The organism is Bacteroides propionicifaciens DSM 19291 = JCM 14649 (assembly GCF_000375405.1).
Classification (GTDB): domain Bacteria; phylum Bacteroidota; class Bacteroidia; order Bacteroidales; family Bacteroidaceae; genus Bacteroides_E; species Bacteroides_E propionicifaciens.
Window position 1 is genome coordinate 1 of sequence record NZ_AQWS01000019.1, and the last position, 54,479, is coordinate 54,479.

Here is a 54,479-nt window from a genome sequence, read left to right on the forward strand (position 1 = left end):
AATGCAATACCGCAGTAGCCGAAGAACTTAAGCCTTGATTCTTTTTGGTATCTTTTTCGTATCAAGACGAAAAAGTACATTAAGAAGTACTTTTTCTTTTGTTAGACAAAAGAGAAAGCTACCAAAAAGAAAAACTACATCTATGTCTTCGGAGCTACTCCAGCACCGCTAATAGCATTTCTGAAATTAAACTCGCTCCGCTCAAACAGTAATTTCATAAAGGCTCTTATCAGCACTTCCGCTACGCTCTTGCGACATATGATGGATTTGTAGTGTCACCCTGCTATTGGGCTTTGCCCTCAGCTGTTGATGTTTGCTTCGCTTTTTTTGCTTCGCGGTTGGTCTTAAAAATGGCCTAATTTCGTAGGCGTTAAGCGGAGGTGTTGTGTTCAGCGTTAAGAAACGCAATTGTTTGAGCGAAGCGAGTTATTGCGTTTTAGCTGAATTCAATACCGCAGTAGCCGTAGAAGTTAAGCCTTGATTCTTTTTGGTATCTTTTTCTGATTAAGCAGAAAAAGGACATTCTTCAATAAAATAAATTAAAAAAGAAAGGATCGCTTTTGGTTTTACGCTTGCATTGATTAAAATAATAACGCAAGACGATATTTACCAAAAACGATCCTTTTAAATAAACTTTTCAATCGATTGGGAAAAGTTTTATGGAACGACTCTCCAATTTATAAAATTCCCGAGTTCAAATACCCTCCAGGCATCCTGTTCCTCATCCCAATAGGGGATAGTATGATTTTGTTGTAGCCAGGAATAGGGCTTGCAGAACCATCGGGTGTAGTTCTGAAGTGTGGCTTTGCATAAGATGACTTCACCAGTCTTCTTCTTATATACAATGTGCGCACTACCTAGCACCATATGTTCTAATAATTCTATAACTTTATTAATTATGGATTGGGCCTCTTCGGGACTTAACTCGTAGGTATCTATTAGCCATTTCATCCACATTTTGCGTCTGCAACTCTTCGATGTAGACAACTGTTTTTGAGTTACTATACTCATCAGTTTTAGTTTAAAGTTCTTTTTCTTTGAAATCGTGTTCTCTTCGTGTTTTTAGCTTTATCTACGGACTTTCTGCTTGTAGATCGTTATGTGTCATTAGTATTAGTGTTAAAACCGAGCAAGGGTGTTAATTAGGTTTATCGACTCTTGCAGGGGAGCAATATACGAAAAGTATCAACTCGTTATGTGTCTAAAATTGAACACTTATTTTAGCTTAAAGCTCTGCTGTATGTCGTTGTGTAGTATTTGCTTTGTATAATTTTTAACAAACTATCAATTAATACAAACTACTATGCAATCATTTCTTATTAATGCTACAAATAACTCAGTTCGCAAACTTGGTACGACTATAAGATCACTTAGGGAGAGTCTAGGATTAACACGTGAAGTTGTCGACGATCTTGGATTGGCTTCCAATAGCACACTACGTCATATTGAAGCTGGTCACTCTTGTTGTGTCTTTAGTTTAGTCCGACTTGTCTTTGGCTTTTTTATTTGCTTGAAAAGCGATGGTGATGTCGCTAAATTCTGCACTCATCTATTGGCATTACTTGCCGACCTGTTTAATCTTAAAGTAGAAAATATTAAAAATATGACTCTCGAAGAGTTAGTAACTCAGATTAGCCTAGGTCTTAAAAGAGAGCATCAAGAGTTTAAGAATAATCGCCCCAAAAAATATTAAGTAAGTCCTTATTATTTTAATGTACATCAATAGAAATTATCTCTCCTTAAAGTGAGTCCTAATATCTCTCGATGAGTTTTTATGCATTATGTATTACTCTTGACATAGATTAGCCAATTTTGTAGGCGATTAACCCTATTCTGCCCAAATAGGCTAAGCTGGCATGATGATGTAGCTAAATTCAAATGTTAAACTATAAGATAACTTAAAGCTAAAATATCAAGAATTATAACTTTGACAAGTTATTTTGTTCTTGCTGAGCTACTCTTTACTTACGCTATGCTTAACACAACCAAAAGCTAGGTATCTAGAATTTTCGCTACCTTACAATTATGTAGCTGTTTGAATTAGTATAGCTTGGCTATATCTATGTTGGATATTTCCGGGTATATTTTATCAGTTATAAATCATATTAACTCTAATAGAGAACGTATGATTACTGCTTGTTATGTTGTAATAATTTATCAATTTCTCGCCCTGTGCCACATTTGAGCGCTATCTATTCGATATTAAGCCTATTAACCTAGTTATTAGCCTGGAATTAAAGCGAAAGAAAGAACTTTGAAATATTGTTGACATTTTTTTGCGATTCTGCATGGGATACTCTACTTTTGTATCACTTTTTAGCAAATAGAGTATTTATTATATCTGTGTTGCGTAAAAGTAACAGTGATGAAATAAACGAAAAAATGACAAAGAAAGTATTAGTCACAGGTGGAGCCGGATTTATTGGATCAAACCTTTGCCAACATCTGCTAGAAAATGAGTATCATGTTGTATGTTTAGATAATTTTGCTACAGGTAAAATTGAAAATCTACTTCCTTTAGTAGAGAAATATCCAACCACTTTTCAATTAATTGTAGGTGATATCCGCAATTTTGAAGATTGTCAAAAAGCAGTTGAAGGTGTTGACTATGTAATGCACGAAGCTGCATTGGGTTCTGTTCCTCGTTCAATCAAAGACCCCATTACTACAAACGATGTTAACATTGGTGGCTTTCTAAATATGCTTACTGCTGCACGTGATGCAAAAGTTAAACGTTTTGTTTATGCTGCCAGCTCGTCAACCTATGGCGATAGCAAATCGCTACCTAAAGTAGAAGATGTAATTGGTCGTCCTCTTTCTCCCTATGCAATTACCAAATATGTAGATGAATTATATGCCGATGTTTTTGCCCGTACCTACGGTATGGAAACCATTGGTCTGCGTTATTTCAACGTCTTTGGTCGTCGCCAAGATCCTTTTGGTGCGTATGCAGCTGTAATTCCTTTGTTTGTTAAAAAATTAATGGCACATGAAAGTCCATTGATTAATGGTGATGGCGAATACAGTCGTGACTTCACTTACATCGACAACGTAGTTCAAATGAATATGTTGGCAATTACAACAAAAAATCCTGAAGCAGTTAACCAAGTGTATAACACTGCCTTTGGCGAGCGTACAACGTTGAACCAATTGGTGGGTTATTTGAAAGAGGGCTTAGCTGAATTTGATCCAAAAATTGGAGAAATTGAAATCTTGCATGGACCGAATCGCGTAGGGGATATTCCACATTCATTGGCTTGCATTGATAAAGCAAAGAATTTATTGGGTTACCAACCAAAATACAGTATGAAGGATGGCTTGAAAGAGGCTGTTAAGTGGTACTGGGAAAATATTTAAAGAAAAGTTAACAAGAAGTTTATTTTAAGCAAAACAATGAAAGATATTAAAGTAGCAGTTATAGGATTAGGATATGTAGGATTGCCATTGGCACGTTTGTTCTCAACTAAATATCCAACAGTAGGCTTTGACCTAAATGAAGGTCGAGTTAAAGAATTAATGAGTGGTCACGATTCTACATTAGAAGTCGCTGATGATTTGTTACAAGAAGCAATTAATAAGCATGGCTTATTGTGTTCATCTGAATTGGAGGATTTGAAATCTTGTAATTTCTATGTAATTGCAGTACCAACACCAGTTGATGAAAATCACAATCCGGATTTAACTCCATTGTATGGTGCGAGTACAACAATTGGTAAAGTCATCTCAAAAGGGGATATTGTAGTTTACGAATCAACTGTATATCCAGGAGTAACCGAAGATGAGTGTATTCCTGTTGTAGAAAAAGTATCAGGCTTAAAATATAACGTAGATTTTTATGCTGGTTATAGCCCAGAGCGTATCAATCCAGGAGACAAAGTGCATACAGTAGAGAATATTATGAAGGTAACTTCTGGTTCTACTCCCGAAATAGGTAAAATTGTAAACGAGGTATATGCTTCAGTTATTAAGGCAGGTACACACTTAGCTCCAACCATTAAAGTAGCAGAAGCTGCTAAAGTTATTGAAAACTCACAACGTGATATAAACATTGCCTTTGTAAATGAGCTATCAAAAATATTCAATAAACTAGGCATTGACACCAGTGATGTTTTGGAAGCTGCTGGTACAAAATGGAACTTTTTACCATTTAAACCAGGTTTAGTTGGTGGTCACTGTATTGGTGTTGATCCTTATTACTTGGCTCAATGTGCACAACGTCATGGCTATAATCCGGAAATTATCCTTGCTGGTCGTCGCATGAACGATGGCATGGGTGAGTATGTAGCTAGTCAAGTCATTAAATTGATGTTAAAGAAAGGAATACAAGTTCTAGAATCTAATGTGCTTATTCTTGGATTTACCTTTAAAGAAAACTGCCCAGATGTACGTAACACGAAAGTAATTGACATTGTAACTGCATTGAAAGATTACAATGTAAATGTAACAATTTATGACCCTTGGGCGAATCCAGTTATTGCCAAAAGAGAATATGGTGTTGAAGTGGTTAATACTCTACCTCAAACTAAGTTTGATGGAGCAATATTAGCTGTTGCCCACAAAGAATTTTCAGTCTTAAATATCAATAATCTTGTAGTGGATAATTCTGTTATTTTTGATGTTAAAGGTATCTTAGATAATAGTAAAATTGATGGAAGATTGTAGAAAATGTCGTCTCCAAAATGGGTTTCTAAAACATGTTATAACTTTGGCATCAGGCACAGCATGTAGTCAAATATTATCTATATTATTTTTACCAATATTAAGTAGAATCTATAATCAAGATGCTTTTGGTATTTTAGCTTCATTTACAGCAATAGTTTCGCTTATAAGTTCAGTCTCTACTTTAAAATATGACACAGCATTAGTTTTTCCTAAAAACGATAAAGTAGCTTATGTATTACTTAAGTTAGCTAACATTACTACAATTGGTGTATTGCTAATTTCATTTATTGTCATATCAATTTTTAAAAACAGTTTAGATATAAATGTTCCAGGTATTGAATATCTAATACTATTAGGGGTCCTATTATCAGTTAATTATAATAACTCAACCCTTTGGAATATAAGATTTAAAGACTTCAAAAATTCAACTATATCTAGAATAATACAAGTTATTAGTGTCTTCTTATTCCAAGTAATTCTGTATAGTTTCTTAGGGGTCTATGGATTAGTCATAGGTAATCTATGTGGCGTTTTATTGTCAGGTGCTTACTTAATAAAAAAAAGGAAGTTTGATTTTTATTTATACAAACAAATATCATTGGCTGATATGAAAAAAATTGCTTTAAAATATAAGGACTTTCCTTTATTTATGGCTCCGTCAGAACTAATTTTGAGCTTTGCTTCTAATTTGCCAACTATAATGTTTCTTAAATATGCAAGTTTAGCTGATATTGGAATATATGGTATGGCTACTAGAATATTAATGCAACCCATTTCGCTGATATCTTCGAGTGTGAAAAATGTTACAATGTCATATATGAGTGATAGGAAAAATACCAATTCAAGTATTTTGTTTTGGTATTTTAAAATAGTTTTATGTTTATTAGGAATCTCTATTTTCGGCTGTATTTTTATCTTTTTTTTAGGAGATTTTATAATTGATTTCTTCTTGGGTAATAATTGGCTAGAGACATATACTTATATGATTTACTTGATGCCATTATTTATTTCAATGATGATATCTTCTCCCGCTTCAGTTGCTGTAAGAGTCTTTGATATGCAGAGGTTAACTCTTGTATTTTCTATATTTTCGTTAATTGTAAAATGGTTAGTTTTAATTTATACATTTTCAATTAATTTAGATATAAAAGATGTTATTTTCTATTATGCTATAGTTAGTTTGATATTAGTTATCTTGAATCATCTTCTAGTTGTTATTAAAATCATTGGGTATGAAAAAAATATTATTTAAAATAAAAACTAAAATAATTTTAAGTATTCTAAAATCTCCATTTTTTAATAGATATAATAATAAATTATTTTCAGCGTTAGGAGTTAAACTATCTAGTTGTAGTAGTGTTTCAAAAAGAATTAATATTATAGGGGACTATTCTTTGATTGAATTTGGGCAAAATGTATCCATTAATTATGGTTGTTTCTTTGCTGTTAAAGAACGTGTTTATATAGGTGATAATACAGCACTAGCTTATAATGTTACAATATTAACTTCAGCAAATCCTAATGGTCCCAAAAACAAATTGTCAAGTGTATATCCTAAAATCCAAAAAAAAGTCGTGATTAAAGAAAACTGTTGGATTGGGGCAGGATCAATAATATTACCAGGTGTAACTATAGGTGAAAACTCAGTTGTTGCTGCAGGCTCTGTTGTAACTAAAGATGTTCCTTCTTATTCTGTTTATGGAGGGTGTCCTGCTTTAAAAATTAAAGATTTAAAGGAATTTTATGAAAAATGATGTTTTGATAATTAGCGGATCTGTATTTTCGAGTACTCTTCATTTAATAGAAACTCTTTCAGATTTAGAAGATGTTAAAAGTATTTATATTGTAACTACATCAAAGGTGGCATATAAATATTTGAATTACTGTAAATCTATTTCGAAAATATGGCATATTGATGCTACTGATAATGATGAGTTTAATTTAAAATTTAAATCAATATTTTTCAATTTTAGTTTAGATACTAAACCTATACTGTTTGTAACGACAGATTCAGCTTGTTTGGCTATTAGTTCAGACCGAGATTGGTATGATACTAATTTCCATTTATCTATTCCTTGCAATAACATTGTTAATATTTTTAATAATAAAGGCAAAGCGGAACCTTTTGCTAGAAATAAAGGAATGCTAGTTCCAAATACCTATATAGTTGAAAATTATAAAGATTTACTTTTACATTCTTTAGAATATCCACTTATAATTAAACCCAGTAATAGAGAGTATTCTCAAACTGTAACTTTTAAAACGCATTTAGTTTACTCTCAAGAAGAATTATTATTGTTTTTTAAACACGGACAGTATTTTAATAATGGCTTAACGAATTATGTTCTCCAAGAGTATATTGATGGTAGCGATTATAATAATATCTATATTATATTCTACAGATCTAAAACTGGCAAACTTATATCATGTATGGGGAGGAAAACACTTCAGTCGCCTACTAATCAGGGGGTTATGGCTATAGGTACTGTGGAGTTTATACCATGTGTCTATGATTTATGTGAGCATTTTCTGTCACAAATTAACTATACTGGTATTGGAGGTATAGAGTTAAAAGAAAAAGGTGGAGTATACTATTTTATAGAAATGAGTACAAGAGTTGAAGGGTTTATTAAAATTGAAAAATTAACAAAATCATCAATAATACAACAAGTATTTTGGGATTTATCTGGAAGTCGTTTGCTTGATTGCAATAAAACCTTAAAAAAAGGTTTTGGGAATTACTATTCTTTATTAAAAGTTATTAGCGTTAGACTTAAGCAAAAACAGTATTTTAGATTTCTATTTGTTGATTTATTCAATATCATATTAAAAAACAACACTATAGACTTCATGTCTTTTCAAAATTATAAGGTGTACTACCATTATTATAAAGAACGTATTAAAATAAAATTGTATGGTAAGGAAAATCAAAAATAAATTAAGATATCTTTTAGCTCCTAATTGGCAAATTTATCTAGGCAAAATTAAGGGAACTCTTTCTGACATTGAAGATGATATCAATAAAGCCATTCCTTTAAAAATTCCTTATAAAGATCGGTGGTATGCAGACCCTTTTATTCTGAAGATTCAAAGTAAAAGTGTTTATATTCTAGCAGAGGAGTTTTCTTATAATGATAATAGAGGTGTTATTGTCCTCTTGGAGGTGGATATTGAGTCTTGTAAATTAATAAAAAGACATCTTTTGTTAAAATTAGAAACACACTTGTCTTTTCCTATATTTAAAATTGATAGTGGTGTAATAATTATATACCCGGAAAATGCTGAGAATAATTGTTTAAAAGCTTATACATTAATTAATAATGGTGGTAAATATTCACTGAACCATAACGAAACTATTCTAGATATGCCATTATCTGATTCTGTCATATTTGAGTTTAATGATAAGTATTTTTTACTCACTACTATGAAGCCATTTTCTAATGGTAATGAATTAACAGTTTTTATTTCTAATAATTTACTAAATAACTATAATCTACATCAAAAAATAGTATTTGGAGATAATTCAGCAAGAAGAGCAGGAGATCTGTTTTATATGGATAATAAGTTTGTAACTGTAAGCCAGGACTGTAATAGAAATTTATATGGTAATGGATTAATCTTTTCAGAAATACAAATATCCGAAGATAATTACAAGTTAAGTATTGATGAAATAAAAAGAGTGTATCCTAAAGAAAAAGGAATCTTGGGGATCCACACGTTTAATGTGAAAGATGAATACTTTGTAATTGACAAGAAAATCGTAAATTTTCCATTTCTATACAAATACATGAAAAAAATATCAATATTTAATTTATGAATATGGCTATCGAAAAAAACAAAATATGGTATCTATTGCCAATAATAATGTCGGCTATGTTTATCTCCTTGCTTTCTCCAAGTACCCATGAGGTGTTCTCAAAGTTTGCTACTTTATATATATTGTTTTTTTCTATCATAGTAGCTATAGTACTATTTACATATCAGTTTAAAGTTGAAAAGAGAAATATTTCCTTCAATTCGTTTTTTGTTGTAGGCTATTTTATTACTAATTTTGAATTAGCAGCTCATCTCTTAGATTCAAGTTTAATACCATTTAATTATCAATTTTACTATCCAACAACTTTAACAATAAACTATTCACTATGGCTCTCTGCAATGGCTTTTACCTTATATGTCCTCTCTTATATTCTATTCAAGAAACAAAATAAAGCCCTACGCTTAAATAATATAAATACAATTAATGTTATGCTAATAAAAATACGTTTTACAGTATTATTATTGATTATAGCAAATATCATTTTTTATCTAAGTGTTGGTAAGTCTTTTTGGAGTGGAGTTTATGACGAAAGTAAATGGGGGTCAGTTGCATTATACTTGGATCAAATTAATCGGACATTAGTAATCCTCTTTATGTATTTTAGTTTCAAATATAAGAATTCAACTAATAAAGTTCCTAAAGACTCCTTATTTATTTGTGGTGTTATAGCTTCGGCTTTGTATTTATTTCTAATGGTTCGAACTGGTGATAGAGGTTTGTTTATTTCTTTATTTTCAGTTAGTTTATTCTTATATTGTCGTTTTATTCGTAGGGTTAATTTAAAGCAATTGATTTTTCTAGGAATAACAGCAATAGTTTTAATGTCTATCATAGGCTTGGGGCGTGCCGAATCTGTTCGGGGAAATTCTAATGGTTTAGTAGCATCTGGGTACGAAAGTTTTATTAAGAATGAAGAACGCTTAACCCCTACTATGGAATTAGCAAGTTCCAACAAATTGTTATTTGTTGCAGTTGATAAATATGATTCTTCCAATTATTATTTTGGTTTAACCATGGTAGGTCAGGTAATATCTTCTATTCCTTTATTAGGGGGATTTACATCTTTAATAACAGGTTTCTCATTCCCAACTTCTACAAATGAATTTACATATTTAATGCAAGGGTCTCGGCCCAATTATGGTGAAGGTTCGCATCTCATAGCTGATTTGTATATTAATTTTGGTACTGTAGGCGTTCTTATATTTATGGTTCTTTTTGGTTATTTAGTCGCTACTTTATACAACTCAATTAATAAAGAAACTAGATTTATCATACTGGTGATTTTGATTAGTTATGGTGTTTATTTAAATAGGTCATCGTTATTATTTGTTTTAAAACCTGTTGTCTTAATTTTAATTATTTACTACATTATTAATTTGTATACAAAACAAAGAGTTTGTCATGCTTAAAAAATTATATAAAAAGTTAACAAGAAGTTATTGGTGTGTAGGATTGTTTAAAGCTGAAATTGACTCATATCAAGACTTAAATATCAATGAACTACTGCCGTCAATACATTGGTTGAAATTTGGTAACAAATTTAACTGGATTGCTGATCCTTTTATATTAGATGTTTCAGTTAACACAATTACAATACTTGTAGAAGAATATGTAGATAGAAAAGGTGTTATAACTTATTTGGAAATCGATAAAAATAATTACCAAATCCTAGACTCTAAAATATTACTTGAGTTAGATACACATTTATCATTTCCATTTATTTATAGAGAAAATGGAAAAGTATATATTATTCCTGAAAATTCTTCTAGTGGAAGTGTAAAGATATATGTGTATTCTATAGCAGAAAAAAAACTAGTTTATATAACCTCATTAATTAATGAGCCTTTAGTTGATATTGCTATCTTAAAGATTGATAATTATTATTATTTATTTGGTACAAAATCAGCTTGTAAAGATAATTTGCATATCTACAGATCTAAGAACCTGTTAACTGGTTATGAATTATTTCAAAATATACCATATACGTCAAATAGGGCTAGAGGGGCTGGTTCAATAATCTATGTGGCTCAAAATAGATTTATTCGCTTTAGTCAAGAAAATAATTATACGTATGGAGGTGGAATAGTGATTTCTGAATTAATGTTCCTAAAAGACAAGTTTATCATAAAGGAGATTAATCAGCTTATACCAATAAAAAATAGGATTTTTGGTATTCATACTTATAATAAATTTTTAAATTATCATATAATAGATGGAAAAATTCTAATATATCCAATTATAGGTAAGATTTTATTGAAAATTAAAAAAATCGTATATGGTTAAAAATGTTTGTTTTTTTGTTGAAAGCTTAGTCCCAAATGGTTTAGAATATTATTTATATAGAATAGTTAAATATGGTAATCTTAGATTCAATAATATTTTTATCATTTGTAAAAGCGGTAAAGCAGGTGAAATTTCTACAATGTTTGATGATTTTGATAATGTGAAAATTATTCCTAAACATATCGGCTATTTTAGCATTAAGGATTATAATTGGCTATATATGTTCTTGAAAAAGAATAAAATTAATGTTATATGTGACTTCTCTGGTAATTTTGCAGGATTAGTTGTATTAACAGCTTATATCGCAGGTGTAATGCAGCGCGTGGTTCAGTATAGAGGCTCTAGCAACCACTTTAAAGAAACTATTATTAAGAAAATATATAATTATTGTGTTAATAAACTTGTAAAGAAGTTCTCCACTAATATTCTCTCTAACTCTTATGCTGCCCTTGATTATTTTATTGGTCGTAAATATTTAGATAAATATAATTGTTCGGTAATATATAATGCATATGATCCAACACCTTTTATTACCGAGCATACAAACTTACGTGAAGAACTTAGTATTCCTAATGATGCTTTTGTTGTAGGCCATACAGGGAGAGTTTGTTATGCTAAGAATCATGAGGTAATATTAAAAGTTGCTAAAAGGCTTTGTAGTGAGCATCAAGATATATATTTTATTCTATGTGGAAATTCTGTTTTCGATTCGTATAAATCTGAAATTACAGGTTTTGAAAATAGAATCTTATTGTTTAATAATAGAAATGATATACCTAAAATATTGAAAACTTTGGATTGTTTCTATTTTCCTTCATTAACTGAAGGACAACCCAACTCGTTAATTGAAGCTATGTTTGTTAATTTGCCTATTGTAGCTTCTGACATCGGTCCTATACGTGAAACTGTACCTGAATGCATTGATCAGTTCTTAATCAACGCACGTGACATTGAGGGGGCTTGTCGTTTGATTATAAAAATAAAAGAGACCAATGTTAGAGAAAATGTAGCTTCTTGGGCTATATCTCGTTATGGGAGTTCTAAATTATATGAAGAATTTATTAATATTATAGAATGAGTTGTTTATTTATTCATGATCATAAATTTTACTGTACTGACAGTAATGTTGTTTATACTACAGGAACACTTAATGCTAATTTATGGCAACGCTACACTTCTGTTTTTGGAAGTCTAACAGTGTTTGCTAGGCAGTCGTCTAAAAGAACAGCCGGTGTATTAGCGAGCTCTGAAGATGTAAAGTTTGAATTATTAGATAGTTTTTTAGAAATATTGAAAATTAAAAAAACAGATTATTTTATTAAGCTAGACGAACACATAAAAAAAACAGATTTTATAATTGTACGATTGCCTTCAATGTTAGGGATATATGCGACATTTCTATGTAAAAAATATAATAAAAAATACATGGTTGAGGTTGTAGGTTGTGCTTATGATAGTTTTAAAACACATGGTAGTTTTAAAACTAAAATATTTGCTAGTATTTGGAGTTATTTTAATAAAAGGGCTATATACAACTCTGATTGGGCTGTTTATGTTACTGAAAACTATTTGCAAAACAAATATCCAAGTAAAGGTATTTCTATTTCTGCATCTAATGTTGTTTTAGATAAAATTGCTAGCGTTAACCCTTATTTAAAAAAACCTAATATTTCTAATAAGACTTTTATAATAGGTTGTATTGGAAATGTTGAGTTAGCTTATAAAGGATATGCAATTTTATTAAAATCATTGTCAATTCTAGAAATCGATTTTAAGTTACACTTAATTGGAGGTGAAAACTTTTCTTATATACAAGATCTTATTACCAAATATAATTTGAATGAAAAAGTTGTGTTGCATGGGAAAATATTGGATAGAGATCTCTTATTTAAGTTAATAGATAATTTTGATTTGTTTATTCAACCATCGTTAACAGAGGGTTTGCCTAGATCTGTTATTGAAGCAATGTCTAGAGGCTGTCCAGTTTTGGCCTCTGATGCCGGAGGTACATATGAATTGATAAACTCCTCGTATGTGTATCCTAAGTATAATAATAAAATATTGGCTGGAAAAATACGAGAATTAAGAGATAATAATAACCTACTAAAAAAGGCTTCTAATGAGAACTTTTTAGCAAGTAAAAAATTCAAAGCTGAGATTTTAAATAAGAAAAGGACTTTGTTTTACAACCAAATAATAAATAATAAATAATAATGAAAGCAATTGTTGTACCAGGAATTACGGACCTCAATAAAGGTGATCAAGCTTTAGTTTGGGAAAGTGTTAGATTAATAGAAGATACAAACATTTTCGACGAAGTTGTTATCTTATCTAATGGGGATACAAATAAGGAAAGAGATTTACTGTGTAGCCAAACTCAAAATAATTCTTATAAATTAATAGATCATATTTTGAAACATCCACGTAGAGGGTTACATTCTAAAAAGGATAATATAAAAGACTCAAAGCTTACTATAATTAAACAAGTTTATTATTCTATTAAAGACTATTTTTCTCGTTCATTATTGATTAAAGTTAGTCAAAATTTAACTTTAGTAAAGCTCTTATTTTCTAAAAAAACATATGAAACTGTCTCCTATTTTCATAGTGCAGATGTCATTTTTGTTAAGGGAGGAGGCTTTATACATGCTTATGGTGAATTGAGGGCACCTTATGTTATCTGGTTCTCATTGTTTTATTTGAAATTGGCAATAAAGCTTAGAAAAAAAACAGTTGTGTTACCTAATTCATATGGACCATTTCAAGGATTACTTGTTAAAAAACAAGTGCGAAATGTTTTCGAAAAAGTTGATTTAATTTTTGCTAGAGAATCAATATCTTACAATTCATTACAAAGTATTCTAAATAATGAAGTTTTCTTAGGAAAAGATTTGGGGTTTTTTCTAAATGCTGATACAGCTTTTGATGTTGAAAGTTTACTCTCAAAATATTCGTTATCTATAAAAGAAAAAATAGTGGGTGTTACAATACGACCATGGAGGTTTCCTACAAGTAATAACCCTGAAGAAGCATACCAAAATTATATATCCTCAATAATTTATTTTACAGATTTTTTAGTTAGTAAAGGTTATAAAATCGCATTCTGTAATCAGTCATTAGGTCCTAATAGCCACGAAGATGATAGGAATGCTATTGAATTAGTTTATTCAAAATATATAAACTCAAAAAATGTTGTTTGGATTAATGAAAATTTAACATGTAAGCAGTTGAAGAGCCTATATTCAGTTTTTACATATTTTTTAGGAACTCGATTCCATTCAATTATATTTTCAACTACATCAATGATTCCTTCAATAGCTATCGGATATGGTGGAAATAAAGCTTCAGGAATAATGAGTGATATCGGTCTGGATAATTTAGTGATTCCTATAGAAAAAGTAAATTTTAATATATTGCAGAGTATGTTTTTGGAATTAGAATCGAATACTGATTCTATTGTTGAAAAACTCAAGTCAAATCAAAAAGATTTAGTTGTCAATAGGGAAAGTATTATAGCTAATGTGAAAAGAATCTGTGAGTTATGAAAATGTCAATTCCATTAAATCGATAATTAAAATGGTGTCAATATATTTAATAAATTTCCGTTTTGCTATAACTAAATGAGAGTGAAATTCTATTAGAAATTACTACTACGTTTTTTATATATTGTTATTATAGAACTAAGTATATAATAGTGTTTTTCATCTAAATATGGAGAAGACATACTGCGGTATTCATCATTAAGTAAAAACCGTTGTGTAATTTCGTATATCTGTGAGTGATTGTAGAACAATTTAAGAATTTGCTGTAAATGAATAAACTAATAAGAATAACGACTATTGCCTCAAGTTTGAAAACTCTACTTAAAGGCCAACTCCATTATCTCAATGCTCATTTTGAGGTGATAGCTGTTGGTTCGAATTTTACAGACTTACTTAAAGTAAAAAAACAAGAAAATATTGGAGTATATCCGATCGAAATGCGGCGTGAAATAAGTATATGGGCAGATTTAAAGTCTTTATTTAATCTTATCAAATATTTTAGGAGAGTCCGTCCATATATTGTTCATGCTAATACACCTAAAGCTAGCTTATTAAGTATGATTGCAGCAAAAATGACAGGTGTGCCACATCGGATCTATACAGTTACGGGGTTACGTTTTGAAACTACTTCTGGGCTGTTCCGTAAATTACTAATTGCTATGGAACGTATAACTTGTGCTTGCGCTACAAAAGTAATACCTGAAGGAGAAGGGGTTAAAAACACCTTGATTCGCGAACAGATAACGAAAAAGCCGTTGGAAGTAATTCATTATGGCAACATCAATGGTATTGATACGACTTATTTTTCAGCAGATTCTATAAGTGAGAGTAAAGACGAATTACGATTAAGTCATCATATTCAATCCTCAGATTTTGTTTTTATTTTTGTAGGGCGAATGGTGGGAGATAAAGGTATAAATGAATTAGTAGAAGCGTTCAAGCAACTTCATAAAACTCATTCTTCTGCAAAGTTACTTTTGGTTGGTCCTATAGAAGCTGAATTAGATCCTTTAAGGAATGAAACAATACAAGAGATAGAAAATAATAGAAATATTATTGCTGTAGGGTATCAAAATGATGTACGTCCGTTTTTTAAAATGGCAGATGCACTCGTTTTTCCAAGTTATCGTGAGGGTTTTCCAAATGTTGTAATGCAGGCTGGAGCCATGGGACTACCTAGTATTGTATCAGATATTAACGGTTGTAATGAAATTATTATAAACAAAGAGAATGGTTTGATTATCTCTAAGAAAAACGTAACAGAATTACATGATGCTATGAAGTTGTTTCTAGATGATAGTGAACTATTAACCAGATTAACCGAGAACTCTAGAAAATTAATTCAGAGTCGCTACGAGCAGAAAGAGGTTTGGGAGGCTATATTAAAAATGTATCAATCATTGGGAGATAAATAAGTATGTACAAAGCATTTTTTAAAAGAGTCTTGGATTTTTTAGCTGCATTTATGGGGCTGATTGTTCTCTTTCCTGTTTTTGTGGTGGTAATTCTTTGTTTAGCGTATTACAACAAAGGAAGTATCTTCTTTTTCCAAGAAAGACCGGGTTTAAAAGGAAAGATTTTTAAAGTCATTAAGTTCAAAACGATGACGGATGCCAAAGATAAGGAGGGTAATTTATTACCTGATGCCGAACGGTTGACTAAATTTGGAGGATTTGTAAGGACAACTTCGTTGGATGAAATTCCTCAATTGATAAATGTGTTAAAAGGAGACATGTCTTTAATTGGTCCTAGACCTTTATTGGTGTCGTATTTGCCTCTATATAATGCAGAACAAGCCAAACGCCACAATGTACGTCCTGGCATTACAGGATGGGCACAAGTGAATGGACGAAATGCGATATCTTGGGAACAGAAATTTGAATATGATGTTTGGTATGTCAATCATCTAGGTTTTTTACTTGATTGCAAGATATTTTTTCTGACCATAAAAAAGGTATTCGTACGTGAAGGAATTACATCTGATACCAGTGTAACGATGGAGCCATTTAAAGGAACTAAAAAAGATTAGGATATGTATTTATACGGAGCAAGTGGGCATGCCAAAGTGATACTAGATATTGCTTATGCTAATAAAAAACAGGTTGAAGGCCTAATTGACGACAATGATTCTATTCACTCATTGGCAGGAGTTGAGGTTTATCGAAGCCATACAGTCTATCCCGAAATGGAGCTTTTAATAAGCATCGGAAACAATGAGATACGTAAACGAATCGCTGAACAATTTAAAGCCAACTACGTTTCATTAATCCATCCTTCTGCAATTGTTTCTCCATCAGCTCTAGTGTCAAAGACAGGTACAGTGGTTATGCAAGGAGTCGTTTTGCAGGCTGAAGTAGAAGTGGGCAATCATTGCATTATTAATACAGCCTGCAGCATTGACCATGAATGCAAGATTGAAGATTTTGTGCACATATCCCCCAACAGTACGTTGTGTGGAAATGTACACATTGGAGCAGGAACATGGATAGGTGCAGGCACCACTATTTTGCCTGGTGTGAAAATAGGGAAGTGGTGTACAATTGGTGCAGGTTCTGTTGTCTCTAAAAATATACCCGATTATACATTAGCAGCTGGAAACAGGTGTAAGATTATAAAAAAACTAAAATGAAAAAACCAATTTTACTTTCGCTTGCTCACATGGGAGGTCACGAGCAAGACTTTATAAAAGAGGCATTTGATACCAACTGGGTAGTGCCTTTGGGCCCTAATGTAAGTGGGTTTGAGCAAGATTTGGCTCAGTATTTAGGTAAAGACAAGCATATAGTAGCACTTAGTGCTGGGACTGCTGCCATTCACTTGGCTTTAGTGATGCTTGATGTAAAAGCTGGCGATGAAGTTCTTTGTCAAAGCTTCACCTTTGCGGCTTCGGCAAACCCTATAAAATATCAAGGAGCTACACCTGTCTTTGTTGATTCGGAAGAAGATACATGGAATATGGACCCAGTCTTACTCGAAGAAGCGATACTAGACCGCAAGGCTAAGACAGGCAAATACCCTAAAGCAATTATTCCTGTTCACCTTTATGGAATGTCGGCAAAGATGGATGAGATTATGGCTGTCGCTAATAAATATCAAATTCCTGTAATTGAGGATGCAGCAGAAGCCTTAGGCTCAACTTACAAAAATCAGGAATGTGGTACTTTTGGGCACTTTGGAACGTTATCGTTCAATGGTAATAAAATTATTACGACATCTGGTGGTGGAGCATTAGTTTGCGATTCAGAGCAGGAAGCAAAGCGTGCAATGTTCTTTGCAACTCAAGCTCGCGAAAATGCCCCTCATTACCAACACGAACGTATAGGCTATAACTATCGTATGAGCAATATCTGTGCTGGTATAGGTCGAGGTCAAATGTTAGTGCTTGATGAGCATCTACAACGCCGTCAAGCAATTCATGCACTTTATACTGACTTATTTAAAGATGCTAAAGGCATCACCGTGCTTCAAAATCCAACTTCAGACTTTAACTCTAATTTCTGGTTATCGTGCATTACTGTGGATTCTGCTTTAGCTGGGCAAACAAGGGAGGATATTCGCCTACGTTTAGAGCAAGAAAATATTGAAAGTCGTCCACTTTGGAAGCCTATGCACATGCAACCTGTGTTTGCTGATGCACCAGCTTATGTTAATGGTGTCAGTGAAGCTCTATTCGATAAAGGTCTCTGTTTACCTTCTGGCTCATTATTAATTGATGATGATATTAGAAGAGTAGTAGAGGTTATTTTGAATAAGTAAGTAAAATACATCTTATAAGGATGGAAAAATGAAACAGAAACCCTTCAAAATTTGTTTTAGTCTAGTGCTGGACAAACATTGAAGGGTTTTTAGTTGTTGAAGCCTTGAGATAAGATTACTTTAGCACCATTAAATTAGAAGAATAAACTCTATAATGACCAAGATAGCATTAATTACAGGAATTACTGGGCAAGACGGATCGTTCTTGGCCGAACTCCTGATCGAAAAGGGATACGAAGTCCACGGCATAATCCGCCGATCTTCGTCCTTCAACACAGCTCGAATTGAGCATCTCTACCTCGATGAATGGGTGCGTGATATGAAGCAAAGTCGCCTCATTAACTTGCATTATGGCGATTTGACCGATAGCAGTTCACTTATCCGAATCATTCAACAAGTCCGACCCCACGAAATTTACAACCTGGCTGCACAAAGTCATGTTAAGGTTTCGTTTGATGTACCGGAATATACTGCTGATACAGATGCCGTTGGTACGCTTCGACTTCTGGAGGCTGTACGTATCCTTGGACTCGAAAAACAGACACGTATCTATCAAGCTTCAACTTCTGAGTTGTATGGTAAAGTACAAGAGGTACCTCAAAGTGAAACCACCCCATTTTATCCGCGCTCTCCCTATGGAGTAGCAAAACAATATGGTTTTTGGATTACTAAAAACTATCGGGAGAGTTATGGGATGTTTGCAGTCAATGGCATCCTCTTTAATCATGAGAGTGAGCGTAGAGGAGAAACCTTTGTTACTCGAAAGATTACGTTGGCAGCAGCACGTATTGCTGGTGGTCACCAAGATAAACTATATTTGGGCAATCTTGATGCTTTGCGTGATTGGGGCTATGCCAAAGACTATGTAGAGTGCATGTGGCTTATGCTTCAGCACGATACTCCCGAAGACTTTGTTATTGCAACGGGTGAAATGCACAGTGTACGCGATTTCGCTAGCTTGGCATTTGCTCGTGCAGGTATCAATCTCGACTGGAGTGGAGCAGGAATTACCGAAAAAGGAATATGTAGAGAAACAGGGAAAGTACTTATTGAGGTAGATCCGAAGTTCTTTAGACCTGCTGAAGTAGAACAACTCTTAGGTAACCCTACTAAAGCTAAAGAAGTGCTTGGTTGGAATCCACGTGCTACGAGTTTTGAAAGGCTTGTCGAAATTATGGTCGATCACGACTTGGAATGGGTAAAACGTCATTATGAAAATGGGAAACGCTATGATGGATAAAAATGCTAAAATATATATTGCGGGTCACCGAGGTTTAGTCGGTTCTGCTATTTGGAGAAATCTTGAAGGCAAAGGCTACACAAATTTAGTTGGGCGTAGTCATGATGAGCTTAATTTGCTTGATGGGGCTGCAGTTAAAGGTTTTTTTGACGAAGAGTGGCCGGAGTATGTTGTGCTTGCTGCTGCTCATGTGGGTGGAATAAAAGCCAATAATACCTATCGTGCCGATTTTATCTATCGAAATTTAGGAATACAACAAAACGTAATCCTTGAGAGCTTCCGTCATAACGTCAAAAAACTCCTATTCTTGGGTAGTACCTGCATTTATCCACGCGATGCCGCCCAACCCATTTCTGAGGATGCTTTGCTTACTGGAGCCTTGGAATATACTAACGAGCCTTATGCTATTGCTAAAATTGCAGGGCTTAAGATGTGTGAAAGCTTCAATCTGCAATACGGTACTAATTATATTGCGGTGATGCCAACCAACCTCTATGGTCCTGGGGATAACTTCGATCTCGAAACTAGCCATGTTTTGCCTGCGATGTTGCGCAAGATGCATTTAGCAAAGGCTTTGAACGAAGATAATTGGGCAGTAATCCGTAAGGATCTTGACCGTCGCCCTGTGCATGGCGTGACTGGGCTGAGTGGAGAAAATGAAATTCGTTTTATGTTAGGCAAGCAAGGTATATCTGCCGACCGACTAGAACTTTGGGGCACAGGCAAGCCACTTAGAGAGTTTTTGTGGAGCGAAGATATGGCAGATGCTTCTGTATTCGTTTTGGAGAACATAGACTTTAGTCATACGCATAAATCCGATGATGTGGAAATTAGAAACTGTCATATCAATATCGGTACAGGAAAAGAAATAAGTATTGGTGAACTAGCTTCACTATTAGCGAAGCATCTTAGCTATGAAGGAGAATTAGAGTTTAATTCTGATAAACCCGATGGTACGATGCGAAAGCTTACTAATGTATCAAAACTTGAGGCATTGGGTTGGAAATATAGCGTAGAACTAGAAGAGGGGATAAGCCGTCTTTACGATTGGTATAAGTTTAACTAAACTAATTTACCCTATTGTGTAAACAAGATTTTACATACATATCATTTATAATAGCTTAAAATAAGTACCTTTGCAGGAACTTTTAAGATACTAGAGATTAAATTAAGAAACTATGGTGAGCTACAAAAACAGCTTAATGAAAACAAAACATTTTTTGGGTGGTTTAGCCCTTGGACTCCTTTTCGTCTTGACGAGTTGTGGGTCGGTTAAGAAGACTGTCTATTTCCAAGATATTGATCAAGGAATAGTGCAAGATGTAAACATGAAGTATGAGGTGAGAATTCACCAAGATGACATGCTATCAATTGTGGTAAACAGTACTAATCCTGAGTTGGCTGTGCCCTTCAATGCTCCAGTAGTATCGTATCAGGTTGGAGGTAACCCTTATGGACAAGCAACTGTTCTAGGTTTTCTTGTCGATGGTAATGGGTTTATCGATTACCCAATTTTTGGGAGAATTCGTGTAGAGGGTATGACACGCAATGAGCTTACCGACTACCTTAAAGAGAGAATTATTGATGGAGGTTATATTAACGATCCTATTGTGAACGTGAAATTTCTCAATTTCAAGGTTTCTGTAATAGGAGAAGTTGGTAGACCTGGAACATTTGATATCACAGGCGACCGCATAACCTTGCTCGAAGCTTTGAGTATGGCGGGCGACCTGACAATATATGGCAAACGTGACCGTGTAGCTGTAATCCGTGAAGAAGATGGAGTGCGCAAGATGAAGTATCTTGATCTGCGTTCGTCGGAAGTCTTTGAATCGCCTTATTATTATCTTAAACAAAATGATATTGTTTATGTAGAGCCCAATAAGCGCAAATCGCAGCAGAGCGAAATTAATCAGAATAACTCCGTGGGTACTTGGATTTCGATAGCTTCGTTGTTGACCTCAATGGCGGTATTAATTTGGAAATAATAGAATAGGTAATAAGGACATTAAATAGAAAATGGAACAAAAAACAAAACTAGATCAGTCGTTAAACAAGAAAGAGGATCAAGAAATTGATTTAATGGCACTAGCTAGAATGCTGCTTAGAAATTGGAAATGGTATATTATATCTGTACCCATTTGCTTGGCTCTCGGTATTTTGTATCTGCAAAGTACGCCTAAACAATACGAGCGTAAAGCATCGGTTTTAATTAAAGACGAAAAAGGTAGTTCTCCTACCATGGGAGGCTTGGCAGAGCTTAGTGATTTGGCTAGCTTCGGGCTTAAAAGTTCGGTTGACAATGAGCTATTAATATTTCAGTCGAATTCTTTAATATCCGAAGTGGTGAATCGACTCAAGCTGAATATGATTTTCAAGGTGAGCCAAGGGCTTCGTAAAAAAGACCTTTACGGGCAAACCCCATTAATTATTGACTTTCTTGAAGGAAGTCGCAATCAACCTATCCAGATGCAAGCTAAGATTAGCGATAACGGAGTGGATTTTAGTAAGGTTGTAACCTGGAGTGAAGGCGAAAAGGTGAAACTTGATAATTTCAATGTGGCCTTTAACGATACTGTAGATAGTCCGCTAGGCTTATTGGTAGTACGCCGCTCGGGTATAGGAGAGGAGTTCTTAGACGACAAAATCTATATTGAGCGTGCGGGTCTTAAAGGAACTGCAATAGGTTATGAGAAAAAACTACAAATATCTCTAGCGAATAAAACCGCAACAATAATTGATATATCACTGCGTGACGAGGTGCCACAGCGTGCTGAAGATGTTATAAATACACTTATTGATGTTTATAATGAAGATGCAATCAATGATAAAAACATAATGGCACTCAACACAGACGAATTTATCAATGAGCGATTGATCATTATAGAGAAAGAACTTGGTGGGGTAGATTCGCAGATTGAGAGCTTTAAACGTTCTGAACGTTTGACTGATATTAGTTCGGATGCTGCAATGTTTATTACCGAAACTACAGGTCTTAAAAAAGAAGAACTAGCTATCATGAATCAGCTAAGCTTGGCTGAATTCATCAAAAGCTATCTGCAAGATCCTAGTAACAGAGGAAAGCTAATTCCTGCTAATACGGGTATTAGTGATAATAATACGGAGAGCCAGATTCAAGAGTATAACAAGCAACTTCTGCAACGTGATCGTTTATTATCTAACAGTAGTGATAAGAACCCTGTGGTACGTGACCTAAACAAATCACTTTTTGCTATGGAGCAAAACATCAATCGTTCGGTTGATAACGTGATTGCTGGGCTCGACTTGCAACTCGAAAATATCCGTGCTCGTGACAAACAGACCAATAAACGAATTGAAGCTGTGCCAAGTCAAGAAAAATATGTTTTGACTGTAGGACGTCAGCAAAAGATTAAGGAGGCTCTATACCTATTCTTGCTTAATAAGCGTGAAGAGAATGCCTTAGGGCAAGCAATCACACAGAGTAATGCTCGTATTATAGACTCTGCTCGTGGAGGAGATACTCCTGTTGCACCTCGTGCAATGATGATCATGGCTGGATGCTTATTTTTAGGTATTTTGGTGCCGACGGGACTTCTTTTACTAATCAGCTTCTTTGATAATAAAGTGCGTAGCCGTATGGATCTTGAAGACCTGAATATTCCTTTCTTGGGAGATATTCCAGCCAGTAGCCATAAGCTTAAAGACCCAGATAGTGACATTGTAGTTAAAGAGAACTCTAGAGACCAAGTGTCGGAATCGTTTCGAATTATCCGAACTAATTTGGCTTTTATGGATCAACAGCATAAGCAGCAGGTTATCACTCTAACATCTCTAACACCCGATTCGGGTAAGTCATTTGTAGTAATCAATTTGGCTTTGGTTTTAGCGATTAGCAAAAAGCGAGTAGTTGTGATTGACTTGGATATTCGTAAGCGTCAGCTTAGTGAACGTTTGGGTATTGATCAATCTACAGGAGTTAGCCATTATCTTTCTGGTCAGGAGACTGATGTTAAGAAACTGATTATACCTTCTCCAGAAAATGAAAACTTATTCTATATAAGTGCAGGTATTACACCTCCTAACCCTGCTGAGCTTCTGATGAGTCATCGTCTTGATGAGCTTACTGCTGAGCTTCGCAAGGAGTTCGATTATATACTATTCGATAATGTGCCTTTTATGATTGTTGCCGACTCGGCCATTACCAACCGTGTGGTGGATATGACGATCTATGTAATGCGTGCAGGTATGGTGGATAAGCGCGATTTAGCTATGGTTGAGAAGATATACACTAGTGGGAAATTCAGAAACCTATGCCTAATTCTTAATGGAGTCAAGGTTAATAAGCAAAGTATCTCTGGTAACTATGGTTACGGTTATGGATACGGCTATGGTTACGGCTATGGTTACGGCTATGGAGGTGGTTATACAGATTAAAAGATGAAGTTGTTTTCAGGACTATTTAAAGAGAAGTTATTGAGTTCAGGTCTGCTTAATGAGGCTGTTGATATTCATTGCCATGTTTTGCCAGGAGTTGATGATGGTGTTAGAGCTTTGAATTCTGCTCTAGAGGCACTTGAGGTTTATAAAAAGCTTGGCTTTAGTCAATTGGTTTGTACGCCTCACATCATGTCTGATTACCCCTTAAATGAGCCCAATTATCTCGGAGTAGAGTTTGCTCAGCTTGAGGTTAGTGCTAAGGCTATAGGAATAAAGCTTCAGCTAGCTGCCGAATATATGCTCGACTCTGATTTCTTAAATCATCTGGAGGCAGGTCCACTTTTGACTTACGATGGTAAGCATGTATTGATTGAAAACTCTTATTTATCGGCTTCACCCGAAATGGCGAATCAGATCTACCGATTAAAACTCGCTGGTTATTCTCCTATTTTAGCACATCCAGAGCGTTATACCTTCATTGATGAAAAGGGTTATGAAAAGCTCTCTAATGAAGGAATGTTGTTCCAGCTTAATCTGCTTTCTCTTATTGGAGTTTACGGTAGCCAGGCTCAAAAGAAGGCTGAGTATCTCCTGAGCAAAGGTTACTACAATTTTGTAGGTACAGATACACATCGTGCTAAATGGCTTCGACGTGGTGTTGAAATGTTTGAGGTGAAAAAGGTCGTACTAAAACAACTAGCTCCTTTGTGGGATAATAACCGAAGACTCGTTAATGGACAGTTTACCAGTAAAATATAAATAACTTTAGGCTTTCTAATTAAATATTGTAGAGCGAATCTCATTAGAGGTTCGCTCTTTTATTTTGTCCAATTTAGTTTGAGTAATAAGTGTCTTGTTTATAAATAAGAATCACTAGGCTCAGTATGTTTACTGATGTACAAATATTTAGTTGTATATATGTCGTTATAAATTCCTGTTGATTTTCATTGATTAGTTGATTTGATACCCTTTGCTTATTATAAGCCGTTCTGAATACGTGTTACAGTACTTAATTAATAGAATTGACAAAAGATTGAAATATATAAGTAGATATAGTTTGATTAACAAACATTATTGACTCTTTCTTATCCTTTAATTTTAATTAGCGTGAACTTGCATATAAGTTTGTGGCAAGATAGCAAAACCAACACGACATAGGTTATGATGAATGACATACTCACTAAATACAACACATTTAATTTATTTACCGGTTTATTCAAGGAGAGAATTGTAGATACTGGCATTCTATTAAAACATGGCTATTATAATTTTGTAGGCACTGATACGCATCGTTCTAAATGGTTGCAGCGCTGTACCGCTCGACTAGAGTTAAGAAGATCGATGACATCTGCACTCATTCCCTTATTGAAAAACAATAAGACTTTAATTACAGGTGAATGGATGAGCTTCTAAAGCTTGAGATTATTTCGATTTGATTACCTAAAGTCTATTCTTGACAAGTCTTTGTTTGAGAACTATGCTTCTATAGTATAAGTTTGTGGCCGTTTAACGATTGATTTATAATCGTTAAAATTGTTACTTTTACTCAATTCTTTTGGGTGAGAGGGACATATCCTTTTTTATACACTCACTATGGCAGCAGATAGATTATCATTTAAAGATCGATTTGATTTACATCTTTTGAATAAACAGAAGAAAAAGCTCATTAGGGAACATCATCTAGATTACTTGGTATGGGAATGCACTTTGCGTTCTAACTTGATGTGCAATAACTGTAATGTTACTTGTGATCAGGACGAACATGCGCATACTGATATGCCACTAAGCAACTTTTTTAATTTGATTGATTCCCTGCCTCAAGAGTTTATTCATCGGTCTGATGGTGGCAGTATGCAAGTTATGATTACTGGTGGTGAACCTTTGATACGTACTGATCTTGAAGAGTGTGGTCGAGAACTCTCTAGAAGACGTATAGGATGGGGTTTAGCTACTAATGCACTTGGAATGACAAGAACTCGTTTGGAAAACTTTATACGATCTGGTATGACTTTTATTAAGATCGAAGTTAATACCCCACTACTTACTCAAAATAGTATTAAGGCTGAAGAGGATTCGTATGAGAATGTCTTGAGTACGTTATCTTATGTAAGTAAAGAGTTAGGTCTTGAATCTGAAGCGACTACTTATATCTCTGCAGAGAATGTGGATCATCTTTCCGAAATTAAGGATATACTTATAGCTCAGGGTGTAAAGAAATGGCGTTTATTTAGCAAATTAGATGTCCTGGGTATGAATTGCGATAGATCCCTTTTATTGAACAAGAAACAGGTAGAAGAGATCCTAGATTTCGTGAATGAAGTTAGAGCTGAGAATAAGGTTAATGTAGTCTTTGCTTGCGATAATCTAATGGGTGGTTATGAGAAGAAGGTTCATAAGGATTTCTTTTTTTGTAAAGCTGGCGTAAGTATGGCTACATTATTTGTTGACGGAGTAATTGGTGTTTGTTTGCTAAACCGTGATGAAAATTGTCTATTAGGAAATATTTATAAAGATGATTTCTATGAAGTTTGGAATAATCGCTTCAACAGCTTCTTAAACAAAGAATGGACAGAGTATAGATGCGAATTGCATTGCAGTTTTAACCGTTACTGTAAAGGTAAACATCAGGTTAATCAAAACTCTGATCATGGTTTAGGTACTGATAACATATCTGTAGGCGAAGCATCTGCAGCTTTAAAGTGTGCATTATAACCTACAAGCGTTCGTAGTGATATAATTTAGAAGTTGATTATAATAATAAAATAAGCCTTGGATATGTTTTATATTCAAGGCTTATTTTGTAGCTGTTTATTTGTGTTTTATCAAATACTATATTTAATGAAAGGCTAGGGAGATGCAAATGGTAAAGATCAATCCAAGTGCACCAATGGTAATCCCTACTTTTTGCATGTCTCGTTTAGAAACATGGCCTGTAGAATAAGCTAATGCATTAGGAGGTGTACTCACGGGTAACATCATCGCAAGCGAGGCAAATATGGCCACACCCATCAGAAGTGTGCGTGCTCCCCCTAGAGGAGCTAATTCTGGTCCTAACGATGCTGCTAAGACTGTGAAAATAGGTGCTAATAAGTTTACAGTAGCAGTGTTTGAAATGAAATTGGATAAAGCCCAACAAATTAGCCAGCATGATAAAAAGATTATCCAGGGAGCTATGGAGCTAAAATTAATTGATGTAATCATTTTGTAGGCAAGCCCACTGTCTTGGAAAGAATAACCTAATGCAAATCCTCCTGCAACTAACCAAAGAACACTCCAATCAATCGAAGCAAGATCGTCCTTTACAAAAACACTTAAAAGGCAGAATAAAGAGATTGGAATAAATGCCACGACATTAGGGTCAACACCAAAGAAGCGATCAAAACACCATAAGGCAATAGTTCCACCAATAATGCAGTAAACTGAATATTTAATAATAGGATTGGCTTTAACTTCTAATTTGTCTTCTGGGATTAATTTCATTCTAGGATTAGCGAATGGGAAGAACTTGACAATAACAAACCACGAAACTATTATTAGAATAATAGCGATTGGACCGAACATCATAGCCCATTCTCCAAAGCTAATATCCATATTTAATCCTGTAGGATCATTTAGGTATTTCAGTATGATTGCATTGGGTGGTGTACCGATAGGTGTTCCCATTCCTCCGAGGTTAGCTGAAACTGAAACGCCCAAGATAAGAGCTGTTTGTCCTTTGTCGGAGCTATCCATTTCTTTTAATATAGGAGAAATAAGAGTTAACATCATAATAGCTGTGGCTGTATTACTGACAAACATTGAGCAAACACCCGTCACTAGCATAATTCCAAAGAGATAGTAATGAGATTTCGTACCTATTATCTTGATCACCATATTGGCAATTCGTCGGTCGATGTGAAACTTAGAGGCTACTGCTGCAAGTACAAATCCACCCAAGAACAGGAATATTACTGGATCTGCAAAAGACGCTATGAGTTGACGCGAAGATAGCAATTGATCAGATGGAACATCGTGAAATAGCTTAAGTCCATTATCGGATACCGTGAAAAGCAATATAGTTGTTAATGACACGGAGGTAATCCATGGAGGAATAATCTCTGTGACCCACATGATAACTGCGAATAAGAAAACGAGTAATACGCGTTGTTGTACCAAAGTCAAACCCAACATAGTGTAGGATTCAGACGGTACAAGCCATAAAAATAGTAGAAATCCAATCACTAATACAGGCATGAATACTTGTTTGATCGGTGATTTGGTCAATTTATCAGACATGGGCCAAAAGTTTTTTAATTTGATGTTTGTGCTATATGTGTAGTAGTTGTGTTATTATAAAATGTGGATGACTTTCAGACTATATTATTTTGAGCAAGAGCGACAACAATACGGGCACCCCGTGCTAGTTGGGTAAATCTTTTGGGCAGCAGGTAAAGCCTCTTCACAAGAATTAAATGTTCCGAGTAATATGCTGTCGCTTTCGTCTTCGGGAATGCTTGCACAAGCGTATCGGTGAAGTAAGTGCATGCCATTGAGTTCTTTGATTTTACTAATATAGTAGGGTATCATAATATAATTTTTTAATCTAAACTAGCTTTTTTTTATTGTATAATGTTGTTGGTTATTGTCTATTAAATAATGACGATCGAGAGCAAGGTAGTAATCTTTTTTAAGAATAAAAGCTCAATAAATGTAAATTTATCAAATATTTTGAATTGCTAATTGTAAATAATTCGAAAATATTAAGTGTTCGTTCATTTATAATTAGTCAATCTCTCAATCTTTTAGATTATTAAAACTGAATAATTGGTGGTATTCTTATATATTCCTTATTTAAATGTATAATTTTACATTTTCAAGGACAAATGCCTAAACAAGTACTTATGTACAATGAATTTGGGCTAAGTGCTAATTTAAATATTCTCATAATGATTATAAAATACTTCACAGATAACGATTTGTATAAATTCTCTGTAATGTATGCCATCCAAAGACTGTATCCATGGTCGTATGTGAAATACGAATTTATTAACAGAGGTAATAATGTGTTTCCTGCTGGCTTTGCTCAACGGCTTACCGAAGAGTTGACTCAGATGGAAAAACTTAAAATGACCAAGAAAGAGAAAGCTTTCATGGAGAAAAAGTGTTACTTCTTTGATCCTGTTTTTATGGATTTCCTTGAAGGTTATCGGTATGATTCAGGTGAAGTTTTTGTATCGCAAAATGAACAGGGAGAACTTTCGGTTGTTGTCGAAGGATATTGGTATAGAACTGTATTATGGGAAGTACCATTAATGGCTATCATCTCTGAATTGTATTTCAAAATGGCTAATGCTTCTCCTTCTGATGTTGAGAGTAGAGCCGTAAAAAAGGCCAAAATGCTCGCCGAAATTCAGGCTGACTATTCTGAATTTGGTACACGACGTCGGTTCTCTTTCGATGTGCAAGATCGTGTCGTAGGATGCTTGAAAGAACACTCTAAACAATTCTTTAAAGGAACAAGTAATATTTACCTAGCTATGAAGCACGATACTACACCCATTGGTACAATGCCCCACGAATGGTTTATGTATCATGGAGCACTTTATGGTTATCGTGCTGCTAATATTAAGGCTCTTGAAGCTTGGGTAGAGGTTTTTGGAGGTAGCTTAGGAATTACTCTTACAGATACTTATACTACAGATTCCTTTTTTGAGTCTTTCAGTTTAAAGCAAGCTAAATTATTTGATGGTTTAAGGTGTGATAGTGGAGATCCAATCGAGTTTATTGATAAGACATTAGCGTTCTATAAGCAGAATAGAATAGAGGCGGAATCAAAAACTATTGTGTTTAGCGATTCGCTTAATTTGGACGTAGTAAAACGCATCAAAAAGTATGTAAACAATCGACTTCACGACACCTATGGTATTGGAACATTCTTTAGTAATGATGTTGGTGTAAAGCCATTAAATATGGTTGTAAAGCTTACTAGTGTTAAAAGCTCACCTAAAACTGAATTTCATCAAGCAGTTAAACTTTCGGATGTCCTGGGTAAGAATACGGGAAATCTTAAAGAAATAGAAATCTGCAAGATGACTCTAGGTCTTGATTAAGCCTATAAGCCAATTTTATATTTAATCTTTCTGAAAATCAATGCTTGGATAATTCCTCGCATGCCTAGATAAGTAATAAATGCTAGCCAAAGCCCATCATTGGCTAGCATATTATTTGTAAAATAGTAGATCACAAAGAAGCTTATCATAGCTACAAACATAGAGTTCCTCATCTGTTTGGATGCCATCATTCCAATGAATATACCATCCCACAGGAATGCTGAAAAACCTGCTACAGGAATTAATAATACCCAATTAATATAAAGATTAGCCATATCCAGAACTGACTGTTTATCTGTAAGTAGGCCTAAGATACTGTCCGAAAACAAGAAGTATAGTAAGGTGAAGAAGCTAGTAAGCCCGAATCCCCACCCAAAAAGCCGATTAATAAGTTGTTTGAGTGCTTTATTGTTCTGTTCTCCGATAAATCGCCCTGTTAGAGCTTCGGCAGCATAGGCAAAGCCATCCATCATGTAAGAGAACAAAATAAATAACTGCATCATTAAGCTATTTACAGCAAGAGTAATATCTCCAAACTTTGCCGAAGCAGACGTGAAAAACGTACTGACGGTAATCAGGCAGAGTGTGCGAATGAAAATATCGCTGTTGACCTTGAAGAATGGTACAAGTTCTCGGATGTTCTTGATAAATCTAGCACTTATTAATGATCTTAATCTCTTATATTTAACTATCCAACTGACGTTACATAGTAGGAATCCCGACCATTGTGCTAGCGTTGAAGCTAGAGCGACACCTTTTAACTCCCAACGTAAAACAAAGACTAGGAATATACTAAGTAGTATGTTGATAATATTAACTGCTATCGATATGTACATAGGGGTTTTGGCATCCTGCATTCCGATAAACCACCCCATAAAGGCATAAGTTCCTAAGACTGCGGGTGCTGCCCAAACGTATATATAAAAGTAGTCGGATGCTAAACGCATTACTTCAGGGCTACTTTGGATAAAATAGAGAGCTGTTTGGAGGATAAAGTATTGGAGAAATAATATTGCCAAACTCCCAAGAGCAGCAACAAGTAGTGATCTAAGCAAAATATTGACAGCTTCTTGGCTATCTCTAGCTCCATAAGCTTGTGCAGTAAAGCCACTTGTTCCCATTCTTAAAAAAGAAAAACTCCAGTACATCAGATTGAATATCATTACTGCTATAGCAATTGCTCCAATATAGAGTTCTGAACTCAAATGACCTACGATAAACATATCGATCATTCCTAAAAGGGGTACCGTAATGTTAGATATAATGTTGGGTAATGCTAAGCGTAGGATATTTTTGTTCATAACAGTATGTAGCGTTGAGTTTTGGCTACAAAGGTACTCAAAATATATACATTAATGAATTGGAGGCTTGATGCTAACTTCTATAAAAGAAGTAGAGCAGTAATTTTTAAAATTACTGCTCTACTTGAAGTTAGAAAATATCTAATACTTAAACTTTCTAGACGAAAGCTTAAAGTTTATATTAGTATCTGTTTCTTCTTTCTCCGCTGCCACCGCCGCCGAAGTTGTTTCTTTTGAAGTTAGATCTTGCTGGTCTTTCTTCACGAGGTCTAGCCTCAGATACAGAAATAGTTCTGCCATCAAATTCAGCTCCGTTAAGTTCAGCAATTGCCTTAGTTGCACCAGCGTCTTCCATCTCTACAAAACCAAAACCTTTTGATTTGTGAGTGTCGCGATCCATGATAACTCTAGCTGAAGTAACTTCTCCGTACTCTTGAAATAGGTCCAAAAGATCTGCGTCTGTAATTGCGTAGCTAAGGCCTCCGATAAAAATGTTCATTTGTTCAAATTTAAATATTAGTAAAAACCAAGTGAGAATGACTTACAAAATAATTAGACCTTAACTCAAAAATTGCTTGAAGGATAAAGAATGAATGTGATGTTGTATCATTGCTCAAATGCGTTGTAAATATAGACATTAATATTTGAATAATCATCGCAATCTGACATGAATTTTTAAATGTCTTCGAAATCAGTTGCTAATTAACTATTCTTGGTATAAAATATCGTTTTAGTTGTTATATGTTTCGTTATTCGTAAGCATAATCAGTCGGTACTAATGCTGCGATTGACCCCCAAAATAAAATAACGAGAATAATTCCTATAACCATCAGTAGGAGTGAAGCTTTAGCCCAGTTTGCTTTGCTTTTTGGGGTTGACGAACTAAATGCCCAAATAAACAACATTATGAAGTTTACTATAGGAATGGCCATAACGATCATTGTTACTACCCAATTGCCAACGCTGACTACAGATTTGTTTTGATTATCTGCCTCGTAACTACTGTCTCTTCTATTATCCATAATTTATTAAGTTTAAAGAATTAAAATAATGTGATTTAATTATTGTAATTAAGTATTACTCGTCTTTGATTATTTTAGCCATATATCCCATGAAACCCACACAAGCAAGTATTACAATGATTGCTCCATATTGCTGACCACCACCAAATATTTTATTGGCTGTACCCATTAATGGTGGAAATATAGCTCCTCCTACAAGTCCCATAATCATTAAGCTTGAAATATTGTTCTTTCGTTTAGGCTTAGACTCCAAGGCTTGTGAAAAAATAATAGCAAATAGGTTTGAAATGCCTAGTCCCATCGCAGCAGTGCTTAAGTAAAGTAAGCCTACCTTTGAAAAGAAAATTAATCCTACGCTACCTAGTATAAGTAAAGTAATACTTGCAATGTATAAGTGAGATTTGCAAGATTGTATTGGCTATCCCCAAAATACTCAGAGAGATAATCATTGTTAGGTAGCTATAATGTATTATAGGGAATATCAGTGAAATTATACTCAGTGAGAGTGCTAATAGAACTGTTTTTTTATGGCCTAGGCTATTCATTATATAACCTGTTGGTATAGGAATCACCAAGAACCATATATATATGGACGAGGCAAGGAGTGAAGCACTAGAGTCAGAAAGTCCGAAGCTATTTTGGACATTATTAGTCACAAGCCCAGCTGTACCCACCATACCTGATACAAAAAATGAGAGTATAATAGGTGTTAGTACCTTTATATCAAATTTAGGTTTCCCGCTCTTACTACTAGTTTTTGCCTTTGCGGTATTATTTTGTTGTCCCATGTTGTTATTATTTCGTTTTGATTTCTTGTACGCTAATTGACTTTACTTCAAAATCTCCTCCATAACTAAAGAAGTGGATATTATTGAATTGTTCTTGAGGGAATACAAGATTTGTCATAGTAAAGCGACCACCATTACCAAATACTTCAATACTACAGGTATCTACTAATAGCGTTAACTTGATAAGGTCATCTTTTAAAAATAAAGGGGCTATTGTTTTTACCATATATGCTAATGTAGGGTCAAAGTCCGTTAAGCCACTTTTGGTACGATCCATTTTGAGTGTCTTTTTGTGTGCATCTATATAAAAGGATACTCCGTCACCCTTGTCGTTGAATAACTTGAAGCCAAGTTTATCAGCACTTTCATTTTTTAACTCCATGTCTACTTGATATGCTTTAGCTCCTTTAGTAATATTTTCAAGAGTTTCGTCCTTATTTACATTGAGCCCCTCTAGGCTACTAATTTTATGAAGAAAAGGATTAAGTCCTTTAGATATTTCGCTTTTCAAGTACGTTTGGCCTTCGTGCTCAAACAATTTTAAGTCACGTGGGATTGCTGTTGCACTGCGGTATTGCTTTGTTGGAAGCTGGTTTCCGTACTGCCAGTTGCTCATCCAACCCAGTGCTATGACTCTGTTATCTGGTGTATTGCTCCACGTAACCGTAGCATAATAGTCTTTACCGTAGTCCATCCACTTTGTTTGTACTGGAGCTTCGTTAGTAAATCTTTCACCATCAAAACTACCTACAAAATATTGTGCTGCCGAACCTCCAAAAGGTCCTCCTGGATTAATATTACAAATGAGTAACCATTTACGCTTTTGTGTTCCTTCGACAGGCAGTTGTACGAGGTCAGGACACTCCCAAACACCGCCATGACTACCTTCTCCTTCCCCAAATGAGCTTTTATAAGTCCAATCTAAGAAGTTGTCTGAGTTGTAAATTTCCATGTGCTGTCCTACAGCCAAAATCATGATCCATTTATCTGTAGCTTCGTGCCAAAAAACCTTTGGATCTCTAAAGTCGGGTTCACTCGATGTTAAGATTGGATTGTTCTTGTATTTTGTAAAAGTATTTCCATTATCTAAGCTGTAGGCAATACATTGAGTTTGACCTATGCCGGCATTAGTATAGAAGGCTATTATAGCATCTTTACCGAGTCCTGAAACATTGTTTTTATCTATAACGGCACCACCACTGAACATGTCACTCAATCCATCTTTGTGAAGAGCATCGGCCTGGTGAGTCCAAGTTATTAAATCTTTAGTTGTCGCATGGCCCCAACTCATATTCTCCCAAGTCGATCCATAAGGGTTGTATTGGAAGCAAAGATGGTAAGTTCCATTATGATATACCATACCATTAGGATCGTTCATCCAACCATAATCTGGACTGAAGTGAAATATGGGGCGGAAATGCTCGGTGTTCTTTCTATCAAAAGTATCAGATACTTTCAGGTTATCCCATGCTTTAGCTGATGAACTAGCATTCTCAATAATCATCGCTATACTCTGTCCTTTAAACTCTCTTAAGTCGAGGGGCACAAAGTATTCTATTTTTTTGTTGCTAAGCGTACGTTAAGTTGTTTTACACTCTGATTGTTAACAATAACGTTGAGTTTGCTTATTTCTGAATCGTCCTCAATAGGTAAGAGTATGTAGTTGTGATCCATTGCTCCTTGGAGGATTAATTTCTTATCACCTATTTCTTGAATAGTGAAATTTGTTCCTTTTATTAGTTTCATAGCACTTTATGTTTAGTTTGTTATGTCCTAATTAACAAAATTATAATCAATAATGTTTATATTTATTTATTTTAACTCAGTATGAGTTAAAACCGTAATATAGGTTTGAATTTAGAGTATTTTCAGATACCGTATTTACTAATATCTAATTTACAATTGTTTATTTTAGAACTTTTGTGTAAAGAATATAGCCATAAGAACTATTACTAGGTGTGAAATGATAAGTCTAAAGAGGAAATTGGTGATTTAATATGTATTTTTGCAAAGAAAATATCTGAATTGTGCAGGATAACTTCGATCATTCTACAAAAACACTCGTTATTTAAAGCCTAATTCAGATTATAATTCAGATAAAAATATCTCATATGAAACATTTGGTTGATTTAAACACTTGGAATCGTAAAAATAGCTTTGACTTCTTTCTCAATTTCCAAAATCCGAACATTTCGGTTACTACTGAAGTTGATTGTACTCATGCTATGTCTATAGCTAAAGAAAAGGGCGACTCATTCTTTATATACTATATATATGCGATGCTCTCAGCTATGAATGAAATAGAGGAGTTTCGATATAGAATAAAAAGCAGTGAAGAAGTATATTTCTATGATAGCATTGATATTACTACACCCATACTGCTCAACGATGATGGAGACTGCTGTATTGTACGTATCCCTTTGATTTCGGAATTCAAAGAATTCTATGCTTCGGCACACAAGATCATAGAATTAGCTAAAACTGAGACTGAAAGTAATTTTAATAAATCTAACGATGATGTAATAGAGAGTGATCCTTTTGGAACTATCTTTTTAAGTGCAACACCCGATCTATATTTTACTTCTTTAATAGGAGCTCAAGAAAACAAGTATGGCAATTCTTATCCATTGCTGAATGTAGGTAAAGCAATAATTCGAGAAGGGAAGTTAGTTATGCCTGTAGCTGTAACGATAAGTCACGCTTTTGCTGATGGATTACATATTTCTAGATTCTTTAGTAAAGTTGAAGCTGTATTGAATAATTTCTAAATCAGTTCTACTTTTTACGAGAATAACGAAGAGCCATAAGCTACCTTATATTTAAAGGTAGTTCATGGCTCTTTTAGATATATCTATTTTTGTACTACTTGTTTGTTAAGCATTCAAGTAGGCACGCCGCATTCATTTCTGAATGGTGATTTGTTACTGTATAATCTAAGGCTTTTTTGATGATTTGAGTAGCTTCTCTTACAGCTTTATCTATATCATATCCTAGTGCTAATTTAGATGCAATAATTGCAGAAAAAAGATCACCAGTACCAGTGGTTTCTATGTCAATTCTTTTTGCAGCTATTCGCGTACATGATCCATTCAAAATAATTAATGTTTCAATTTCACTATCTGCGGTATCGTATAAGTGGCAACTTGTAATAATCACAATCTTATGACGTAGAATTTCATTTTCTACTATTGCGGAAATTACTTGAGTTTCCGATTCAATTTTATGTCCAATTATATATTCAAACTCAAAGTGATTTGGAGTCAAGATATCACAGAGTGGGATTATATCGTTTAGATAAGACTTTGCCACAGAATCATCTACATATAGGCCAACGCCAAAATCACCCATTACTGGGTCGCAGATATATAGCATTTCGGGGTAGTCAGCTTTAATTCGTGATATATAATTAGCAGCAGAAAGCAGTATATCTTCTGATCCAATATATCCTGTAACTATGCAAGACACGGTATCCATTAAATCTAGTGCATCAATTCCCACTATCAAATCATCGAATAGATGCTTTGGTATTTTAGCCCCATGAATGGGCTGATGCCCCGTATGGGCTGATAAATAGACTGTAGGGTAGGCTATTACATCTAGACCATGGAGTTGTATTGCTAATTCTGCGATATTACTACCTACATAACCATAAACTAATTTACTCTGAATTGACAATATCTTATTCTTCATTATTTTTACAAGTTGTTTTTATTTGTAGTTGGCGCGAAGTTAGCTCTTTTAGCAAGAATATAGCCAGTTTTGAATTTGGATTTGAAACCTAACTCTTTAATTAGAGATTAAACAGTGTTATCTATTAAAAGTTTTGAAATAGAGGAATAATTTAAATCAAAAACAGGCCTAGCATTTGCTAGACCTGTTTAATTAAACTTACTAATACACGTTTGAACAACTGTTAATTATATAAATTCTACCTATTGAATAATATTAAAGGACACTGCGAATGTGAAGACACTCTACTACATGCCCTCTCTTTTTGGTTTTCTGACCAATAGCAAAAGTTATTTGTCTCACCCTTGGTATATGAATTCGGGCCGTGCACTTGTCTATACTTGGCCACTCAACTCACATAGTTTGGGTTTTGGAGATGCAAATGAAAAAAGTGGAGAACCCAATCGTCTGCGTTTGGCTTTTGCTGATTTTATTGCCCGTGAGTTAGGTGATCCTTTTGCTAGTAGCTATGCCAAAGATGGACAAAATTTGGTTGTACAAGATTATGAACTTCGTCTTTATCGTATGGCTAGCCAGAAAGAATATACAGAGAAACCTCAAAAAGGTTTAAGTAAGTTACGCTGGTATGAGGACGCTGGTGAAGTGGTTATTCTTGATAATCTAGATACTACAGCAAAAGGCATGGCTGTTGCTTTTCGATCGAGTCCATTTGGTGCTGGTAGCCATACGGATGCTGACCAAAACAGCTTTAATATACTCTACAATGGGAAAAATGTATTTCGTAATAGTGGATATTATATCAACTTTGATGGGCCTCACAATTTGATGTCTTATCGCCACAGCAGGGCACATAATACGGTATTAGTTGGTGGTATAGGGCAGCCATATTCTATAGAAGCCAATGGTCTTGTTGAAATGGCAGAAAGTAATATACAGTATCCTACGCCCTAGGCGATGCTTCAGGAGCTTATGGAGGTATTAGCAATGATCCGATGTGGATTAAGGCATTTCAAAAAGCTAAAATCTCTCAAACACCTGCTAATGGGTTTGGAGTAACGCCACTTACCAAATATCGTCGCCATCTTGTGGTTTTACACCCCAATATTTTGGTGATTTATGATGAGTTAGAGGCTAAAACTCCCACATCGTGGCAATGGCTGCTACACGGAGCAACAGAATTTGGGTTAGATGCTAATAAGAAACAACTAACACTTGCCTTGGCCGATGCTAATAAACTAGCTAAAGCTCAGTTTTTTAGCAGTCAAAACTTTGGTATGAGCCAAACTGATGAATTCAAAGTTCCTCCAACGAGTAAGCCAGATTCTAGATACCCTAATCAATGGCATTTTACAGCTGAGTTCGCCGCGACAGATAAGGTGCGTATGTTGACAATCATCCAGATAGCTTCGCCTTCGTCTGAGCTTCTAGTGAATAAGATTTCTGATTCGAAATATACGATAGGGGATTGGACAATAACAGCTGAGTTAAATGTAAATAATGAAGCGAATTTATCTGTTTCTCATCAAGAACTGGGTGATCAGCTAAACTATGGCTTTAGCGGCGTGAACTTTAATGGGCGTTATGAACAGCGCGAAACATCTCCTTCTTGTTTGATTTTAAAAGATGGTATCACTAAGGAGTTAAAGTCTATCAAGCCTAGTACGACTCGAAAATCTCGTTCTTAGTAAGCGAAATAGACTCTTAAAACAAGTTAGTCATTTACTACAAACCTCCTAGTGGGAATGAGTAAATGACTAACTTGTTTTTTAGTACCAATAGAGCTCCTCATATTTCTTCTTCGATATATTAAGCACGAATATCTATTTTGACAACCTGTTTATTGAGTGATTCTGGTTTAAAGGGTGTTTTTTGTCAGTTATTTTGGGGTGAAATCCCTATATTTTTAATTGTTTGTTAAAATTAAATTATATAACTGTCTGTTTGTTTAGTGTCTTATCTGTTTGATATACAGTTTTGTAAGCTTTAATCAGAGTCCTGCTTAAAACGTTATTAAACATTATTTAGCATTCTATTAAGGAAAAAAATAGCTAATAGATGTGCGAATTTAGAAACTTAATGTATCTTAGAGCCTTGAAAGAATGAAAAAGAGAGTTTACAAATAGTTGTAATATTCTAAATATTGGTTGCAGTTCGACTGCCATATACTAGTAAAGTAGAATAGAATGATAGGTGTAAACTATTCTTTAAATAATGTTATATTAGCATTATAAAACAAATAAACTGTACTAAATTCACCTTCTCTACTGTAGTAGTTTGTTATATGACTATTAGAGAGTATATCTCAGATGATATGACTTTCTTTTATATAAAATATTGAATTACAAAAAGTGATAAGATTCACCGAATGGTGTACAAGAAATGAAAGTTATGATGTTAAAGTCGTATTCTCAAAAGAATCAAAAAAAGAGAAGTAGCTTGAACTAGATAACAATTAATTAACTTGATAAGTAAAAAAGGATGTTACAAGAATTTACATTAAACCGAGGACGCGCGATTATCAACTTCTCCTTAAAGTACTGTGATAACCGTCAAAAGATTCTTAGCAGTTATGCTTTTAAGAAAGTTGTAGAAGCTTTTATTCAACGACTTAAAAAGGATAATCAGATCATCTACAACTTCTTTATTAAAGAATTTGATAACGACGAGTATCTAGGTTCTTCTTTAATCGAAGTAATAAAGTTGATGACTGTATGTGACATGAATGAACTTTTGGAGGTGAACAATAAGTTTGCTCCATTCTTTAAAGATAGAGAAGTATTTATTGAGCTTACAGAATTATTATACAACTATTGGAGACGTTTAGAACGTGTTACTATTGTTCATAATACTCGTGTGGGACATGGTCTTCAGAATGTTCGTTTTATTCAAGCTAACCAATTGCTAAACGAATTGATTCTGTCAATTTATAGACGTACAGAAGAAACTGTAATGGGCTATAGTCATAGTGTGTATCGTGAAACCATCGCTGGAGCAAATGCTGGCTTGATGCTTAACGATATCCAGTGGAACTGTCCAATAGAATACCAAGGATTATCTTCTATACCATTCATTGGTACGGTAGTAATCAACCCTCCCTACATTACTTATACAAAGATGAACACTCGCTCGGGTATATTCGAAGAGAGTCAATCTAACCCGTTGAGTAATGTTATTCTTAACGAAGACGATTGGTTCTTATATCCAGCGAAGGTGGGTAATCTTATGGCTTTTGTCTACTACCATAAAGATTTTATGTGCCACGGTTTAGGTTTGGCCAATCTTTTTGAACTCGCTAAAGAGAATGAGTATGTAGGTAAAAAACCAGATTTGATTTATGTCTTTGGCTATCCTGATGGACATGAAGAAAAACGCACTTTCTATTACAAAGATAAAAAGAACGATATCTTGATCGGTTATGCAAATTACTGCGATGAAATCGACTATTTCGGTTACATGAAGAAAATGTTGCTAACCCTTCATAACATCAAACAGATGGAAAGAGGTAATCTTCCTATCCACGGTGCTATGGTTAATATCGTTCTTAAAAGCGGTAAAGAGGCTAATATCGTGATTATGGGTGATAGTGGTGCTGGTAAATCAGAGAGTTTGGAAGCCTTCCGTACGTTAAATGAAAAGTATATCCGTCATATGCGTATTATTTTTGACGATATGGGTTACCTTGAGTTTGATCCAAATGGTATTGTTAAGGGCTATGGTACAGAAATTGGGGCTTTTGTAAGAACGGACGATTTAGATCCAACTTATGCTTTTGAGCAACTTGACCGAGGTATCTACTCGAACCCTGACCGTATTAATGCTCGTGTTACAATCCCTGTGGCTACCTATAATACGATTTCTAAAGGTTATACTGTTGATTATATGCTTTATGCTAATAATTACGACGAATCAGATACTAAAATTAGCTTCTTCGACGATATGACTGAAGCGATTAAAATATTTGAAGATGGTGCTCGTAAAGCAAAAGGTACAACATCAGAAAAAGGTTTGGTTAAGTCTTATTTTGCAAATCCATTTGGCCCTGTTCAAGAAAAAGAAAGAGCTGAAGGATTAGTAAGAAAATATTTCAAAGCACTTTATGATGAAAAAGTGAAAGTTGGACAAATCCATACTTCACTAGCTATTGATGGACGAACTAAAGAAGGTCCTCGTGAAGCTGCTGAGGAGTTGTTTAGTATGATTAATGAGTAGTTTTAAAGTACTATCAAATGCAAATTATAGAAGAGAGTCAACTGAATATATTCAGTTGACTCTCTTTATTTCATACCTATATCAAGCTTATCAAGTGCAAAGTCTTATCTCTAGTAAACTTAATATAATCTTAATATGTCTTAGTATGATTCTTTAAATGTTTATATTTGCATCCATTTTGTGCTTGGTATAGTTAATTAAAACATTTATGCTTAATAAAATCAAAGGCTCGGAGACACGCTGGGAGCAGTTTACTAAAGAAATAGATAAGTTAGTTCATTTCTGGCTGTTCGGAGTGCTAGCTTTTTTCTTGTATCGGATTTCTTTCGTTTTACTATTTAGAGATGAAATTCAAACTCCTCTTCCTATATCTACTTATTTAAAAGTGATTTTGACTGGATTTAGATCGGATGTTGTTGTGATGGCATATTTTCTAACTATTCCTTTTGTGTTTCTACTGATGCTATCGTACTATAATCGATTTAAATTGATAAGAAATATTAGAGAAGTAATTGAATATATCTTTCTTTTTACCCTAGTGACTTTGAGTTTGGTCTCACTTAATTACTATAAAGAATTCGGTGATATCTTCGATAATAACTTATTCCTAGGTCTTTTAGAGGAAGATAAACTAACGGTTTTTAAAATGCTTTTAAAGCAAGATGGAACTGTATTGTTTTTATTCCTTTATCTCATAATCCTGATAACAACGGTCCTTCTTTTCAAATGGACTAGCCATTTTACATATATACCAAGAACTATTAATATCAGTTCTCGACGTGGTATCCGAACTGTAGTAGTGATAAGCATTGTTTACTTATTTTGCGCCTCATTCAGAGGTTCATTATCTTTAATCTATCACTTTAGAGTCAGAAATTCGGCTGTTTGTTCTATATCAATGCTAAACAAATCTATTGTTAATCCTGTGAAAGCTTTAGAGGTGTCTTTTAAAGATTATAAAGAGATCAATAAGCTAGCTGATCATAATCCCTTTTTAATGCCGACACTAAATGATTTTATTCCATTTAAGAGTGTGAAAGATGTGATTAAAAGGCAGGCGTATAAACCTGTAATTGATAAGCCAAAGCAAATCTTTCTAGTTATAATGGAGAGTTATGATGCTTGGTCACTTGAGGATAAATATGAAGACTTCAATGTTTCAGTGAATCTAAAACAACTAGCAGATGAGGGTACCTCATTTACTAACTTTCTTCCAGCCCATAATGCTACTATTTATGCTTATACTGCAATAGTGTCGGGTGTTCCTTATTTTGGAGTTAACTTAACTCAAACTCCCAAGGCTGAAGATAAATCAATTAGCTCAATTTTTAGTCAATTTGAAAAACTTGGGTACAAAACAAATATGTTTTATGGCGGATTCTTATCGTGGCAAAACATAGATGAATATACCAAAGCCCTCTCTTGTGATTCTTTTTACTCAGCTGCGGATATTGAAAATGATATTGATGACGATTGTTGGGGTGTAGATGATGAAGCCCTTTTTGATCTAGTACTTGATAAAACCTCATCTGATGAGTACAGCTTCAATGTGATTCTAACAACTAGCTTTCACTCTCCCTTCCCCGTTGATGTTGAGAGCAAGGGATTCCCTTATAAAACAGTAGAAGATCTCCCTGAGAGTGTGAGAAGGTATTTTGGTGATACGATGACTTTACATGAGTTTGGACATCGCTGGTATGGTGATTGGGCTATTGGTCGATTCATGGAGCAAGCAGAGAAAAATTACCCCGATGCCTTATACGCCTATACTGGTGATCACTATGCTCGTAAGTTTATTAATGCAAATCCTACATTGTATGAGAAATCTGTAGTACCTTTTATCCTATACGGTAAAGGCATTCCTGCTCAAAAGCTTGATACACCAGGGGGGCATATTGATATTCTTCCGACATTGTTGGATTTAGTAGCACCTGAAGATTTTACCTATTATAGTTTTGGTTCGTCTATGTTGAATCCCAGCAAAGCATACGGAGTTGGCTACAATAAGCTCATTACCCGAGATGCACTATACTATCAGGTAGATGATCACACAATCCAGAAGATAGACCGTAAGACAGACCAAGAGACATTAATAGATGTATTGCCGTATCAAAAAGAATACAAACAAATCATGGGGCTTGCTTGGCATTATATTGCTAAAGGCAATCAACTGCTTTAAGTGGCGAATTTGACTAAGAGATTAAACAATGAAGGTGTATTTATTAATAATAAATACACCTTCATTGTTGTTTTATATATAGTTATTCGACAGTGGCATAAAAGAATTCTGGCTTGTTAGGTTTAGCAAAATATTCGAGAAAATATTCGAGCTTTTCATCATACAACTCGCCTGAAAAACTTCGTGCATCTTTAGGGCAAATGATAATACATCTACCGCAAGATAAGCAGCGTACTTGGTCTGTATGGTCAGGAGTTGTTTTAGAAATAGCTTTGACAGGGCATAATAAGCTGCACTTACCACATTTATTACAAATATCACTATTCGTTGTTGGATAGATTGGAAATTGTCCATAGGGTTTATAAGGGTGATCTCCCGGTAGATCCATAGAGGCAATACTATCTGTCTTTTTGATCTTCTCTAAAATCAAACTACTTTCTTTAGCAAATGCTGTAGCTAGTTCTAAATCTTCACCGTTTGGACGATTCATCGCTATGGGATGAAAGATTGAGTGTCTTCCAATAAAAACTCCTGCTGAAATTGGTTTGAAGAAATTATGCTCAACTAAATCTTTCAATTCAACAAGTGCATCTTCATAAGCTCTGTTCCCATATACTGCTACGAGTATTGCTGGAGTATCATTGCCTTTAAAGCAATCTAAGGCCTTAGCAGCTTTAAGAGGAACTCTGCCGGCATAGACTGGTACGGCAACTATTAGCAGGTCATTTGTGTCGAGATAGATGTTTTCACCTACCGATTTACGGGTAATGTCATATTCTGCGAATGATGGTTTTATGGATTGAGCAATTTGTCTTACAATCTTTTGAGTGGTATAAGTAGCACTAAAATAGGCTACACTTACGTTCTTTATTTTCATATATGGACTATTTGGAACAAACCTTAGATAAATTCGAGTGCAAAATTGCTCCTATATTTACGTAATTCAAAGCTGTATATGATAAAACTTTTAGGAAGTCATTTTAATTAACAATTCCGGTGTGCTGAAAATGTCTTTTTTGTATGAATTGCAAATGGGATGCTCTGTTTATAGTTAGTGATAACGACAAAAATTGTTTAGTCTTTAATGCTTTGTTGATTAGTGTATTGTGAGCTATTTAAAGTGACTTGAAATACTGCTATTTTTTGCCGATTTATAGGTATAAATTTGTTTTGAAAGAATATCAAATTTATCAAATACAAAAAACAGAAATAAAGGAATTTAATACACATCTACAAGCGGCTAAGGAGATAAAGTTTGTCTAATAAAAGCTTTTGTATCTCCCGAAAAAGTAGTACTTTTACCTGACTTTATATAAGCTTAAAATGTATAATTAAGAATCCTTTTAAATGGTTGAACAAGACAGAATATTAAAAATCAATATTGAGGATGAGATGAGATCATCTTACATCGATTATTCGATGTCGGTAATTGTTTCTCGTGCTCTTCCAGATGTTAGAGATGGTTTTAAGCCTGTTCATCGTCGTATCCTTTATGGTATGATTGAGCTGGGCAATACTTCAGATAAACCTTATAAAAAATCAGCCAGAATCGTGGGTGAGGTACTAGGTAAGTATCACCCCCATGGAGACTCTTCTGTTTATATGGCAATGGTGAGAATGGCTCAGGAGTGGGCTATGCGTTACCCTTTAGTCGATGGTCAAGGTAACTTTGGTTCGGTCGATGGAGATAGTCCCGCAGCAATGCGTTATACCGAGGCTCGTCTAAATAAGATGGGTGAGGAAATGATGCAGGATCTTTATAAAGAGACAGTTGACTTTGATGCCAACTTTGATAATACGCTAAAAGAACCTAAAGTTCTACCTACTCGAATTCCAAACTTACTTGTTAATGGTGCTTCAGGTATTGCTGTGGGGATGGCTACTAATATGCCACCACACAACTTAACCGAAGTAATAGAGGCATGTCAAGCTTATCTTGATAATCCGGAAATTGATATTGATGGTTTGATGCAGTACGTTTTAGCTCCAGATTTTCCAACAGGTGGATACATCTATGGCATGTCTGGTGTTAAAGAGGCTTTTGAAACTGGGCGTGGACGTGTTGTTATGCGTGCTCGAGCAGAGATTGAAGCAGGTCATACCCATGAGAAAATTGTGGTAACTGAAATTCCTTATAACGTTAATAAAGCCGACCTAATTAAGCATATTGCTGACTTAGTAACCGACAAGCGTATTGAAGGTATATCAAACGTTAATGATGAGTCAGACCGTGAAGGTATGCGTATCGTGGTTGACTGCCGTCGTGATGCTAATGCCAACGTGGTATTGAATAAGCTGTACAAAATGACGGCTCTTCAAACTTCATTTGGTGTCAACAATGTAGCTCTAGTAAATGGCCGTCCTCAAGTACTAAACCTGCGTGACTTAGTTGCTTATTTCGTAGATCACCGTAAAGAAGTAGTAATTCGTCGTACTCAGTTCGATTTACGTAAGGCAGAAGAGCGTGCTCATATCCTGCAAGGTCTTATTATCGCTTCGGATAATATTGACGAAGTAATAAGAATTATTCGCGCTGCAAAGAATCCTAATGAGGCTATTGAAAACCTTATTACTCGTTTCGAGTTAAGCGAAGTACAAGCTCGTGCAATTGTTGAAATGCGTTTACGTCAGCTCACTGGCCTAATGCAAGATCAACTTCACAAAGAGTTTGAAGAAATTATGGCTCGTATTGCTGAATACAAGGAGATTTTAAGCAATGATGAGAAATGTCGTGAAGTAATCAAAGCCGAGTTACTAGAGATTAAAGATAAATATGGTGATGCTCGTAGATCAGAGATCGTTTATTCATCTGAAGAATTTAATCCTGAAGACTTCTATGCTAACGATCCTATGATTATTACGATTTCGCACATGGGATACATTAAACGTACTCCATTGTCTGATTTCCAATCACAAAATAGAGGTGGTGTAGGTTCTAAAGGAACAGATACTCGTGATTTAGATTTTGTTGAGCATATCTATCCTGCAACAATGCATAATACCATGATGTTCTTTACGCAAATGGGTAAGTGTTATTGGTTGAAGGTTTATGAGATTCCTGAAGGGTCTAAAAACTCAAAGGGAAGAGCTATCCAAAACATGCTAAACATTGATCGAGATGATGCTGTTACAGCTTACTTAAGAGTTGAAGACTTAAATGATGAAGAGTTTATTAATAACAACTATGTATTCTTCTGTACCAAAAAAGGTGTAGTTAAGAAAACTCTAGTTGAGCAATATTCTCGTCCTCGTCAAAATGGTGTTAATGCCATAACTATCCGTGAGGATGATAAAGTAATTCAAGTTCGCCTGACTGATGGCAAGTGTGAGATGATTTTGGCTAATCGTAATGGTCGTGCAATCCGCTTCAATGAGGAAAATGTTCGCCCTATGGGGAGAACTGCCACAGGTGTTCGTGGAATAGTTCTCGATGATGATGGTCAAGATGAAGTAGTTGGTATGATTGCTGTACGTGATGTTGAGAAAGAAACTATTATGGTGGTTTCAGAAGAAGGTTACGGTAAACGTTCTGATATTGAAGATTATCGTAAGACTAATCGTGGAGGAAAAGGTGTTAAAACCATCAATATTACCGAAAAAACAGGTAAATTAGTCGGCATCGAATGTGTTACAGATTTAAACGATTTGATGATTATTAATAAATCGGGTGTAACAATTCGTATGGATGTCAAGGATATCCGCATTATGGGCCGTGCGACTCAGGGGGTTAGACTTATTAATCTTGAGAAGAGAAACGACCATATTGGTTCAATTTGCAAAGTGCTTTCTGAAGAAGAGGAAGAGAAAGAACTAATTCATGAGTTAGGTCTTGATGTGGCTGAAGTTGAGTTAGATCAAACAGCTGAAGAATCTTCTGAAGCAGAAGACAATGCATCACATGAGGGTGGCAATCCTGCGACTGGCATGCTTTTTGATGATGTAGAATAATAGATTAATGAGAATAGTTGAATAAAAATAATCAAAAACAATAATCATGAAAAAAGTATTATTATCAGTAGCGTTGCTGGCAGGCGCATTTACTTTATCGTTTGCTCAGCAAAAGAATATCAAAGAGGCCAAGAGAATAGCAAATAGTAATAATCCTGACTTTGCTCAAGCTGAAAAATTAATTAATGAGTCGTTGGTTAGTGAAGAAACTAAGAATGATCCTGAAGCATGGGATATCGCTGGTTTGATTCAAAAAAGATTCATTGAGGAAGAGCAGAAAAAGCAATATCTTAAACAGTCTTACGATACTGTAGGTGTTTATAGCAGTGTTGCAAAACTAGTTGATTATTATGCTAAATGTGATGAGCTTGCACAAATTCCTAATGCAAAAGGAAAAGTGAAGAATAAGTTTAGAAAATCAAATGCTACTACTATTATGCAGTTCAGACCTGAGCTAATTAATGGTGGTGTTTACTATTTCAACCATAGTAAAGATAAAGAAGCTCTTGATTATTTCTTAAAGTATTTGGAGTCAGCAAGTATGGATATATTTGAAGGTAATGATCTTGTTTCTGAAGATGCAAACTTTAAGACTATTGCTTATTATGCAACTTTAGCAGCAATGCGTATTGAAGACTATGCTACAATTGAGAAAACTGCTCCTATGGCTGTTGATACAACAAAAGAGGGTATGCAATCACTAGAGATTTTAACTTATGCTTATAAAAATCTAAAGAAAGATGCTGAGTTCTTGGCTACTTTAAAAGAGGGTATGGAAAAATTCCCAGAACACATGTACTTCTTTGGTAGCCTTGTTGACTATTACGTGAATAAAGAGCAATTGGATGAAGCATTAGCACTTGCTACTGATATGGTTGCTAAAAACCCAGACAACAGCTACTATGTATATGTAGAAGGTTTTATCAATCACCATAAGAAAGACTATGCTGCTGCTGCTGCAAGCTTCAAGAAAGCAATTGCAATTGATCCAGAGAATGCTGAAGCATATTCTAACCTTGGTTTAGTATATACAATTCAAGCTCAAGGAATCTTAGACTCTATTCCTGTGGACATGGACATTAATGATTCTGAATATATTGCTAAAACAGGTGAAGCTATTCAACTATACAAAGAGGCACTTCCATTCTATGTAAAAGCAAGAGAACTTAAACCAGACAATAAAGATCTATGGTTACAAGGTCTTTACTTAATTTACTACAAATTAGGTATGGAAGAAATTGAAGAGATTGAAGCTTTAATGTAATTCATTTTAGTTATTAGTTATAAAAAGAACCCGTGTAATAGCTTTGTCTATTGCACGGGTTCTTTTGTTTCTGAGAGTATGCAAAATGCTAAATGTAACATTTGATAATAGTGGTTGAACTTCTTCAAGCGTTAACTTTTTACTGCTACTTTCTTACGATTTGCTACTGTATGATTTTTGATAAGAGCAAAGATCCAACTGATTAAGAACGCTGTGCATACAGGTATTACCCATCCCAATTTATATCCTGAAAGTGGTAACATAGTTATTGCCTTCTCTAGGTAGGGGATAGGTAGTTCCTTTAGGCCAATAAGAATGCTTATAACTATGGTGGTGTAAACCGTCGTTTTATAGACTACCTTTTGCGAATTAAAAATAGGGTCGATAACCACTAATACAATAAGCACAATGGCTATAGGGTAGATAATAGCGAGTAGGGGAATACTGTAATCTAATATTGCGTTTAGTCCTACATTGGCGATCAAAAAGCTTGAGATAGTCCAAATAATGGTCCAGTATTTATAGCTCAGACGGTTGAATGCACCTGAAAAATATTTTGCAGAAGCTGATATTAGGCCTACACAAGTTGTCAAACAAGCCAAAGTGAAAATTCCTGCTACTAAATAAGCGCCGAATCCTCCTAAGATATGACTTGAAGCCAGATTCAAAAGCTCAGCACCATTTTTAGTATTTGGGAATCTACTTGCACTTGTAGCTCCAATATGTGCCAGCATAAAATATATTGCTAACAGTAAAATTCCCGCTAACATACCACTACGGATAGTGGATTTCATAACTTCTTTTTCCGACTTTATGTTGAATGAGTGGATAGCCATAGCTATAACAAGTCCGTAACTCAGTGCTCCTACTGCGTCCATAGTTAGATATCCTTCGAGAAAGCCTGCAGTGAACGGACTTGTTTGGTAGTCACCAAGTGGTGCTTGATAGTCCCCCATGGGATTGATAAAAGAACAAATAAATAGCGCTACCATTAATATTAATAGCATTGGACTTAGGTACTTACCGATTCTATTGGCTATTTTATCAGGATTTAGACATAGCCAATAAGTAACTGCAAAAAATACAGCTGTAAATAGAAGTAGGGCGATATCTTTTGTTACGGGATCAGCAATGTTCGGAGCAATCCCGATTTCGAATGGCACAGTTCCTGCTCTAGGAATGCCCATTAAAGGGCCAACAGCCAGATATACTACTATAGCAAATATAGTAGAGAACCAGGGGCCAACACGTTTACCCATATTTGAAATTCCGTTAGATTTGGCTATTGCCACAACTCCAAAAACGGGTAAGACGACAGCAGTAAGGGTAAATGCAATCATTGCAATATAAACTTCGGTACCAGACATTTTCCCTACCATTGGTGGGAAAATAAGATTACCCGCTCCAAAAAAGAGCGAAAATAACATTAAACTCACTACCCAAAATTGCTTCGTTGATAATTTATTCATCAGTTGGAATTGTTTTTTCTAAGTTTTATAAATTAATTAAGCTTGCAATATAACGAATAATAAGCGTTTCGAGCTTTAATAATGCTATATAATATAAAATCAAGCATAAAACTAATGAAATGAAAGTTGTAACTGTATAATATTCACACTCTTGTTTCAGAAAATATTTAACTGATCTAAATGCTGAAAACATATAAATAGCTTTAGCATTGGTTGATATTGATAGAATCACTATCATTTCTAATGTGGTTCTTATTATATTCGCCTTCAACTTGATTAAAAAATATGATATGAAAGGTAATTCTGTTTTTAATAAATATTTTTGGATATGGAGTGTTGTAAGCTTAGCTATATTTTTAGCTTACACCAGAATCCCAGCATGGTACGGATTAATTGGCTCAGTATTGATGTTTTTTACTGTACTATCTAATCTCTTGCCTCGATTATTTAAAATATATATGTTGACTTTTATTGTCACCTTTATCTCTGGAGTGCTGGCTTTACTTCTGCAATTAATCACCAATATTCAGTATCAGGATAGTATAGGCTACGTGATGATTATTGTTATTTTAAGTCTTATAGCTTATATAGGAATGGCTTTTATAAGGAAGTTCAAGAGTTTGAAAAAATAATATTTATCTATTTTTCCTTTTAAAATGGTGAAATATATAGATGAAAGCTTATATTTACACCGAATTTGAAGAGCAATAACTGTTAGAATATTTTGAAGGCTTTACACAACCTCGTTTTAATTGTTTGCTTTTTTATTTCTGAGGTATCCAATTTTATGGATAATTTATACTTTAAGCTGAAGCTACTATTCTATTAATTATAGAGTGGTAGCTTTTTTCTGCTTCATAATGCTTATTATAGCCCTTAATAGTGTCTGTATGCTCAATTACACAACATTTCAAACATAAAATTGTTATCTTAGACAATAAATCAAATTATTATATTAAAACAGTAATCAATTTATGGAAAATCTGACCGAAAAAGAGTGGTATGAACTGATTGCAAGTGTGGAAAATCCTATTGTTCTTGATGTAAGAACTCCACTAGAATATCTTTTGGGTCGGATTGAATTTGCTCAACTAGTAGATTTTAATCCTACTGATCGGTTTGTGCTCGAAGTTGATAAACTTGATCGAGAAGGGCATTACTTTATATATTGTAAGAGTGGGCACCGAAGCTTTGATGCTTGCCTGTTAATGTCTCAAATGGGATTTAAGAACACTTATAATTTATTGGGTGGTATCGTTGAGTGGAAAGGAAAAACCGTAAGGTGATTGTAAAACTATATTACGTATGAAATCTTTTATTCAAAATAATATTTTAGCAATTATAGGAGTATTTATAGGTGCTCTTGGTGGTTATTTATATTGGAAGTTCGTGGGGTGTAACACTGGTACTTGCCCCATTACATCGAGCCCACTCAATAGTACACTGTATGGGGCCGTATTAGGTGGACTGTTTTTGTCTATATTTAAGCGTAAGCCTAAGAAAAAAGAGGAGGAGTGATAAATTAAACTCTGGAGCTATGCCTTGATGCAAACTCCTTACTCATCACAATACTGCGACTTACTCGTTTATAGAAAACGAGTAAGTCTTTTTTTTTGAGCTAAAGTCAAACCTCGTATTGGTTTGGCTTAAGTATATGCATCTGATTAGGAACAGAATTTCTGATTTCCTCCTTGAGGAGTTGGAGTAGGGTATGACGTACAAAATCGTGCCGTGTGATTAGTCTGATCTGGCGGGTCGGCCGTGGCAATGCAAAAGGACGAACTAATTCTTGTTGGCAGGTATTGAGCTGATCCAATGCCAACTCTGGAATAATAGTGATACCTTGTCCACTTTCGACCATGCGCATGAATGTTTCCATACTTCCCAATCGGTAAGCTATGCGACTCTGTACTCCCTCTAGACTGCAAAACTTGAGTAGTTGATCTCTAAAGCAATGTCCTTCATCCAAAAGCCACAAATGCTTACCCGAAATATCGGAGGTTCGGATCACACTTTCCTTAAAAACAGGCTCTTGAGTCGAAATATAGCCGAAGAATTCTTCAAAATAGAGTAACTGACTCGTTAAGTGTTTGTTCTCTGGAGCAGTAGCTGTAATAGCTGCATCAAGTTCTCCTTTGTCCAAAGCTAGTTCAATGTCCGATATTTTCATCTCAGCCATTCTTATATCAAGCTTCGGGTGTTTATCCATAAAGCGCAGGTAGAATCTAGGCAAAAGGTAAGGAGCAATAGTTGGAAGTACTCCTAATCGAAAAGTTCCTGATATTGCACCTTGCTCTTCAGCTACGATTTCTTTGATATGTTGAGTTTTACCGAGTACAGTTCTTGATTTCTCAATGATTTTTTTACCTATAGCAGTAGTTGTTACGGGTTGTGTGCTGCGGTCGAAGATACGGACGCCTAGCTCTTCTTCGAGTTTTTGAATCATTGCACTTAATGTAGGTTGAGTCACATGGCAATGCTCTGCAGCTTTGGCAAAGTGCTTATAACTGTCTACAGCTATGATATATTCGAGTTGTTGAAGTGTCATCTATTAATATTCTCGATGTTATAGATTTTGTCTATCACAAGATAGATTTTATCAGTTTGACTTACAAACATATCTGACTTATCTTTGTAATAACGAAAGACAAAAGATATTTAATTACAATATAAAATATATGATTATGAAAACTTTAGACATTATTAAATTAAACGAAGCAGGTACTAAAAAGGTTATAGATTCTTTACAAAATCTGCTAGCAGACTTCCAAGTATATTACACAAATCTACGTAGTTTCCACTGGAATGTCAAGGGGAAAGGTTTCTTTCGTTTGCACGACCAATATGAAGAGATGTATACGGAAGTAGCAGATCAGATAGACGAGATAGCTGAGCGTATTTTAATGCTTGGTGGTACTCCTGAAAATAAATTCAGCAACTATTTACAAACTGCTCAAATTAAAGAAGTTGGTGCAGTAAGTGATGCTGACCAAACCGTTAAAAGTACTTTAGAGTCATTATCACACCTTATTGCTTCAGAGCGTAAGATTGTAGCACTTGCTGACGAAAACGATGACGAGGTAACCCTAGGACAAATGGGTGATTACCTTTCCGCACAAGAAAAACAAGTATGGATGCTCACTGCTTTTTTAGGTTAACTAAAAGGCATTAAGTATAGTTTCAATTGTTAATTAGTTTTACACAAACTAAGCAGAGGATTTCTTCTAATTTTAGAAGGAGTCCTTTGTCTATTTAGTTTATAAATAATAATAGCTGCCTAACTTATCGTTAAGCAGCTATTATTTGTAAAAGATATTATTCGTATATAAACGATGTTTATTCTACGGAGATAGGAATAGTTTTCTCTACTCTTACTCCATTAGAGACTGTAGATATTTTTAATTCACCTTCACCAGACTTGATATCTGTTAAGATCAATTGGTTGTTTTCAATGCTTTGCTCAAAGAAATCTATCTTTTCATCAGATTCAATTGTAGTCTTAATTAGGCAGGCCATATTATCGGGATCATAAACAAGATCGTCTAGCTCGATAGTCGCAGACTCATTTTTGAGAAGCTTGACTTCCTCTAAAAGTATTTCTGGGTCGTAATGATCATTAAATAAAGGCATCGAAGGGAACCAATAATATTTCTGATCTTTAGGAGCCACATCTGATTCATCATCATTGCCAATAGGGATCGTTCTTTCTACTTTTCCATTTTCGTCGATGATAAATAGCCAATTGTAACATCCGCTTTCTCCCCAGCCATCTCTTTTTACAATAGCATAGAGTTTTCCATCTAAAGGGTTAATTCTGAGTACACCACCATAAAAAGCTAATGCTGTAGAACTTGTGCCTTCGCTTAGGAAGTCTTTTTCAATACCATAATCCGTATCGGAGCCCAAGACAAAGAATTCTGGTGTTATTTCATCCTTATCTATATCGTATTTGATAAGACGTTTGCTACTACCGAACATTCCAGGGGTAATTGACCAATAGAGTGTATTATTTGCAGGGCTAGCTATAAATGAATTTGGATTCCAAGCGTCCCAAGTGCCTCGTATGGGTGTGCTACCGATATCTCTAACTTTATGTTTCTCTAAAGTAATAGGATTAATTCGGAATAGTGAATTCGGATTGCCGACCCAAACATTACCATCTTTGGAAATAACAACCGAACCAGGTTGATCAATGTCTAAAGTTTGTACAAATTTGTCAGTCTCTACATCGATTACATAAGCATTATTTTGACCTGTTGCAAATACATATTTTCCAATATATACGATGTTCCCTATTGAAGGATTTCCCGGAATAACTATTTGTTAACTTAAGCTAGAATCAGTTAAATTTACCACCTGAATTCCTGCAGTAGATGATATGTAGCCTTTCTCAGGACTAATTCCTACAAAAGCTTGTCCATTACCTCGTCCATTTGCTAGGTCTTGGTGAGTAGTAACTTCTTTAAGGCTATGCTTGTCAGCAATGACGAAGCGATTATTTTGCTTTGACATTACGTATAAGTTGTTGCCAAATGCAGCACCATGTGTTGAGGTTGTTCCAAATGCAGCACCATGTGTTGAGGTTGTTCCAAATGATTTTCCGGGATTAGCCTTTTGAAAAGCTTTATAAGTAATAGCGCCATTATCATTGAATAGGTTAAATTGGGATCATATCATATTCTTGGGGATTTAACATATTAAGCAAATAGCTCTGTTGCTCTAAAGAGGAAGAACTTAGTGTCTGTAATTCCTCTGAAAGTAGCTCTTAGCTGTTTAAGCTTTGCGTTGAAAGACTCTGCAG

General features: G+C 34.7%; 46 protein-coding genes and 3 pseudogenes. 35 read left to right on the forward strand and 14 right to left on the reverse strand.

What is annotated here, in order from left to right; genetic code table 11:
- Window positions 1-657: 657 nt before the first annotated feature.
- The gene (locus B091_RS0107105; protein ID WP_018109320.1) at window positions 658-1,011 is read right to left on the reverse strand and encodes an SH3 beta-barrel fold-containing protein; all 354 of its coding nucleotides are present in this window, start codon (window positions 1,009-1,011) and stop codon (window positions 658-660) included.
- A 292-nt stretch (window positions 1,012-1,303) separates the two neighbouring features.
- On the opposite strand from B091_RS0107105, the gene B091_RS0107110 reads away from it, so the two are divergent.
- The 23 genes from B091_RS0107110 to B091_RS0107220 all read left to right on the forward strand — a co-directional run bounded on the left by B091_RS0107110 (window position 1,304) and on the right by B091_RS0107220 (window position 26,431).
- A complete protein-coding gene (locus tag B091_RS0107110; RefSeq protein ID WP_018109321.1) occupies window positions 1,304-1,693 on the forward strand; it encodes a helix-turn-helix domain-containing protein in 390 nt (129 codons plus the stop codon).
- Window positions 1,694-2,382: 689 nt separating this feature from the next.
- Entirely contained in the window at window positions 2,383-3,357 is a 975-nt protein-coding gene (locus B091_RS0107115; protein ID WP_025069568.1) for an SDR family oxidoreductase, read from the forward strand.
- A gap of 36 nt (window positions 3,358-3,393) precedes the next feature.
- Window positions 3,394-4,662 carry a nucleotide sugar dehydrogenase gene (locus tag B091_RS0107120; protein WP_018109323.1) on the forward strand — a complete coding sequence of 423 codons (1,269 nt, stop codon included), beginning with the start codon at window positions 3,394-3,396 and terminating at the stop codon, window positions 4,660-4,662.
- On the forward strand, window positions 4,649-5,914 hold the full coding sequence (locus tag B091_RS0107125) for an oligosaccharide flippase family protein (RefSeq protein WP_018109324.1): 1,266 nt from the start codon (window positions 4,649-4,651) through the stop codon (window positions 5,912-5,914). The genes B091_RS0107120 and B091_RS0107125 overlap by 14 nt, the downstream gene beginning before the upstream one ends.
- Window positions 5,895-6,416 (forward strand): acyltransferase, encoded by a 522-nt coding sequence (locus tag B091_RS0107130; protein WP_018109325.1) that lies wholly within the window; start codon window positions 5,895-5,897, stop codon window positions 6,414-6,416. Before B091_RS0107125 ends, B091_RS0107130 begins: the two co-directional genes overlap by 20 nt.
- Entirely contained in the window at window positions 6,406-7,599 is a 1,194-nt protein-coding gene (locus tag B091_RS0107135) for an ATP-grasp domain-containing protein (RefSeq protein WP_018109326.1), read from the forward strand. Before B091_RS0107130 ends, B091_RS0107135 begins: the two co-directional genes overlap by 11 nt.
- Window positions 7,577-8,479, forward strand: coding sequence for a glucosamine inositolphosphorylceramide transferase family protein (locus B091_RS0107140; RefSeq protein WP_018109327.1), 903 nt, complete (start codon window positions 7,577-7,579; stop codon window positions 8,477-8,479). Before B091_RS0107135 ends, B091_RS0107140 begins: the two co-directional genes overlap by 23 nt.
- A gap of 2 nt (window positions 8,480-8,481) precedes the next feature.
- On the forward strand, window positions 8,482-9,888 hold the full coding sequence (locus B091_RS0107145) for an O-antigen polymerase (protein WP_162137972.1): 1,407 nt from the start codon (window positions 8,482-8,484) through the stop codon (window positions 9,886-9,888).
- Complete coding sequence (locus B091_RS0107150) at window positions 9,881-10,762, forward strand: glucosamine inositolphosphorylceramide transferase family protein (RefSeq protein WP_018109329.1); 882 nt, start codon at window positions 9,881-9,883, stop codon at window positions 10,760-10,762. Before B091_RS0107145 ends, B091_RS0107150 begins: the two co-directional genes overlap by 8 nt.
- Window positions 10,755-11,840, forward strand: a complete 1,086-nt coding sequence (locus B091_RS0107155) for a glycosyltransferase (protein ID WP_018109330.1) — start codon at window positions 10,755-10,757, stop codon at window positions 11,838-11,840. The genes B091_RS0107150 and B091_RS0107155 overlap by 8 nt, the downstream gene beginning before the upstream one ends.
- Window positions 11,837-12,973, forward strand: a complete 1,137-nt coding sequence (locus B091_RS0107160; protein ID WP_018109331.1) for a glycosyltransferase — start codon at window positions 11,837-11,839, stop codon at window positions 12,971-12,973. The genes B091_RS0107155 and B091_RS0107160 overlap by 4 nt, the downstream gene beginning before the upstream one ends.
- 2 nt (window positions 12,974-12,975) lie before the next feature.
- Window positions 12,976-14,307 carry a polysaccharide pyruvyl transferase family protein gene (locus tag B091_RS0107165; RefSeq protein WP_018109332.1) on the forward strand — a complete coding sequence of 444 codons (1,332 nt, stop codon included), beginning with the start codon at window positions 12,976-12,978 and terminating at the stop codon, window positions 14,305-14,307.
- A gap of 266 nt (window positions 14,308-14,573) precedes the next feature.
- Entirely contained in the window at window positions 14,574-15,719 is a 1,146-nt protein-coding gene (locus B091_RS0107170; protein ID WP_018109333.1) for a glycosyltransferase family 4 protein, read from the forward strand.
- A gap of 2 nt (window positions 15,720-15,721) precedes the next feature.
- The gene (locus B091_RS0107175; RefSeq protein WP_018109334.1) at window positions 15,722-16,333 is read left to right on the forward strand and encodes a sugar transferase; all 612 of its coding nucleotides are present in this window, start codon (window positions 15,722-15,724) and stop codon (window positions 16,331-16,333) included.
- A gap of 3 nt (window positions 16,334-16,336) precedes the next feature.
- Window positions 16,337-16,933: an acetyltransferase gene (locus tag B091_RS0107180; RefSeq protein WP_018109335.1), complete on the forward strand. Its 597-nt coding sequence runs from the start codon at window positions 16,337-16,339 to the stop codon at window positions 16,931-16,933.
- Complete coding sequence (locus tag B091_RS0107185; protein ID WP_018109336.1) at window positions 16,930-18,060, forward strand: DegT/DnrJ/EryC1/StrS family aminotransferase; 1,131 nt, start codon at window positions 16,930-16,932, stop codon at window positions 18,058-18,060. Before B091_RS0107180 ends, B091_RS0107185 begins: the two co-directional genes overlap by 4 nt.
- A 154-nt stretch (window positions 18,061-18,214) precedes the next feature.
- On the forward strand, window positions 18,215-19,300 hold the full coding sequence (gmd, locus tag B091_RS0107190; protein ID WP_018109337.1) for a GDP-mannose 4,6-dehydratase: 1,086 nt from the start codon (window positions 18,215-18,217) through the stop codon (window positions 19,298-19,300).
- Entirely contained in the window at window positions 19,293-20,366 is a 1,074-nt protein-coding gene (locus B091_RS0107195) for a GDP-L-fucose synthase family protein (RefSeq protein WP_025069569.1), read from the forward strand. Before gmd ends, B091_RS0107195 begins: the two co-directional genes overlap by 8 nt.
- Before the next feature lie 136 nt (window positions 20,367-20,502).
- Complete coding sequence (locus tag B091_RS0107200) at window positions 20,503-21,288, forward strand: polysaccharide biosynthesis/export family protein (protein ID WP_025069570.1); 786 nt, start codon at window positions 20,503-20,505, stop codon at window positions 21,286-21,288.
- Window positions 21,289-21,319: 31 nt separating this feature from the next.
- Window positions 21,320-23,716 (forward strand): GumC family protein, encoded by a 2,397-nt coding sequence (locus B091_RS0107205; protein ID WP_018109340.1) that lies wholly within the window; start codon window positions 21,320-21,322, stop codon window positions 23,714-23,716.
- Between the two features lie 3 nt (window positions 23,717-23,719).
- The gene (locus B091_RS0107210; RefSeq protein ID WP_018109341.1) at window positions 23,720-24,478 is read left to right on the forward strand and encodes a tyrosine-protein phosphatase; all 759 of its coding nucleotides are present in this window, start codon (window positions 23,720-23,722) and stop codon (window positions 24,476-24,478) included.
- A gap of 402 nt (window positions 24,479-24,880) precedes the next feature.
- The gene (locus B091_RS0107215; RefSeq protein WP_155888281.1) at window positions 24,881-25,132 is read left to right on the forward strand and encodes a hypothetical protein; all 252 of its coding nucleotides are present in this window, start codon (window positions 24,881-24,883) and stop codon (window positions 25,130-25,132) included.
- A 180-nt stretch (window positions 25,133-25,312) separates the two neighbouring features.
- On the forward strand, window positions 25,313-26,431 hold the full coding sequence (locus B091_RS0107220; RefSeq protein WP_018109343.1) for a radical SAM protein: 1,119 nt from the start codon (window positions 25,313-25,315) through the stop codon (window positions 26,429-26,431).
- 123 nt (window positions 26,432-26,554) lie between these two features.
- On the opposite strand, the gene B091_RS0107225 is transcribed toward B091_RS0107220, so the two are convergent.
- Window positions 26,555-27,994, reverse strand: coding sequence for an SLC13 family permease (locus tag B091_RS0107225; RefSeq protein ID WP_051069803.1), 1,440 nt, complete (start codon window positions 27,992-27,994; stop codon window positions 26,555-26,557).
- A gap of 84 nt (window positions 27,995-28,078) precedes the next feature.
- Window positions 28,079-28,285, reverse strand: coding sequence for a hypothetical protein (locus tag B091_RS0107230; protein WP_155888282.1), 207 nt, complete (start codon window positions 28,283-28,285; stop codon window positions 28,079-28,081).
- A gap of 359 nt (window positions 28,286-28,644) precedes the next feature.
- On the opposite strand from B091_RS0107230, the gene pncB reads away from it, so the two are divergent.
- Complete coding sequence (gene pncB, locus B091_RS0107235) at window positions 28,645-29,808, forward strand: nicotinate phosphoribosyltransferase (protein ID WP_025069573.1); 1,164 nt, start codon at window positions 28,645-28,647, stop codon at window positions 29,806-29,808.
- Between the two features lie 2 nt (window positions 29,809-29,810).
- Here pncB and B091_RS0107240 read toward each other — a convergent pair whose 3' ends face one another.
- The 6 genes and pseudogenes from B091_RS0107240 to B091_RS12840 all read right to left on the reverse strand — a co-directional run.
- Window positions 29,811-31,109: an MATE family efflux transporter gene (locus tag B091_RS0107240; protein WP_018109347.1), complete on the reverse strand. Its 1,299-nt coding sequence runs from the start codon at window positions 31,107-31,109 to the stop codon at window positions 29,811-29,813.
- A 181-nt stretch (window positions 31,110-31,290) separates the two neighbouring features.
- Window positions 31,291-31,608 (reverse strand): RNA recognition motif domain-containing protein, encoded by a 318-nt coding sequence (locus B091_RS0107245; protein ID WP_018109348.1) that lies wholly within the window; start codon window positions 31,606-31,608, stop codon window positions 31,291-31,293.
- A gap of 250 nt (window positions 31,609-31,858) precedes the next feature.
- Window positions 31,859-32,131 (reverse strand): hypothetical protein, encoded by a 273-nt coding sequence (locus B091_RS0107250; RefSeq protein ID WP_018109349.1) that lies wholly within the window; start codon window positions 32,129-32,131, stop codon window positions 31,859-31,861.
- 55 nt (window positions 32,132-32,186) lie between these two features.
- The gene (locus B091_RS0107255) at window positions 32,187-32,432 is read right to left on the reverse strand and encodes a hypothetical protein (protein ID WP_018109350.1); all 246 of its coding nucleotides are present in this window, start codon (window positions 32,430-32,432) and stop codon (window positions 32,187-32,189) included.
- A 494-nt stretch (window positions 32,433-32,926) separates the two neighbouring features.
- The gene (locus B091_RS11905; protein WP_369345537.1) at window positions 32,927-34,297 is read right to left on the reverse strand and encodes a glycoside hydrolase family 32 protein; all 1,371 of its coding nucleotides are present in this window, start codon (window positions 34,295-34,297) and stop codon (window positions 32,927-32,929) included.
- An 84-nt stretch (window positions 34,298-34,381) separates the two neighbouring features.
- Window positions 34,382-34,665: pseudogene (locus B091_RS12840) on the reverse strand (DUF4980 domain-containing protein); the annotation flags it as partial.
- 365 nt (window positions 34,666-35,030) lie between these two features.
- Between B091_RS12840 and B091_RS0107270 the strand changes: the two are divergent.
- On the forward strand, window positions 35,031-35,687 hold the full coding sequence (locus B091_RS0107270; RefSeq protein ID WP_018109352.1) for a CatA-like O-acetyltransferase: 657 nt from the start codon (window positions 35,031-35,033) through the stop codon (window positions 35,685-35,687).
- A gap of 94 nt (window positions 35,688-35,781) precedes the next feature.
- Here the strand turns inward: B091_RS0107270 and pdxY are convergent, their stop codons facing one another.
- On the reverse strand, window positions 35,782-36,609 hold the full coding sequence (gene pdxY / locus B091_RS0107275; protein ID WP_018109353.1) for a pyridoxal kinase: 828 nt from the start codon (window positions 36,607-36,609) through the stop codon (window positions 35,782-35,784).
- A 273-nt stretch (window positions 36,610-36,882) separates the two neighbouring features.
- Here pdxY and B091_RS12345 point away from each other — a divergent pair, with 273 nt between their 5' ends.
- From B091_RS12345 to B091_RS0107295, 4 genes are all read left to right on the forward strand, one after another.
- Entirely contained in the window at window positions 36,883-37,560 is a 678-nt protein-coding gene (locus tag B091_RS12345; RefSeq protein WP_155888284.1) for a DUF4962 domain-containing protein, read from the forward strand.
- 41 nt (window positions 37,561-37,601) lie between these two features.
- Window positions 37,602-38,294 (forward strand): heparinase II/III family protein, encoded by a 693-nt coding sequence (locus tag B091_RS12350; RefSeq protein WP_025069575.1) that lies wholly within the window; start codon window positions 37,602-37,604, stop codon window positions 38,292-38,294.
- A 793-nt stretch (window positions 38,295-39,087) separates the two neighbouring features.
- Window positions 39,088-40,818, forward strand: a complete 1,731-nt coding sequence (locus tag B091_RS0107290; RefSeq protein WP_018109354.1) for a phosphoenolpyruvate carboxykinase — start codon at window positions 39,088-39,090, stop codon at window positions 40,816-40,818.
- A 208-nt stretch (window positions 40,819-41,026) separates the two neighbouring features.
- A complete protein-coding gene (locus B091_RS0107295; RefSeq protein WP_018109355.1) occupies window positions 41,027-42,997 on the forward strand; it encodes an LTA synthase family protein in 1,971 nt (656 codons plus the stop codon).
- A gap of 82 nt (window positions 42,998-43,079) precedes the next feature.
- On the opposite strand, the gene B091_RS0107300 is transcribed toward B091_RS0107295, so the two are convergent.
- Entirely contained in the window at window positions 43,080-43,874 is a 795-nt protein-coding gene (locus tag B091_RS0107300) for a 4Fe-4S binding protein (protein ID WP_018109356.1), read from the reverse strand.
- 470 nt (window positions 43,875-44,344) lie between these two features.
- Here B091_RS0107300 and gyrA point away from each other — a divergent pair.
- Window positions 44,345-46,796: pseudogene (gyrA, locus tag B091_RS0107305) on the forward strand (DNA gyrase subunit A); the annotation flags it as partial.
- Between the two features lie 195 nt (window positions 46,797-46,991).
- Window positions 46,992-48,209: a tetratricopeptide repeat protein gene (locus B091_RS0107310; RefSeq protein ID WP_018109358.1), complete on the forward strand. Its 1,218-nt coding sequence runs from the start codon at window positions 46,992-46,994 to the stop codon at window positions 48,207-48,209.
- A 131-nt stretch (window positions 48,210-48,340) separates the two neighbouring features.
- On the opposite strand, the gene brnQ is transcribed toward B091_RS0107310, so the two are convergent.
- The gene (brnQ, locus tag B091_RS0107315) at window positions 48,341-49,678 is read right to left on the reverse strand and encodes a branched-chain amino acid transport system II carrier protein (RefSeq protein WP_018109359.1); all 1,338 of its coding nucleotides are present in this window, start codon (window positions 49,676-49,678) and stop codon (window positions 48,341-48,343) included.
- Between the two features lie 290 nt (window positions 49,679-49,968).
- Between brnQ and B091_RS0107320 the strand changes: the two genes are divergently transcribed.
- The 3 genes from B091_RS0107320 (at window position 49,969) to B091_RS0107330 (ending at window position 51,196) form a co-directional block, all read left to right on the forward strand.
- Window positions 49,969-50,310, forward strand: a complete 342-nt coding sequence (locus tag B091_RS0107320) for a hypothetical protein (protein WP_155888285.1) — start codon at window positions 49,969-49,971, stop codon at window positions 50,308-50,310.
- Window positions 50,311-50,652: 342 nt separating this feature from the next.
- A complete protein-coding gene (locus B091_RS0107325; RefSeq protein WP_018109361.1) occupies window positions 50,653-50,964 on the forward strand; it encodes a rhodanese-like domain-containing protein in 312 nt (103 codons plus the stop codon).
- A gap of 19 nt (window positions 50,965-50,983) precedes the next feature.
- Window positions 50,984-51,196, forward strand: a complete 213-nt coding sequence (locus B091_RS0107330; protein ID WP_018109362.1) for a DUF6132 family protein — start codon at window positions 50,984-50,986, stop codon at window positions 51,194-51,196.
- A gap of 106 nt (window positions 51,197-51,302) precedes the next feature.
- On the opposite strand, the gene B091_RS0107335 is transcribed toward B091_RS0107330, so the two are convergent.
- Window positions 51,303-52,226 (reverse strand): hydrogen peroxide-inducible genes activator, encoded by a 924-nt coding sequence (locus B091_RS0107335; RefSeq protein ID WP_018109363.1) that lies wholly within the window; start codon window positions 52,224-52,226, stop codon window positions 51,303-51,305.
- A 136-nt stretch (window positions 52,227-52,362) separates the two neighbouring features.
- Between B091_RS0107335 and B091_RS0107340 the strand changes: the two genes are divergently transcribed.
- Window positions 52,363-52,836 (forward strand): Dps family protein, encoded by a 474-nt coding sequence (locus B091_RS0107340; RefSeq protein WP_018109364.1) that lies wholly within the window; start codon window positions 52,363-52,365, stop codon window positions 52,834-52,836.
- 178 nt (window positions 52,837-53,014) lie between these two features.
- Here B091_RS0107340 and B091_RS12950 read toward each other — a convergent pair.
- A pseudogene (locus B091_RS12950) lies at window positions 53,015-54,325 on the reverse strand (DUF5074 domain-containing protein); the annotation flags it as partial.
- Window positions 54,326-54,479 lie beyond the last annotated feature (154 nt).

Coding starts and splice junctions, on each gene's coding strand:
- B091_RS0107105 (WP_018109320.1), bottom strand. CDS start 1,011: ATGAGTATAGTAACTCAAAAACAGTTGTCTACATCGAAGAGTTGCAGA.
- B091_RS0107110 (WP_018109321.1), top strand. CDS start 1,304: ATGCAATCATTTCTTATTAATGCTACAAATAACTCAGTTCGCAAACTT.
- B091_RS0107115 (WP_025069568.1), top strand. CDS start 2,383: ATGACAAAGAAAGTATTAGTCACAGGTGGAGCCGGATTTATTGGATCA.
- B091_RS0107120 (WP_018109323.1), top strand. CDS start 3,394: ATGAAAGATATTAAAGTAGCAGTTATAGGATTAGGATATGTAGGATTG.
- B091_RS0107125 (WP_018109324.1), top strand. CDS start 4,649: ATGGAAGATTGTAGAAAATGTCGTCTCCAAAATGGGTTTCTAAAACAT.
- B091_RS0107130 (WP_018109325.1), top strand. CDS start 5,895: ATGAAAAAAATATTATTTAAAATAAAAACTAAAATAATTTTAAGTATT.
- B091_RS0107135 (WP_018109326.1), top strand. CDS start 6,406: ATGAAAAATGATGTTTTGATAATTAGCGGATCTGTATTTTCGAGTACT.
- B091_RS0107140 (WP_018109327.1), top strand. CDS start 7,577: ATGGTAAGGAAAATCAAAAATAAATTAAGATATCTTTTAGCTCCTAAT.
- B091_RS0107145 (WP_162137972.1), top strand. CDS start 8,482: ATGGCTATCGAAAAAAACAAAATATGGTATCTATTGCCAATAATAATG.
- B091_RS0107150 (WP_018109329.1), top strand. CDS start 9,881: ATGCTTAAAAAATTATATAAAAAGTTAACAAGAAGTTATTGGTGTGTA.
- B091_RS0107155 (WP_018109330.1), top strand. CDS start 10,755: ATGGTTAAAAATGTTTGTTTTTTTGTTGAAAGCTTAGTCCCAAATGGT.
- B091_RS0107160 (WP_018109331.1), top strand. CDS start 11,837: ATGAGTTGTTTATTTATTCATGATCATAAATTTTACTGTACTGACAGT.
- B091_RS0107165 (WP_018109332.1), top strand. CDS start 12,976: ATGAAAGCAATTGTTGTACCAGGAATTACGGACCTCAATAAAGGTGAT.
- B091_RS0107170 (WP_018109333.1), top strand. CDS start 14,574: ATGAATAAACTAATAAGAATAACGACTATTGCCTCAAGTTTGAAAACT.
- B091_RS0107175 (WP_018109334.1), top strand. CDS start 15,722: ATGTACAAAGCATTTTTTAAAAGAGTCTTGGATTTTTTAGCTGCATTT.
- B091_RS0107180 (WP_018109335.1), top strand. CDS start 16,337: ATGTATTTATACGGAGCAAGTGGGCATGCCAAAGTGATACTAGATATT.
- B091_RS0107185 (WP_018109336.1), top strand. CDS start 16,930: ATGAAAAAACCAATTTTACTTTCGCTTGCTCACATGGGAGGTCACGAG.
- gmd (WP_018109337.1), top strand. CDS start 18,215: ATGACCAAGATAGCATTAATTACAGGAATTACTGGGCAAGACGGATCG.
- B091_RS0107195 (WP_025069569.1), top strand. CDS start 19,293: ATGGATAAAAATGCTAAAATATATATTGCGGGTCACCGAGGTTTAGTC.
- B091_RS0107200 (WP_025069570.1), top strand. CDS start 20,503: ATGAAAACAAAACATTTTTTGGGTGGTTTAGCCCTTGGACTCCTTTTC.
- B091_RS0107205 (WP_018109340.1), top strand. CDS start 21,320: ATGGAACAAAAAACAAAACTAGATCAGTCGTTAAACAAGAAAGAGGAT.
- B091_RS0107210 (WP_018109341.1), top strand. CDS start 23,720: ATGAAGTTGTTTTCAGGACTATTTAAAGAGAAGTTATTGAGTTCAGGT.
- B091_RS0107215 (WP_155888281.1), top strand. CDS start 24,881: ATGATGAATGACATACTCACTAAATACAACACATTTAATTTATTTACC.
- B091_RS0107220 (WP_018109343.1), top strand. CDS start 25,313: ATGGCAGCAGATAGATTATCATTTAAAGATCGATTTGATTTACATCTT.
- B091_RS0107225 (WP_051069803.1), bottom strand. CDS start 27,994: ATGTCTGATAAATTGACCAAATCACCGATCAAACAAGTATTCATGCCT.
- B091_RS0107230 (WP_155888282.1), bottom strand. CDS start 28,285: ATGATACCCTACTATATTAGTAAAATCAAAGAACTCAATGGCATGCAC.
- pncB (WP_025069573.1), top strand. CDS start 28,645: ATGATTATAAAATACTTCACAGATAACGATTTGTATAAATTCTCTGTA.
- B091_RS0107240 (WP_018109347.1), bottom strand. CDS start 31,109: ATGAACAAAAATATCCTACGCTTAGCATTACCCAACATTATATCTAAC.
- B091_RS0107245 (WP_018109348.1), bottom strand. CDS start 31,608: ATGAACATTTTTATCGGAGGCCTTAGCTACGCAATTACAGACGCAGAT.
- B091_RS0107250 (WP_018109349.1), bottom strand. CDS start 32,131: ATGGATAATAGAAGAGACAGTAGTTACGAGGCAGATAATCAAAACAAA.
- B091_RS0107255 (WP_018109350.1), bottom strand. CDS start 32,432: ATGGGACTAGGCATTTCAAACCTATTTGCTATTATTTTTTCACAAGCC.
- B091_RS11905 (WP_369345537.1), bottom strand. CDS start 34,297: ATGAACGATCCTAATGGTATGGTATATCATAATGGAACTTACCATCTT.
- B091_RS0107270 (WP_018109352.1), top strand. CDS start 35,031: ATGAAACATTTGGTTGATTTAAACACTTGGAATCGTAAAAATAGCTTT.
- pdxY (WP_018109353.1), bottom strand. CDS start 36,609: ATGAAGAATAAGATATTGTCAATTCAGAGTAAATTAGTTTATGGTTAT.
- B091_RS12350 (WP_025069575.1), top strand. CDS start 37,602: ATGTGGATTAAGGCATTTCAAAAAGCTAAAATCTCTCAAACACCTGCT.
- B091_RS0107290 (WP_018109354.1), top strand. CDS start 39,088: ATGTTACAAGAATTTACATTAAACCGAGGACGCGCGATTATCAACTTC.
- B091_RS0107295 (WP_018109355.1), top strand. CDS start 41,027: ATGCTTAATAAAATCAAAGGCTCGGAGACACGCTGGGAGCAGTTTACT.
- B091_RS0107300 (WP_018109356.1), bottom strand. CDS start 43,874: ATGAAAATAAAGAACGTAAGTGTAGCCTATTTTAGTGCTACTTATACC.
- B091_RS0107310 (WP_018109358.1), top strand. CDS start 46,992: ATGAAAAAAGTATTATTATCAGTAGCGTTGCTGGCAGGCGCATTTACT.
- brnQ (WP_018109359.1), bottom strand. CDS start 49,678: ATGAATAAATTATCAACGAAGCAATTTTGGGTAGTGAGTTTAATGTTA.
- B091_RS0107320 (WP_155888285.1), top strand. CDS start 49,969: ATGAAAGGTAATTCTGTTTTTAATAAATATTTTTGGATATGGAGTGTT.
- B091_RS0107325 (WP_018109361.1), top strand. CDS start 50,653: ATGGAAAATCTGACCGAAAAAGAGTGGTATGAACTGATTGCAAGTGTG.
- B091_RS0107330 (WP_018109362.1), top strand. CDS start 50,984: ATGAAATCTTTTATTCAAAATAATATTTTAGCAATTATAGGAGTATTT.
- B091_RS0107335 (WP_018109363.1), bottom strand. CDS start 52,226: ATGACACTTCAACAACTCGAATATATCATAGCTGTAGACAGTTATAAG.
- B091_RS0107340 (WP_018109364.1), top strand. CDS start 52,363: ATGAAAACTTTAGACATTATTAAATTAAACGAAGCAGGTACTAAAAAG.